This is a genomic window from Methanothrix thermoacetophila PT (genome assembly GCF_000014945.1).
In the GTDB taxonomy this organism is placed as follows: domain Archaea; phylum Halobacteriota; class Methanosarcinia; order Methanotrichales; family Methanotrichaceae; genus Methanothrix_B; species Methanothrix_B thermoacetophila.
In genome coordinates, this window is record NC_008553.1 from 745882 (window position 1) to 803345 (window position 57464).

Sequence of the window (57464 nt, forward strand, 5' to 3'; positions counted from 1 at the left end):
CTTCGCGGTCATGCATGTCGCCAGGACCGCTGTGTTCGATATAAACAGGGTGAGGGGCATGGAGTTCTAGAGCTTCAGCTCCTTGAGACGATCCCCATCGAATAGATCTCCGGTCGTGTAGAACCTCCCGTCCATTTCGAGAACAGGAGCTGACATCGTGAATACTCCATTGACCCTGAGCTCCGTGAGGGCCTCGGCCGTGGTCATATCGACCTCCTCAAAGCTCACACCCTTGCTCTCAAGAAACGCCTTCAGCTGCTCGCATCTAGGGCAATCAGGCGTTGTGTAGATCCTGCATGTCAAACACCTCACCTCAGAGACATGGGGTAATCCCTGTCCGCCCATACAGCATATCCCTGGCTCACAGCGCGCTCTGCGCACTCCCTGCAGCACGAGAAGTTCGCAAAGTACTCGACGCCGTTCATCTCGTATTCAAACACATTGTTGATGCTGAAACCGCATATCCTTCTGAAGTCCTCGCCCATGCAGAAGAAATCGTTCGCCACCTCAGGAGGGCACTCCTCCAGATACCAGTCCTTCGGCACAAGCACAGGCAGAATGGCCATGTCCATCCCGCAGCCACACGGGCCGTAGCAGTCCTCAGGCCCCAGGAAGACTATCGCCTTGTTGACAGGAGGCAACTGACTCACCTCTTATGATGAAATGAGCACCTTGAGCTCCACAGAATCTGTGTCAGGATCGCATTTTAAGTTGTTGGCGCACGGGACTCAAATGCAACCCATAGGAGATTTGGCATGCCACCAGCCGCTGTATTTCAAATGTGGTCTCCACATCTGTATCTGCATGCACTATACACCTCTGAAATGATCGCGTGGCTCAGCCTGTAGCATCCCCTGCTTCTTGGGATTTCCGGATAGCTCTCGAGCGTCTCGATGCTCAGGCATGATGCGCCTGAGTCGCGGATCTCCTTCAAGACCGACCATGGTATCAGACGAGCGCTTTTCGATCTGCCCCTTCCTCCCCGAAACTCAATCGCCAGCACCCCTGTGCGACCGGATAGCTCTATGAACCTGCTCTCTCTGTCGATCTGGTCTGGTGAGAAGTGCTGCTTGAAATAGAGGGGACCTTCCATGGAAAGGCTCTTGCACTCTATCGCGAGGTAATACTCCGGGTATCTTGAGTCAACGAGCACATCCATGTGCTGCGCTGAGAACCTGGCCTGCCTGAGCCTGTATGCGATCGCCTCGATCTTCTCCTCCTCAAAGAATGTGTTGAACGCCCTCACAATCGCCCATTCGAAATCCGCCAAGCAAAACCCCTCTGAGAGAGCAATCGATATGTTTATGATTCTTGTGATCTAAAAAAACAGAGGTGGTTTCCCTTGGACGCTGAGGAGATTGCAGCAAAATACACCATGAAGGATCTCAGGCCGATTGCCAAGAAGTACGGTATCCCGACCCGATGCGTTAAGAAGATAGATATCGTCAAGCAGCTTCCTCCTGAAGCGCTGGAGGAGCTGGAGAAGAAGAGCTGAGAACCCCGGGTGCTGGATCATAGATGGCACTGTTGGGTAATCATCTGGTGGAATCGCTGGAGCCACTCGGAGATGTGAGATTCCGTGTGATTCTTGCAAACACCGCGTGTTCAGGATTATCATGAACAATATCGGTCGACTTGTTCGTGCCAAAGCAGCAGATGAAGCATGGCGGCGTGGCCTGAACATCATATGGCGGCAGGGCGCCGAGATCGAGGACGAGAGGGGCTCCAGGACGAAGGAGCTGATGAACCTAATGGTGGTAATAGAGGACGCCAGCTCCTGCATCGCTCCACGCGAGTACTCATGGACAGAGGAGCGGCTGGATGAATATGCATCACAGCTGCTTTCACCTGAGAACCCGGGGTTCGAGTACACCTACGGAGAGCGCCTCAGGTCGTGGAACGGAGAAGTGGACCAGATCGCTGAGATCGTGAATCGCCTGAAGAGAAACCCCAGGACGAGAAGGGCGACCGCGGTGACCTGGATCCCTCAGGTAGACCACAAAAGGGAGGAGGTGCCGTGCATGGTCGTCTGCGATTTCAAAATAAGATCCAGCAGGCTAAACCTGACCGTGATGTTCAGGAGCCACGACTTCGCCGGAGCGTATCCAGCGAATGTGTACGCCCTATCAAAACTCCTCCATCATGTCTCAAGGGAGTCAGGAAGCGTACCAGGGAGCTTAACCACGCTCAGCGCATCCGCCCACATCTACGAGCACGACTGGGACTGGGTGGAGGGTCTGATCGTGGGAGTAGAAGAACGGTAGCAGGCAATCTAATTTGAGTTCGTGGATCGACCTGTCCCCACATGCGGTGTCCGAGAGTACGAAGACATTCATCCATCAGATCACACGGCCAGCTCAGTGCTCCGATAGCACATCATCGTGTATATTTCACTCTTGGGAGAGGAGAGGGCGCAGCGGGAAGTCCCCGGATGAGAGCGAAGCCCTACCCTTCAGGATAGGGTAGTTCACTTTTTTCGGCTCTCGATGCAATCTAATCCAGGTATTTCCTGACCCTGCTCATCAGAATCTGCTTCGGATACGCTCCCACGAGCCTGTCGACGAGCCTGCCGTTCCTGAAGACCAGGAGTGTCGGTATTGCAGTTATACCGTACTTTCTCGATGTGAGCGGATTCTGATCCACATTCAGCTTCCCGAATACCACGCGTCCCTTCAGCTCGCGTGCCATCTCGTCTATCACAGGCGCGATCGCCCTGCACGGCCCACACCACTCTGCCCAGCAATCAACCACGAATACGGGATACTGCCTTATTCCGGCATCGATGCTGCTGTCCGTCACCAGAACCGGCCTGTCTGGGTACTCTATGGTGGGCGTTCCCTGCGATCTCGCAGCCAGCTCGCGCTTCAGCTCCTCGAGCTTCTTTCTCCTTATCTCATCCAGCTCATCCATAGCGAACCTCCAGCCTCTTCGCTGCATCAGATATGAGCGATCTGAAGTGATCAAGCTTTCCAGGGATTATGCTATACTGGAGGAGCGTGAAGTCCATGAACTCCAGAAGATCATTCTCGTAATCCTCTGCATTTCCCAGCGTGTCTATGAATATCACGCCTTTGAAACATCCCATCTCGAGGCGGGCCTCCTCCATACCCCAGCCGAGACGTCGGAATATGTCGCGCCAGCACTCGATCCATCCTGGAGTGAGGTAAAAGTACAGCCCCTCGGATGCGATCCTCTCAACCTCACGCCTTGTTATGAGCGCGTCTATGCAGTTCTGGCAGTCTATCAGCTCAGCCCTGTATCCCTCGAGAAGATCGTTCATCTTCGGGTGGCAGGCGCCGTAGACCACGATGATCATGTTATCTTTACATGACTCCAGCGCCTCTCTCAGCTTGAGCGCCAGCTCATCGAAATCGACATGCAGACCTGGATCCAGATAAAGAGGATCGAAGGAGAAGTCCAGCTCACCGGCGATGCGCTCGATCTCCTTTTTGAAGACGCCGCATGCGACCATGGAGTAATCAGCGGTGCTCATAGAACCTCCTGTTGTGAATACCCCCTACTGGCTGACAGTCCCACAGCTCACATGTACTCCAGCACTGTGCCGATTCGGAGATCTTTTGCCTTTCTGTAAACCAGGCTTGCCACTGCGATGTCCTGGATGGCAAGGCCTGTGGAGTCGAAGATTGTTATCTCCCTCACGTCTTCCCTTCCTGGCATCTTTCCAGCGATGATCTCCCCGAGCTGGGCGTGTATCTCATCGCTCCTGTACTCTCCTCTGGATATCGGGACGTTCACCTCTCCGGAGTGGATTGCCTGGGAGAGATCGTCGACGACCACCTTCGCTCGTCTCAGGAGCCTCGGGTCGAGCTCCTGCTTTCCAGGAGCGTCGGCACCGATAGCGTTGATGTGCGTCCCCTCCATGACCCAATCAGATCGCACGACAGGCTCTCTTGATGGAGTGGCTGTGACGAGTATGTCGCAGTCGCACGCATCCCGCCCATCGCTCACAGGGACACAATCGCAATCCAGGAAAGACCTCGCATCGGAGACGAACGCCATCGCGCGCGCCTGGCTCTTATCAAGAACTCTTACAACATCAAGATCAAAGATCTTCGCGAGGGCCATGACCTGGGTCCTCGCCTGCGCTCCGGCGCCGATGATGCCAACAGCTTTCGAATTCCGCCGGGCCAGGTACTTCGCCGCGATCCCGCCCGCGGCACCTGTGCGCACCGCTGTGAGATACGTGCCGCCCATCAGGGCCAGCGGGGCGCCGGTCTCAAAGGAATTCAAAATGATCACGGCCATCACAGAGGGCAGCCCCTTTTCTGGATTCCCTGGATGAGAGTTGACGATCTTGACCCCAGTCGCTCCGAGCTTTTTGATGTATGCAGGCATCGTTCTGAGATCCCCATGCTCATAGTAGAGATACGACTTCGGCGGCATCTGTACATTCCCCAGTCCATGCTCTGCGAATGCAGATTCCACAGCGGGGATCGCATCCTCCATAGTGAGAATTGATTTAACGTCATCTTCTGAAAGCCAGAGTATCTCCAAGCTCAACACCGACACACAAAAAGATGTTATGTGAGATAATCTTAGCTGTGTTCGATGGATATTTACGATGTCGCTGTGATCGGCGCAGGTCCTGCAGGGCTCATGGCAGCGAAGCATGCTTCGATGTGCGGCGCCCGCACGATCGTTCTGGAGGAACACATGGCCATAGGATATCCTGTCCAGTGCGCAGGTCTCCTCGGGATCAGCGCGCTCGAGGCATCCGAAATTCAAACAGAGGGATTCCTTATAAATCCATTCAAGGGCGCGGTCTTCGTATCCCCGAACGGCTCCAGGCTTTCGTTCAAGTCTCCGAATGTCCGGGCATGGGCTGTAGACAGGAGACTCTTCGACAGGAGTATGGCATTGGCTGCTGTGCATCACGGGGTCGAGATCACGCTCAATGCGCATGTGAGGTCCCTGAGAAGATTAGGAGATCTCATGATTCTGCATCATGGCGATAAAGAGATAGCAGCGCGTGCCGTGATATCCGCTGAGGGCGTGAGGGCATCGATAGCGAGGCGCTCCGGCATCCCTCCTCCAAAACGCCTGCTATCTGGAGCCCAGGTTGAAGTTCCATTCGATGTAGATGACATCGAGTCGGTGGAGGTGCATCTAGGGAAAGACATCGCGCCAGGCCTCTTCGCATGGGTGATACCCATCTCCAGGAGCTCAGCGAGGATTGGGCTCTGCGCCACAGAAAGAGCGTGCCATTACCTCAAGAAGTTCCTCTCCTCAGACAGAATACGAAATAGGATCCTGGGTTCTCCAGTTGCACTTGTTGTTGGCGGTCTTCCACTCGGTCCTCCCGATAGAACAGTTGCAGATGGCCTGCTCGTCGTAGGGGATGCTGCAGCTCATGTGAAGCCCACATCCGGCGGCGGTGTGTACCCTGGGATCGTCTGCGGCCGCATCGCAGGAAGGATCGCAGCCGAGCATGTTTTAACTGGAGGGCAGCTTGAGAGATACGAGCGTGAATGGAGATCAGCTATCGGCAGAGAGATCTCTTTGGGAATGAGGGTCAACGATATCCTGAGACGCATGAGCGATAAGGAGATCGATATGGTGATAAGAACGATCGCATCCAGACCTGATGCCATACGCGCAATTGAGGAACATGGAGATATAGACAGGCCGAGCCGCGTGCTGCTCCGGGTTCTGCCGATGATCTCACGCGACCTATCTTTTGTCAGCACGATTCTGAGGGTTATGTTCTGAAAACATGTTCTGAGAATCAGTATGAGCACGCCTCAAAACATCCAGCAGACCCTGATAAAAAGCTCAGAACTTGAAGGCGCTACATGACCACATATCGCAATGAATTGCTGATGGAGCTTTGAGAGAGCTTGCGCGAACCCAGCCATCCGTGATATGAAGTGGCATCGCGCAAACTCCAATCTTAAGGGTTGCATCTCAGATCTCCAGCTGTTCCATCTCTCCCTCCAGCCTGTGCAGCTCCTTTGTGTCAAGAGAGAGAGGATCGATATGCACGAGCATCACAGCTCCTCTCAGCGAGACCTCATCCCTCTGCGACTGTATAAACCTCAGCACGGTCTCATAGTTGCTCTGCGTTATCAGGTATCCAATACCCTCCAGGAGTATCACAGGGTACTCGGTCCTCCTCAGAAAATCTGATATCATTGAGCTGAGCCTCGGGAAGTTCGTTGGATCCACGGATCTGAACTTCCCCTCCTCTGTCTTCTGTGTGAGCCATATGACTGTTTCAGGTGAGATCCCGTACTTCTCACGGAGGCTCTCAGGGTTGTACCTGGATATGCACAACCCCTCTAACCCAGCGTGTACCAGCTCGCTGAATATCTCGAAGCACCGGACCGGCTTGTCCTCCTCGATCGCATATGTCGTTCCTGGATTCAGTATCAGCTCATAGATGCTGAAGCCGTACTTTTCGATGAGCGGCCTCAATACTTTCACAGAATCGAAGTCGGGATCAACCCTGCTCACGGAGGTGCAGATGCGTCTTATTATCGTGAAGAAATGCCTTCTCGTGATCTTGCACCGCGTATCTATCTCGATCAATCCCCTGCCGCGCATGTCGGGATCGCATGATGCGCCCTCTGCGACCTCTGATTGTTCGCTGAGAACGGAATTTGCGATGTCCATTGCAGCCTCTGGAGATCTCGTCCCGCCGATTATGGCAAGTATAAAAACCCTGAGGAGATAAGACGGCAGAGGGCCTGCCGTGAATATCAGACCCCTTACTTCCACAGGCTCCGCCTCAGATACAGCACAGAACCCCATGAAATCAGACGAATCCGCCAGGATGAGTCTGGTGTTCGTTCTGTGGACTAGATTCTCCAGCTGGTTGACAAAATCCAGCAGATCCTCCGCAGGTATCACATTCTCATTGACAAGAACAAGATGCTCGAGATTGTCCAGAAGTATTATACCCTTCCTGCAGGTCTCGACGAATGTCTTTATCGTGAGGAAGAGCAGTGGAAGATTTGTGGGAGATATCTGCTTCTCACCACCCTCTCTCTTTTGGTTAAGCCATATGATCGGCGTCTTCCTGAGACTGTACCTGCTTCTCACATCCTCCGGCGGTCTGCGTGTGACACACAGCCCCTCAAATCCATGCGTTACCTGATCCGTGAACACCTCATAGGCATTCTGAGCTGAGAAGTAGATCTTTCCAGGCTCGAGACTGAATTTCTGCGGAGCTGCTTCCACCCTCTCAACAACTGGCCTGGGTGTGATATGCTCCTCAACTATTATCCTTGTTGTTGATGTGCCAAGCGAGCCTGTGAGAACCCTCTCCACATGATCCCAGAGGTCCAGGAGGTGCCTGGCATCGACTTTATCTCTTGAGACTCCAAGCCTCGCAAGATCCGCATCTATCAGCATCCTGGCCTTCTCCGCTCCTATATACCTGGCGAGCATCGACTCAACCTCGTCGACCGTACCCAGTCTTATGGCAGGTCTCTCGATCGGAACTGCTTCCCTTCTCTCGCTGAATATCTCAACGAACCCCTCTGCCTGGACCCTCTCCTCAGGCGTCGGGCTGCTCATCAGGGAGAATAGCACATACAGGCTCGCATTTGCGAAGATGCTCCAGAACACCGAGTTAGTCCAGGGATCCAGATCCACACCAAAGAGGTTAGTCGGAGTGAGCGCAGATATCCCGAAGGGTCCTGATTCGAGAATGGACTGCGGAAGCCAGCCGGCCTTGACAACTGTGGGGATGAGTGCAGTGTAGAGCCAGAGCACAAACCCTGCGCTCATGCCTGCGATCGCCCCCTCCCTGCTGCCCTTTCTCCAGTAAAGGCCCCCGATCACCGCTGGCCCCATCTGGCTTGCTGCCACGAATGATATCAAACCTATATCCACGAGGCTCTGGTACTCGACGACCCTGGAGTAAAGGTATCCGAGCATCACCACAAGAATGATGTTGATGCGCTTAGCGTTGAGCAGAAGCCCGGGGAGACCTCTTCCCCTCCCCAAGTACCTCATGAGGTACGGCAGCTCCAGCTCGTTCAGCATCATGTGGCCAACTGCAACACCGTCCACCAGCACCATCGCAGTGGCAGCAGACGCTCCTCCTATGAACACGAGCACTGCGAGAGGTATGTTGCCCGCGGAGTACGGGATCTCTATCACGAACATATCTTTCACGCCAGGAACTCCCAGAAGCAGGCCTGCTCCGGCTATCGCTGGAACGAAAAGATTAATCAGAAGGAGGTAAAGCGGGAAGAGCCACATCGCCTTTCGTATATGCGATTCATCAGCATTCTCAACAACCATGACGTGGAACTGTCTGGGGAGAAGAAACGCAGCGAAGAAGGATATCAGGGTGAGCGAGAACCAGGATGTGTAATCTATGTTTATGAGATGAGAGAAATTCTCTGTTGAGAGGACGCGGTCTATTATCTCAGAGTATCCGTTGAATATCCCCCATGTTATGTAAACACCTGCCACAACAAATGCGGCCAGCTTGACAATTGATTCAAACGCAACCGCTGCCACCAAACCCTCGTGCCGCTCCATCGGATCCAGGTGGCGCGCTCCGAATATTATGGCGAATACAGCGAGCAGGACCGCCACGGAGAGCTTTGTACCCCAGAATGTATCTCCTCCGCTTATTATCTGTATTGAGCTTGATATCGCGATCAACTGGAGTGCGACATACGGTATGACTACCATCATGCTCACAATGGTCACTATCGCGCCTATTGCATAGCTTCTGCCGTACCTGAAGCTTATGAAATCGCTGATAGACGTGAGTCGATACTCCTTTGATATGCGGACTATCTTGCGTATCATCACCCATCCGAGGAGCATTGCAAGTGTTGGTCCGATGTATATCGTGAGAAAACCGAGGCCGCTTGTTGCTGCCCTTCCAATACTTCCATAGAATGTCCATGCTGTACAGTATACTGCAAGGGATAAAGCATAGACATATGGATTAGAGACGATGCTCCTGCCCGCCTGCCTCTGCCTGTCGGCGTAATATGCTATGATGCTCAGGAGGAGGAGGTACGTAAGTATGATGGAGAACGCGAAGAGAGGTGCGCTCAACTGGACCCCCTCCTGTCGAATATGTATGCCCAGAGTATCACAAGCATCCATACCAACATAATGTAAACCAGACGCTCGGGGAATCCCAATATCCTCTCACTTGGGCTGGGTATCGAGAGGATCGGCCAGTTGAAGAGAGCCACAGCTAGTATAAAGGCCAGCACCCACAGTTCGATCTGCTCGAATAGTCCTTTCGTTGATATGGTCATGGCCTACAGTCCCGGGTAAACCGTGATGCCCTTCGAGGTTATATCGAGAGCATGCTTCCCAGCGCGGTGTGATGTGCCCATCATCTTGAGTATCTCCAGGGATCTCCTTCTGGTCCTGCCTATCTCCATGTTGTAGAGTATTATCACCCCATCTGTTATGCAGGCAATATCCTGAGGATATGGAGTGCTCGATCTGGACTCGGCTGTTATCAGAACGGCGCTGTCCCAGCTCTTCATAATGGCACCCAGTCTGAAGAGAAATCTGTTGTAGCCGTCCTTCAGCACCGTCCTGATGAACGGGAGGGAGTCTATGACTATTCTTCTTGGCATGAAGCTCCTGACCTCGCGATCCATCAGTTCCAGTATCTCATCCTCATCTCCCTTCTCGATCACCTCACCGAGATCGATGTATCTTATAAGAGTGCCGAAGTGCCTGTGATCCACGAACTCGTATGTGGAGATGAACCTGAGCATCAGCTCGGCAGGCTCGCTGAGGGCCATGAAGTATATCCCGCGCTCCCCAAGCTCCGCTCCCTTGAACAGGTACTGCATGCACAGGGTTGTCTTTCCACTTCCTGTCTCTCCAGAGATAAGAACGCTGGACGGCACCGGTATCCCGCCCTCCAGCATCTCATCCAGCCCTGGGATTCCCGTGGGTATCTTCTCTATATGTGCCGTCAGACCGCCTCCATTCTGTGGCGGAGCGTGAAAGCCTGAATCCTATATGGTCAATTACTATCTTTTGTTATTTCTCTTTTGTCTATGGAGAGAATCTGCAGAAGAGTCGGAACAGCAGTGAGGCGTCGTGTCATATCTCTCGCAAAAGAGCAGCCGTATTCCAGTGGGCTCGTCCCTCTGATTCAATGGATCTGCAATCTGCATGGGGGTAGAGATGATTGATGCTGTTATACAGAGCCTGCCACTTCGATGATTCTGCCTCATGAGCCATCCAGTGATTGATTGAGAGTAGCAGAGCGCAAACCCCGGTCATCAAGGCAGGAGAGGTGGTCACAAATCGATCCCTTCATGACTGGTGTGGATCTAAAAAAGCTCCTCGTCCTGCGTGTAGCTCTTTCCGAGCCTCAGCGCGATCTCGGCCTTCTCGAGCTCTCTCCCTAGGTATGCAGCGTGATCCAGTCTGCTCACCAAGTTGAGATCTATTGCTGTGTCCAGTATCTCCCTGGCCGTCCTGCCCTTTATCACCATACGATCATGCACAGCCACAATCTCATCTCCACAGAGACCTATCCGGAAGGATCCAGCAGGATCGAGAACGAACATCCTGCTGGACCTGGCCGACATCACATCCAGATGGTCTGGAGGCACAACCTCTGGCCGAGGCCGCTTCTCCTTCAGGATGAGAAGGTCTTCTCCCAGATCCTTCGGGGGGCTCCGTCTCTCGCGAGCAAGCGCCATCATCTCAGCTGCCCTCCGGAGCTCCTTGATGCTCCCTCTCGCCTTCGGGCTGTACTCAGGTGTGAAGAGAATGGAGGCACCGACCTCCGCTCCGATGGCGGCGAGTATCGCATTGACACCCTGACTGTCTGCATCGATGAGCTCTGTCACGTTCCCCACACCGAGGAAGAGGGGTGTATCTGGATGGGCCCGTCTGAAATCGATGTACCTCGCTATCGAATCCGCGAAGCCGTTGAGAGGAGGAGAGAGCACAGGATCCGCGATCACTGTGAGACCCAGCTCAAGCGCAGCAGTGACATTGCTCTCGAGATCCCCAGGGCCGGGTATCACGACAGCCGGCACATCTCTTTCCAGAAGGGCATCGGCCACTGCATGCATGTTGCTGCCATCGATGCTCAGAATCATATCTGCTCCGGACTCAACCCCTGCCAGTATCAGATCGGGACGGAGCGTGTCTATGCTCACAGGCAGCTCTGTGAAACGCCTCGCGATCCTCACAACCCTTCGTACATCATCGGTGGTGGCATCCAGAGGAAAGCCGAGATCGATCATGTCAGCGCCCTGCGACTCATAGTATCTGATCTTATCCTCAAGAGCTCCGTCTCCCACTCGGGGTGCATCCACGATCTCTGCAAGAACCTTCATCCTGCTGCCACCGCCTATCCCCACGCCGCGAACAACGACCGTTGGGCGCGCCCTCTGTTCGATTCTCCTGAGCGTCTCCTCCGCATTTCTGGCGAGACGCTCCGCTATGAGCGCGCATGCTGGCGTTCTGCTCGAGAGCTCGATCTCTTCAATATGGTCGAGAACATGGGTTATATCGGCAGCATTCTTCGGGCCGAGCCGGATCTTTGTGCCGAGTTCCCGCTCCACATCGCTGAAATCTGATGTAATGAGGCCTGGAAGCATGATGAGATCATAGCCATCGGGTGCTGCTCTTTTGACATGCTCCGGGGTTATAAACGCGGCTATGTCCAGATCTAAGACGAGGACATCCGCAGGCATCCTGGCAGAGTTGACAGCATTCCTGACATCATCCTCTGCCAGCCTGCCCGTCAGAAGCAGCACTTTCATAAGCGATCACCCTGGTGGAGTTCATGTAGGAGCGGCTTCACATGGCGGATCAGATCCTTCATATCCATGGAGGTGGAGTAAACACTCTTATCTCCATATAGGAGCGGCTGGAGGGCCAGATGACCTCTCAGATCAGAGCGGGCTGCTTTCAGCAGCGCCCCGATCCTTTCAATGTGATCAGATATCCTGGATGATGAGGCTGTGCATTCAAGACCCATATCACTGATGAGCCTCATCTCGCTATATATCTCGGCATCTCGTCAACCTCTATGACGAACGGCTCGTATGGCTCTATAGTGTTTATCCTCCTGACCCTTCCGATGCCGAGGAACTGGAGCTGGGCTCTCGCTGCCTGCGACTCGATCTCCTCGTAGAAGAAGTCATTCGACTGGATCATCCTGTGCGTCATTATCTGGATCTCGTTGACCCTTGCTATCACCCCGGGCGTGCCGTTTACGATATCCTTCAGACTGGCCTCTGTCACGAAGATCCTGTCTCCCGGGTTCACGCCTCTCAGTGAGAAGAAGTTCAGCGGCGATCTGATCTCTACCGTTCGGACGCGATTGTTAACCAGGTCCTTTATGACGTTCCTGGAGATTCCGGTTAGCGCTACACAGATCATCACCATCACCCATACATCGGGAACTCCTTTGCTGTGGCCTCTTCGGCACTGGTCTTAACCTGTGCTGCAAGCTGCTGCATCTGCATCTCAATCTCCGCAGCTCTTTCAAGAAGCTTTGCTGTGCTGACATTCAGCCCGTATATCCTGTTTAACGCATCTATGGTTGCCGCAGCAGACCTCGGGTCGGGTTCATCGCTCATCGTCTCTCCAAGCAAGCAAACCGCAGGTATTCCCTTCAGCCTGCACTCGTTCATTATTGATCCAGAGATACCTGCTATAGTCCCGAGCTCGAATATTTCCGTTACTCCCCTGAGCTTCTCGAGCAGCTCGGCATGTGAGACCGCACCGAAGACGCGCCTCTGATCCGTCATCAGCGTTATCCCAGCGAGACACACGATCTCTCTTGTCTTTATAGAGGCTGCCCATCTCACAATCTCCCTGCTCATATCATATGAGGCGAGGGGATGTATCGGTATGTCTGATGTGAGCAGTATCAGATCCAGATCATCCCGCTCATAAATCCGAACAGGCATGTTCACAACGCCTCCAAGCAGCACCGCGAGAGGTGGGAAGTATCTGGAGGTCATTGCTCCGAGATAGTTCATTTTTAGCTCATGGATTAGGTACTGGCTAGCTATGTTGCCAACCAGACCTATCCCCGGAAATCCCTCTACGAGAAGCGGGTTCCTGCAGCGCGGTTCCCTCTCCAAGATAACCTGCACAGGATCATGATACATGTACATATTTGTTGCTCTGATGTGAGATAAAATCTTCTGATCCCTGAATGGTTCGTAGCACCTGCAACCTCAACAATCCCTCTGATCTCCCTTGACGAGCAACCGGGCATCGCTATTATGCTTCTGAGGCTCGTCACTGTGATTGGCGGTAACGCTGCGGAAAGAGGCGAAGTCGATTGCTGCTGGTTAGGCTCACAAGACTTCGCCTCTCCTGCAATTAGACCACATCAGCCTCCATCTGATAATTTATGAGACACTGGTGCTGCTACACCCTCCTGCCTTATGAATGGCTGTTTCCAGCAAACAGATCGCGAGATTCTCAAGCTGCCGAATAAAGTGTGCAGGTATTTTCGCGATGAGATGCGGGCTGAGATAAAAGAAGATGGAGGGACAGCTTCAGCCCGCGGCTAGTAAGACCGGCCGCCCATAACAGGTCTTTAGTAATACTATTTAAGTTTTACGTAACAAAGCTGACGTCCTGTCAAATTTTATTCAAATAAATACGGGTGAGAAGTCCAGAGGATGCTCACACGTACATATCTCCGCGCTCTATCTCCCTGGATGCCTTCTTCCTCAGCGACTCTGCCAGTCGCACATAGTACTTCATGGTGTCCGGAGTAACAGATGGCCCTATCTCGCGAATTGCCGCAAGGAAGTGCCTCTCCCGGACATGCTCCGAGCTCATGCTCTCTCTGAGCGCCAAACGGCCTGCCTTCCTGCATATAGCTGCTATATCAGCTCCAGTGTAGTGCTCTGTCAGCTCAACAAGCGCATCTATATCAACATCCGGAGCCAAAGGCATATTCCTCGTGTGGACCTCGAATATCTTCTTTCTCGAGGGTTTGTCAGGCACTGGCACTAGTATCAGCTCGTCGAAGCGTCCGGGCCTCAGAAGCGCCGGATCCACGATATCCGGGCGGTTCGTTGCTCCTATTACCACAACACCATGGAGCTCCTCCAGGCCGTCCAGCTCTGATAAAAGCTGATTCACGATCCTCTCCGTGACATGAGGCTCGCCGACCGCACCGCCACGGACCGGAACGAGTGCATCGAGCTCGTCCAGGAATATCACAGCTGGAGCAACCTGTCTGGCCTTTCTGAATATCTCTGCGACCCGCTTCTCACTCTCTCCATACCATTTCGAGAGGAGCGCACTCCCCTTTGCTGTTATGAAATTGGCATCGCTCTCATTTGCCACCGCCTTCGCGAGCATCGTCTTCCCGGTGCCTGGAGGTCCGTAGAGAAGTATTCCCTTCGGCGCGTTGATGCCCAGTCTCTTGAAGTTGCTCGCGTAGCGGAGCGGCCACTCTACGGCCTCTATGAGGAGCTGCTTTACATCCTCAAGGCCACCTATGTCATCCCATGTGACCTTCGGGACCTCAACCATTATCTCCCTCAGCGCAGAGGGCTGTATCTCCCTGAGGGCAGCCTCAAAATCCACTCTCTGGACGACGAGCCTGTCGAGGATCTCCTTGGGTATTGTCGGCTCATCCAGATCTATCTCCGGCAGGATCCTGCGCAGAGCGTTCATGGCGGCCTCTCTACACACAGCTGCTATGTCAGCGCCCACGAATCCATAGGTGAGTTCTGCGAACTCCTCGATGTTGACATCTTCTGCGAGAGGCATTCCTCTTGTATGTATCTGAAAGATCTCCTTTCGCCCCTCAAAATCCGGCACTCCGAGCTCAATCTCCCTGTCAAACCTTCCGGGCCTCCTGAGGGCGATATCCAGGGCCTCAGGTCTGTTGGTGGAGCCGATGACGAGAACGTTCTTCCTCTCCTTCAAACCGTCCATCAGCGAGAGGAGTTGTGCCACCACACGCCTCTCCACCTCTCCTGTGACCTCCCCGCGCTTCGGAGCTATCGAATCCAGTTCGTCCAGGAATATTATCGCAGGAGCGTTCTTCTCAGCCTCCTCGAATATGTCCCTCAGCGCCTTCTCCGACTCGCCGTAGTACTTGGACATTATCTCAGGCCCGTTAACAGAGATGAAGTAGGCATCGCTCTCATTCGCCACAGCCTTCGCGAGCATCGTCTTCCCGGTGCCTGGAGGTCCATAGAGGAGGATACCCTTAGGAGGATCTATGCCCAGCCGATCGAAGAGCTCCGGGTGCTTCAGCGGGAGCTCAATCATCTCCCTGACCTTGGTTATGGCGTTCTTCAGCCCTCCAACATCCTCGTAGCAGACAGACGGCACCGGGCGCTCTGAGACCTCTACTGCCTGAGGAAGAAGCTCGATCTCAGTGGCATCGGTTATCTTGACGATCCCTGACGGATTTGTGGAGATAACTCTGAGCTTGATCTCTCCCAAACCGAACGCCTGCGCTCCGAGGAAACCCCGAAAGATCTCCTCGAACATCGTCTCTCTGCCAAATGTATCTGATGGTGGTCTTCGCACACTTGTGGTCGAGATTATATCACCCTTGCATACCGGTCTTCCCTGGAATACCTTTGTGAGCACCTCGCTCGGAGCGAAGATCTGCATACCTTTCGTCACAGGGGCAAGAGTCACATGCTTTGCCTCAGACCACTCCGCCTTCCTCACCTCCACGTACTGACCTATGCTCGATCCGGCGTTCGATCTGATCAGACCGTCCATGCGTATGATATCCAGCCCCTGGTCTGCGCTGTAAGCACTCACAACCAGAGCTGCTGTTCTCCTATCCCCTGTTATCTCGATAACATCGAGCGGGCGTACGCCCATCCTCTTCATGAAGTCGTCGCTGACTCTGGCTATGCCCTTTCCCACATCTCTTTGATCTGCCTCTGCAACCTTCAGCCGCACAGATTCGCTCATAATCCAAAACCATCCCCTGAATATGGCACGCTTTTTCCGATCTCTGAATTCGAGAGCTCCAATCCCCCATGGGAATATGGTGGATTGATTCTTAAAAGTTTGCCTGCCATGGCCAAAAAATACAGCCCCGGCCACGAGATCCATATCCATGCACAGGAGGTATTCTCTTTTCGATGAGATATCAGGTCGTGTGGGTGTATCACTGAAATCAGGAACATACAACCCCGTGGAGGTAATACAATATTATGCCAAAGCATGCTGGCCTCTGAGAGCCTGTTCAGCTATTGGGGTGCACGACCAGATATCCTGATTTGATATGCTCCCCATCTGCTGGAGGAAACCCATCTGATAACCTTGCATAAAAGGCAAAGTCGATTGCATCTGATAGCAAAACTCACTTCTCCAACAATTCAACCACATAAACCAATAGACGCTCATATTTGCGTGGCAACTTGTAGGGCATGCGATGTGGTTGGTGATAGCATTCATCCATTCGACATGAACGCATAGCATGACCACTGCTCATTGGGGCAAGTCATCAAATGGATAAGAGCGACCAATAGAAATAGCAGATGAGGAGATCCGGTCAAATCTCCCCCAAGATATGATCACTGACCGCTTGTTATGACCTTTATCCCGACAGGAGTCTTCGCTATGCTCCCCATCTTTGCCCCTATAAGATAGTCCAAGCCCTTTTCAGCCGCGATATCCAGAAGCCTCTGAGTTATCACTCCATCAAATATCACACCATGAACGCTGCCGTTTGACTCCTTCAGCTCTCTGGCAAGGTCCCTCACAGCCACGTCCCTTATCGGGTTGTTGTTCCTGTCAAAGAGTCTTGCAGTGAGCGTTCCGTCGAGCTCTTCGACATGATGCTTGAACCACTCCTCGGGCTCTTGACCCTCGATCTCCGGCTCCTCGTAATGCTCATGAACCTCTTTCTGATGCACCCTGGTTTGAATCTCATGTGGTGGTGCTATCTCAGCATGGTGTGCTATGGGAACCACCTGGGCGACGGTCCTGACAGAGACAGGCCTCTCTCTTATCAGGCTCTTGCGCTTTGTCACAATCTCCCGCTTCTTCCTCGTGAACGGCTTGATCTTGTACATATCCATGACCTGCTCGACAGGGATCTTCTGACGGAGTGCGCGTATGATCTCCTTCTGGGTCAGCTCCTCCACGCACTTGCCCTCAGGCGCACGTGCGACATAATCTATATCCGCGACCTGCAGGAGCTCCTTGACAATGAGCTCACCACCGCGATCGCCATCTGTAAATGCTGTGGCGATCTTCTTCGAGCAGAGCTCTGTGATTGTGGGAGGGATGTTCGTCCCCCCAACAGCAACAGCGTTCTTTATGCCATACTTCAGAAGGTTCAGGACATCAGCCCGGCCCTCCACAACAAGAATCGCATCCGAATCCAGAACGTTCGGGCCCGCCGGCAGGTTGTCCTTGCCTATGTAGGTGATTTCCTCCACCCGCACAGACTGCTTAATCTCCTCGGTGATCTGCTCCGTCTCCAGGAGGTTCTCATCGAACATCTCCACCAGTATTCTCTTCGCCCTGTCGATGATGTACTTCCTCTTCGCAGCTCTGACATCCTCTATCTTTGTAACATGTATCCTGGCCATGCAGGGCCCAACCCGGTCTATGGTCTCAAGCGCTGCAGCCAGGATCGCAGTTTCAACCTTATCGAAGCTTGATGGTATGGAGATTGTGCCCATCGACTTTCCGCCACTTGATGATATCTGGACGTCTATCCTGCCAAGCCTTCCCGTCTTCTGAAGATCCCTTAGATCGAGGTCGCTGCCCAGCAGCCCCTCCGTCTGGCCGAATATTGCTCCCACGACATCCGGCCGCTCAACTATGCCGTCTGCAGTGATATCAGCATAAATTATATATTTTGTTGTGTCAACACTCTGCATATAAGACACCCCAAATTTTAAAATAGTCAGATAAAAGCCACGCTGACCTCCATTGCTCGACAGGGAGACCTACCCACACTGTATCGGCGTCACCCAACTGCCCCACATTCACAGCCATTCAGCCAAAATACCCTTCAGGTGCCCTTCCTATCGAGCTGTAATGATCATGAACGTGCATTTATCCAACTATTCACATGCTTATTTATCAGCTTTATGGATCGTGTGATAACTGCCCACTGTGGTCCTACCGAGCTCTCATGCGAGATACAATGCTCTTACAATAGCTCCCACGCGAGCATCTATCGACATATAAGGGGGAAAACTAGTTTAATAACTTTTTGGTACTACCATCTCGACATATATTTTATAATATCAGTATAATAAAAACAAACCCCTATCTGTATGCAATACTTTCACCTCTGCTCCAGATTCTAGGTTCATCCCGGCCGGGCGAATCGCGAGCACAGTTCGGTAGCTCTCCGGATCCAGGACCTCAACCACACTCTCATCGACGGAGACCACCACGCTCTTCCTGGCCCTCGAGCTATCTCCTATGATCTCCGCAGCATCTGCCTCCTCTTCAGATATGAAGAAACGCTCTCCTTTGTCAAGAGAGATGACAGCAGTCCTCCTTCCCTCAAACCCCACAACCTCCATCACAGTGCCCTTCGAGTATATCACATCGCCCTTCCTGAGCCTGGGCAGGCGCACGAGCATGGTAGTTCTGAAGACGTCCTTCCCGTCCCTGCATCCCACGAGCTTCACGGATTCCTGGATCCTGCCACCGAACCTCTGTGCGATGGTTTTTGCGATATGTCTTCCAAGCTGCGTGGAGCCCACAATGATGTCAATACCGCCCCTGACATCCTTTATATCCTGGATGAATGCAAGCCGATCGCCCTTTTTGTATCCAGCTGCCGCGAGGCTCTGGGCGATCTCCCTGGCCTCTGAGAGATCGCTCTCATCGGGCGGCCTGTCCCTTCTCCTGACCTGAACTATGCCCTCGAAGTACCTGCCGGCGATCCTGCTGCATCTGTCGCATGTGCGCCTTGATACCCTGACCCTGACCTGACAGTCCGCATGCACTATGGTGCCCCTGAACATTCCGCTCAAACGGATATCTGCCACGAACCTCGTCGCTCCCCTCTGATGCAGGAGGATCTCCAGCTCCACATCCTCGAGCTCGCGGTGGACAGAGATCTCCTTGAAGAGAGCATTTCTTATTAGCTCATCCAGATCTGAATCTGACTGCCTCCACCGCCCCCTGTCCAGGATCGAACCGCAGACCGGGCATATGACGATCTCGATCTGATCCGGGCAGATCATGAACTCTGTAGTCTCCAGGATGCAGGAGAGGCAGAGCCCGTCGTCAGATGCCCCACCGCATCTGGGACATATGCTCCTCACATTCGCACCATCTGGGCACACGGTACCCCATCGATACGCAGAACGTTCTCGCGATCGACGTATTCGAATGCTATAGCCCATGCGACAGCTCTCTCGCCAACGAAGTTCGCTATGGTCGCCTCCTCGAGAGCCATCTCGAGCATCGCCGCCGATGCCAGTTCCTGGCCGAAAAAGCTCACGCTCACCTCGAGCTGGAGCTCTTTCTCCGTGAACCGCTGTCCGAGCAGCTCGCTATCGCACACTGCCACCAGGACCTCCCCGCCGATCGTGTACGTCCTGAGACACATCGACATCTCATTGTAATCGCCTGGTGCACCATCATCTCCCATCATGCTATCCTTTTATGTGTCATGCTGGTTTATATCTCCTCCTGACCGCCAGGCATCTCCAGGTGAACAAATCCATGGTTTGTGACAGTAGTATTCAGGACAATATCAAGCGAGCCGCCCGGGCTGGATGCATTTCTGGTGAAGCTCCTAGACTCACCTGGGCAGAGCCGAAACACCTCGCCCATGTGTGCCATATGCACACAGCCAGCCTCGATGCCCAGGATCCCAAACCGATCCGTCTCGTTCGTCTCCATTGCCGGCACCTCTGCGGTGTACGGCAGCCTCACCGCATTGAGCATGCTGCTCGCACCTCCGCCGAGATCTCCGGAGAGCGAGATGCCGGTTCCAAGTACAAGATCCGCATCCTCCACTCCATCAATGGGGACCATCGATCTCAGCATGCCATCATCCAGCGAGTACGTTGGAAAATCTATCATGATACGCGGACCTGGCCCTGTTCTGGCGATGCCGTGCTCAACCGTCCAGATCTCGAGAAAGATTTGCTCCCCAGATGTACCTCCTGTACCCTTTTCACCTCCATCGATCCTGAGCACCCCACCATCGACCGCGACAAAGATCCGATCCCCAAGAGCTGCTATCGATTCAGGATTGCTCAGACCTGTTGCTATATCACGGATGCTTCCGTTCCTGATTGATGTTACTCTGTCTGAGCGTGAGACCAGCAGTTCGCCGTTGCTGATTGCCATCCCTCTGACACGCCCATCGATCTCAAACCGATCCAGAACCGTCCCATCCGGTGACACCCTCAGGATCTCCGTTGTATCGCTGCCGGCCCTGTAGATCGCCGCGTAGAGATCATCGCCGGTGCTGATCAGCGCATCCGGCCTCTCCCCACTCCAGACCAGTGTGTCTGCTGCATGTGAGAGTGAGGTCACAAAAATGAGCAGCATGACCAGAGCCAGCACTCTCATAACACCACCTCAGTATGTCTGGAGCTCCCCGTGGAAGATCATCTGCTGCACCCTGGGAATGTCCTCGAGCCACCTGTCAGTTATCTCCCGCGCCCTGGCATGTGCCGAACTCAGCCTCACCCCCTCCTTCAGGACGAGCTGCACCGAGGCGATGTGCGGCTGGCTTATTGGCTTGCCGATCTGAGAGAGTATCTTCACATAAACCTCCTCCACACCATCCACCTCCTCAGCAATCTCCTTTGCTATGAGGTTCGAGAGGAGGTTGTAGATCTTGCCAACGTGGTTGATCGGGTTCTTTCCTGATGTCGCCTCTAGGCTCATCGGCCTGTTGGGTGTTATCAGACCGTTTGCACGGTTGCCCCTTCCCACAGCACCGTCATCCCCCATCTCCGCAGAGGTGCCCGTAACAGTGATGTACACGGATCCGGTGGCTATGTTATCGCCCACGTTCATCTGCACATCGACCCTGCGCCTTGTCATCGACTGCGCCTTGGCGGAGATCTCCTCCACGATCTCCTTCTTCGTCTCCACATAGTGATCCAGATCATCGATGTATCTGTCGACCATTGCGCATGCAATTGTAAGATAGATTGTATCGTCTTCCCTGAGACCCATGACCTTTATATCCTCTCCTATCGCTGGTATCCTGCTCCTGAGCGATAGAAGCTCCTGCTCCGTGCTGTACACGATCCTCTCAGTCTCGGATAAAGGAGCATATCCAACGCCGTATGATGTATCATTCGCGCTCGGCACAGTGGATGCATCTCTGTCGAATATGTCACATAGATCCGCAGAACCTGTGCCGATCTTGCAGTCGATGATGACATGTGTATCCAGATCGAGGTTTCTCAGAGCTCTCTTGAGGTGATTTCGTGCTGTTCTGAGCGCTATCGCATCCACAGGCACCTCAACATCTCCGCATACCCGTGTCGCCCTGCCTGTGAGCAGTATGTACTGGGGCTGGATGACCTCCCCACCGCCGAATGCTGGCCTGGAGCGCCCCGCGACTATCTGTATCTTGTCGGTGTTGTGGTGAAGCACCCTGCCGAACCTCTCGATATACTCTTTACAAAGCGCTCTGCTGATCTCCTCTGCGATGCCATCTGCAACGCTGTCCGGATGCCCCAGCCCCTTGCGCTCCACAACCTCTATCTTCTGCTTCTCAACAGGCCTCTGGGTAAGCTCCTCGACCCTGATATTTCTGGTCATGACCCCATCCTCAGTTCAGATCTTCGAGCTCAGATCCACCAGCTCCCTATTAATACTTTGGTCGGTGGAATCGGGCTGCCCGGATAAGGAGTAAGTATCCCTGCCATCCAAAAACAGCAAGCCACAGCTTTCTGAATTCAGCTCTTAATCGGACAGGTCCAGTGGAATGAAACTCTGGCTCGTTTGAGTGATACCGCAGGGCAGAAATTTATTGATGGTATGCCGACTGCTTTTAGTCCTGTCTTACGAGCAACTCGCCTGATCCAGATTGGTATATATAAGACATGCGCATATGCCGGTACGATGAGAGTTGCTCTTCTCCAGATCAATACAACCGTCGGAGACCTCGAGGGTAATGCATCTCTTATCAGAAAAGCGGTAGAGTCGCTTGATGCTGACCTGGCGGTAACCCCAGAGATGGCACTGGTGGGATACCCTCCGCGCGATCTTCTTCTGATGCCTGGATTCGTGAAAAACGCCTGGGATGTTCTCACGCGGCTGGCACTCGATCTCGAAGATTCACCACCTATGCTTGTCGGGATACCGGAGCCGAACAGATCCGAGACGGGAAGGCCGCTCTTCAACTCTGCAGCTCTTCTCGCAGATGGATCTGTGAAGCAGATCTTCCGCAAGACTCTGCTCCCCACATACGATGTCTTCGACGAGGACAGATACTTTGAGCCTGCATCAGGCCCGCAGATGCTGAACTTAAAGGGGAGGACATTCGGGATATCCATATGCGAAGACATCTGGAATGACAGAGACATCTTCAGGCGCAGACGGTACCACAGGGATCCACTGGAGGATCTCCGTGGCGCTGACTGCTTCATAAACATGTCAGCATCGCCATTCACGGCAGGAAAGCATCTCAAAAGAGAGATGATGCTCAGCAGCATCGCCCGCAAGTATGGTGTGCCGCTGATCTATGTGAACCAGGTCGGGGGCAATGACGACCTGGTCTTCGACGGCAGAAGCTGCGCCTTCTCTCCGTCAGGAGAGCTAATCGCAAGGGCAGCGGCGTTTGAGGAGGATGTGCTCATAGTGGACATCGATTCCTGCAGCGGATCTGTTTCCAGAGACGACTTCTCCCCGGAGTCAGAGATCTGGAGGGCGCTTGTGCTTGGCACCAGGGATTATGTTCGCAAGTGCGGGTTCAGGTCCGCTGTGATCGGGCTCTCCGGAGGAGTAGACTCATCTCTCACAGCTGCAATCGCTGCTGAGGCGCTTGGCCCTGAAAACGTGATCGGTGTTTTAATGCCCTCACCGTACACGAGCAGGGAGAGCATGGAGGATGCGCTGGAGCTTGCGAGGAATCTATCCATACAAACCATCACGATACCGATAAGCGAGATAATGGCAGCATATGAGCGCACGCTCGAGCCGATTTTCAGAGGCGTGGAGAAAGATGTGACCGAGGAGAACATACAGGCCAGGATAAGGGGCAACCTGCTCATGGCGCTCTCGAACAAGTTCGGGCATATCGTGCTCTCGACAGGGAACAAATCAGAGCTCGCAGTCGGATACTGCACGATCTACGGGGATATGTCAGGGGGTTTCGCCGTGCTCTCCGATGTCCCAAAGACCATGGTCTACAGGATGGCGAGATGGATCAACATGAGAGGACCTGTTATCCCGCAGAGTGTCCTCGAGAAGGCTCCATCTGCAGAGCTCAGGCCCGGCCAGCGGGATCAGGATACTCTCCCGCCATACGAGACCCTGGACGAGATCCTGCACAGGCACATAGAGCAGCGCCAGTCTGAGGAGGAGATCGTGAGCGCCGGTTTTGATCAAAAGATGGTGAGATACGTCCTGAAGATGGTCAAAACCGCGGAGTTCAAGCGGAAACAGGCGCCTCCAGGAATCAAGGTCACAGACCGTGCCTTCGGGAGCGGCTGGAGGATGCCGATAGCATACATGATGTAAATTCCGCCCTGTTCGTGAAGAGCATGTAAGTATCGTGGAAGCGGGCCATGGTAGGGGATAGCCGGGCGCAAACTCCAATCTTCAGGAGAGGAGGTCACAAAAAGCAGTATGCCCACTCTTCGGAGAGGAAGCCTCGGAGATCGACATCCTCCGATATCACTGGATCTGTCATAGCGCCTGTTTGCAGCCCTTGCGAAATGAGCACTTCGCACATCTCGCCCGATGGTTGTGATTCCTCTGAGCATGACCATTTCTCAGCGCGTGTCTCATCTCGTCGAGTGCGCTCAGCACCTCATCCCTGAGATCTCCATCTAGCTCTATCCTGTGGCGCCTGTTTCCGTAGACGATGTAGCCATATGGAACATCTGTTCTGTAGAGCTCCTCCATGATCAGGCCGTAGGCTGCGAGCTGAAGCTGATGACTCCTGTACGGCTTTTCTGTCAGGCTGCTCTTGACCTCGACGGGTATCAGATGTCTGCCCTCTTTGATTATGGAATCCGGTTTTCCTGAAAGGCCATAGCGCTCTGAGCGAAGAATCTTTCCGGAGCCGGAGAGATCCGAGTAGATTGCGTCCCCATCAGGCAGCCCATACCTCTGGCGCAATGATCTGGCAGCTGAGGAGATCTTCATGGAGAGCAACAAAGACACTGTGCCCAGAGCGAACAGAAACAGCGCAATCTCATTCATGAGCGAACCATCCAATAACTGATAAAAGCATCAGAAGCCCTCCTGCGACCCTCAGGATGCCTGAGATCTTTTCCAAGAAGCGAGATCTCGAGAGGGATGTGCCAGCCGCCCTGTGCATCTCCTTTCCCTCTCTGAGATCCCTGCGCATGTGCCCGGAAGGCCGCACTCCCATCCTGCCCTGGTACCAGGCCAGGGAACAGTACGCATACTCAGCGATCTCAGACGCCGATATCCATTCCTTATTCTGGCGGAACATCACACATGGAGGTGGATCCGATTATTTATAAAATTGGCGGCATAAGTAGCATGTGGCTTGATGCTCTGAGCTTCTCAGGATATAAGCATTGGAACTGCAGCATATCGGTTATATGGAGCAATGGGGCTGTCATCTACCAGGAAAACAACAGCATAAGCCCTATCGCTCTTATGTGTCTAGCAACTTGAAGGAGATACAAGCTGGTTGCTGAAATCACCCATTCGTTAGCCGGAATCGCATAGCAGGACCAGTGTCTCTTCTGGCAAGTCATCATATGGAGAAGAGCGAGACCTATTTGTCTCGAATTACTGAAAAATGCATGTATATAAATGAGATGCGCCCTTCATACCCTACCGCACAGCGCCCTTGACCTCGTCAACTATCTTCTCGAAAAAACCTGTTTTTCCCTGATGCCTCCTCGTCTCCGTCTCGCCGAACTCCCTGGCGAGCTCCTCGAGGAGCTGTCTCTGTCTTGGTGTCAGAGATGCGGGTATCCGCACATTTGTTCTCACCAGAAGATCTCCTGTGCCCGTTCCATGGAGCCTGGGCATGCCCTTACCTTTGATCCTGAAGAGGGATCCGCTCTGCGTTCCCGGAGGTATCTTCAGGCGCGCCCTCCCATCCAGCGTCGGGACATCGAGCTCCGTGCCGAGAGCAGCCTGGGTCATGCTGATGTTCATCTCATGAATAAGATTGTCACCATCCCTGGAGAAAAGAGGATGCGGCCTGATATTGATGAATATGTATAGATCCCCCGGCTCGGCCGGTGCCCCTGGAGAGAAAGGAGGAGCCTCGCCCTGGCCTCTCAGCTTGAGGTGGTGGCCTGTATCGACACCCGGCGGGATCCTGACGTTTATCTTCCTGTACCTCCTGACCCTGCCTGTGCCGTCGCAGTCGTCGCAGGGCGTCTGTATCACCTGCCCCCTTCCACCGCACTTTGAGCAAGTGGTCGATGTCACAATCTGACCGAACGGCGTCACCTGTGTCCTCGTTATCTGTCCGGTGCCGTGGCAGCTCTGGCACCTCACCGGCGACGTCCCGGGCTTTGCGCCTGTGCCGGAGCATGTCCTGCAGACCTCTGTCCTGGGCACCTCGATTGTGGTCTCCAGGCCTGAGGCCGCCTGCTCCAGTGTTATCTCCAGGTCGTATCTGAGATCCCTTCCCCTCACGGGCCCGTGGCGGCCCCTGCCGAAAAACATGTCGAAGATGCTATCGGTGCCGAACCCGAAGCCTCTGAGCAGATCCTCGAAGTCGACGGATCTGAAGAGATCCTCCTGGGAGTATTGGCCGATGCCTGCATGCCCGAACTGATCGTACTGCCTCCGCTTCTCAGGATCTGAGAGCACTGCGTACGCCTCTGAAATCTCCTTGAACCTCTCCTCTGCATCAGGTGCGTCGGAGCGATCGGGGTGGTACTTCATCGCCAGCTTACGGTAAGCGCTCTTGATCTCCTTCTCAGTGGCGTTCCTGTCGACGCCGAGGATCTCGTAGTAATCCCTCTTCTCCGCCACCCCGACCGCCTCACTCAGCGCTTATCGTCGTTCACGACCTCGTAGTCAGCTTCAACTGTCTTGCCGCCAGATGTGGAGCCTGAAGCCGAGCCGGTAGCAGATCCGCTCTGGCTCTGTGCAGCCCTCTGATACATCGCTGCAGAGAGCTCATACACCGCATTCTGGAGCTTCTCCATCTTGCTCTTGATCTCCTGGACGTCCTTCCCCGAGAGAGCATCTCTGAGCTCGGATATCGCCTTCTCGATCCTCTCCCGCTGCTCGGACGTGGCCACATCCCCAGCTTCCTTCAGCATCTTCTCAGTCGTGTATATTAGGTTGTCAGCCTGGTTCCTGGTCTCGATCTCCTCCCTGCGTCTAGCATCCTCCTGCGCGTACCTCTCCGCTTCCTTCACCTTCTGCTCGATCTCCTCCTTCGAGAGCCTGTGAGGCGCTGTGATGGTGATCCGCTGCTCCTTCTTCGTAGCAAGATCCTTCGCTGAGACGTGAAGTATGCCGTTCGCATCTATATCGAACGTGACCTCTATCTGCGGAATTCCGCGGGGCGCTGGGGGTATGCCCACGAGTGTGAACCTGCCAAGGGAGATGTTGTCCTTAGCAAGCGGCCTCTCGCCCTGGAGCACATGTATCTCGACGCTCGTCTGATTGTCCGCTGCGGTCGTGAAAATCTGGCTCTTCCTGGTTGGGATCGTTGTGTTCCTCTCTATCAGCCTTGTCATGATCCCGCCGAGGGTTTCAACGCCCAGTGAGAGCGGCGTGACATCCAGGAGCAGGATATCCTTGACCTCGCCCGCGAGCACTCCTGCCTGTATGGCCGCGCCCATTGCGACGCACTCCATCGGATCAACGCCGCGCTCGACATCCTTTCCCATGACGCGCTTAACGAACTCCTGTACCGCGGGCATTCTCGTCGGCCCACCAACCAGGATTATCTTATCGATATCGCTCTTGCTGAGCTTCGCATCGCTGAGCGCCTGCTCCATCGGACCGCGGCACCTCTCCAGCACATCCTGGATGAGTTCCTCCAGCTTCGCCCTCGTTATCGTCATGTTCAGATGCTTCGGACCACTGGCATCCGCTGTTATGTATGGGAGGTTTATCGTTGTCTGGAGCATGGATGAGAGCTCGATCTTTGCGACCTCCGCGGCCTCACGGAGACGCTGCATCGCCATCACGTCATTTCGCAGGTTGATTCCCGTCTCCTGGCGGAACTTCTCAACGATGTAGTCGAGGAGCCGCTCGTCCATGTCCCTGCCGCCGAGCTGTGTATCGCCACTTGTCGACTTGACCTCGAAAACTCCTTCACCCATCTCCATTATCGTGACATCAAGCGTCCCGCCGCCGAGGTCGAAGACCATGATCTTCTGCTCGCCCCCCTTGTCAAGACCATAGGCCAGCGCAGCAGCCGTCGGCTCGTTGATTATCCTCACAACATCAAGCCCTGCTATCGTGCCCGCATCCTTCGTCGCCTGCCGCTGGTTGTCGTTGAAGTACGCAGGCACCGTGATCACTGCTTTCTCAACCTTCTCCCCCAGGAAGGCCTCTGCATCCTGCTTTATCTTCCTCAGAATATGGGCGGAGATCTCCTCGGGAGTGTACTCCTTTCCGAAGACCTTTACCTTGTAGTCGGTTCCCATCTTTCTTTTAATACCAGTTATCGTGCCCTCAGGGTTTGTGATGGCCTGCCTCCTGGCCGGCTCCCCCACAAGGACCTGGCCATCCTTTGTGAATGCAACATATGATGGGAACGCCTTTCCGCCCAGGCTCGTGCCCTCAGCGCTCGGTATTATCGTCGGCCGTCCGCCGATAAGCACTGCAGCCGCAGAGTTGCTGGTCCCAAGATCTATGCCTATGATCTTCGACATGCTACCATCCCCTAAACATAATTATGCGATTAACATTTAACCTTATCCATGTTTTGCGACAGCTACCTTTGATGTTCTTATGACTCTTGAATGAAGTGTGTACCCCTTCTGGAACTCCTGGACCACGATCCCATCCTCAGCCTCCTGGGATTCGACCTGCATCATCGCCTCATGCACAAACGGATCGAATTTCTTCCCCACAGCATCTATCGGCTCCAGGCCCTCAGATCTCATTATATCCAGAAGCTGATCGTAAAGTGCCTTCGCGCCCTCGTCGTGCTTTGCTGCCTGCTCCAGGCTGTCCAGAAATACCAAGAGCTTTTTTATGATCGCCTCTGATGCGAACCTTGCGAGCTCCTCCCTCTCCCGGGAGTTTCTTTTTATGACGTTGTCCAGCTCTGCCCTGCATCTCAACAGCTGCTCGAGCCTCTCATCCGCAATCCTCTTAACATCTTCAAGCTCCTGCCGCAGTTTCGCTACTTCATCCACAGGAACGCCTTCAGTGGTGCCTTCGGCAGGAGCTGATTCCCCATCCTCTTCAGTGCCCTCAACGGACTTCTCTGAAAGTTCATCTGCCATGGCGCCCACCCTCAAAAGAGGATGTGAGTGCTTACATCCTCGTGTAGTCGTGTGGACTCTGGCCTGGCTTCGGCTTGAGCTCCTCTCTCTTAGCAGCTATCACATCATCCACCCTGAGGATCATTGTGGCGACTTCTGCTGCTGACTTCACCGCCTGCAGCTTGACCTTGAGCGGCTCCACAACACCGCCATCGAGCATATCCGCAGTACCTCCGTTAAGCACATTGACTCCATACGCTTTGTGACCCTCCCCATGCTTTGCTCTCAGAGCTACAATGGCGTCTATCGGATCAAGTCCTGCGTTCTCTGCAAGCGTCCTGGGTATTACCTCGACAGCATCTGCAAATGCCTTCACTGCCAGCTGCTCCCTGCCGCTGAGCGTCGCAGCGTACTCCCTCATCCTCTCAGCGACCTCGACCTCAGGAGCGCCGCCGCCCGGGACTATCTTTCTGTACGAGAGCACATCGCCAACGACCATCAGGGCATCGTTCAGGGCCCTCTCCATCTCGTCCAGGAAGACTTCGGATCCGCCGTGGACTACGATTGTCACTGCCTTCGGGTCCCTGCACCCCTCAATGAAGATCATGTGCTTGTCCTTCTTGATCTTCCTGTCCTCAACGACCCTGGCATGCCCAAGATCCTGCGACGATGCCTGCATCGGATCGCCTATGATCCTCGCGCCGGTTGCGAGGGCGAGCATCTTCATATCCTCGTCCTTGACTCTGCGTGCGGCGAGCATGTTGTGCTTTGCCAGGAAGTGCGATGCAGCAACGCCGATGCCCTTCTGGCACAGCACCACATTTGCTCCAGCCTTCGCGAGAGCCTCAACCTGTGCCTCCAGGACTTTCTTCTCACCCTCCTTGAAGTTCCTGAGACCCTCGACCTCTGAGATCGTTATCTTTGCGTCCGTTCCAAGCTTCTTCAACTCGAGCGTCGCATCCAGCAGGGCGATCCTCGCATTCTCGACCCTTCTGGGCATCTCAGGATTCAGGCGCTCTAGCTCGAGAACGATGCCGTGAACGAGCTCTGTGTCTGCGAGGCTCCCGCCGGTGATCTTAACTATCTTCACCCTGTTCTCAACATCCACCTTCCCGTTGTCCTCGATGGCGAGAGCTGCATCCACCACAATATCTGCAAGCTTCTCTTTCATCGCCTCGATGCCCTTGCCGGTCATTGCGGTCATTGCTATCTTTCTCAGCACCTCTCTGTTATCTCTTGTGACCTCGACCGACATGCTCTCGAGAATCTCGCTGGCCTTCGCCTCAGCAGTCTTGTAACCCTGAACGATTGTAGTGGGATGGACGCCTTTATCAAGCAGTTCCTCTGCCTTCTTAAGAAGCTCTCCCGCAAGGACGACAGCTGTCGTGGTTCCATCTCCCACCTCGTCATCCTGCGCCCTTGCAACCTCCACGATCATCTTGGCGACCGGATGCTCGATGTCCAGCTCCCAGAGTACCGTTGCGCCATCATTTGTTACCACCACGTCACCATTGCTGTCCACCAGCATCTTGTCCATGCCCCTCGGGCCAAGGGTTGTTCTCACAGCCTCTGCCACTGCCCTCGCCGCTGTTATGTTTTTATGCTGGGCCTCACGTCCCACATCACGCTTGGCACCTTCCTTTAAAATGATGATCGGATAGCCGCTCATTCCAGCCAAATCAACTCCTCCAAAGCCTGGCTGGGCTTAAAGCTGTTTGAGGTTCTATATAAAGATTCCGAAGTGGCGATGGAACGTGTCTGAATAAGGATTAGGTGTTTCTGACATGCAGAATGCGGCAAGGTCCAGATTTCTGGCCACAGCTCATATCCGGACAGGTCCTGGCGATGCCGATCTCAATCGTACCAGGATAAGACCCACAGTCAGATCCGATACAAAATCAAAAACAGCCAAACAAAAACAGATTTAGAAATGAGCCTCTGCGCCTCTCGGCGCATGGATCTCATCTCACCCTTGCGGGCCTGTGTTTCTGATAGCACTCCTTGCAGTATACGGGCCTGGACCCATCGGGCTTGAATGGAACCTGCGTCTGTTTACCGCAATCTGAGCATATCACATCATGCATCTCTCTTGGGCCGCGGTTGAAGCCACCCCTGTTACCAAATCTCATATATTTCACTTCTTATTCGGCTCGAGAAGAGCCGCTCTTGCCACAAACACATCTCAACAAAATCACTTGAATCGATGTAAGTGCAGCACTTCAACGAAGAACGACTCAGTATATATGGTTATCCCCTGAATTGGGCTGAACTGCCTCCCGGAGAGAAGGATCGTCACAGAAATGCAACGTCAATTGCTTATGCAGTGCCTCTAACCATAGCTCATACGAGCCTGTGGGATTGATCTGACATCATACCAGTGCATGCCGATTGCTGACAGTCTGTTAAACTATTCAATCACAGCTGATCAACTGATGGCACGCTGCATCTGCATCGCCATGCGCAGTCGGCGGATTTCCAAAAAATACTTATCATGGTCTGCGCAGGTACAGATACGATGGATGTCTCCTTCTCATCATGGAAGCTCGCAAACGAAGGCAAAAGCCCGCTTCCGCTCAGCGGAGAAAGCTTCGCATTCCTGTTTGACAGGAGGTACACGAACAGGCTAAACAGAATGAGTCGTGTCTTTTTCGAGGCCTATGCGAAGGCGACTGCCGAACTTGCCCTCTCAGAGGACAGATTCCCCAGCCTGAGCGAGGTCGAGGCGAAGATGGAGGGCGGGGCTGTCTATGCCTTCAAAGACAGACTCATGAAAAACACAGAGTTCTTTGATGAATTGAAGATCTCAGGAGTCTCATACCTCATTCCAAAAGCGTCTCATTTCGTGGACTCCGCTGGAGTATACACCGATCTGATCTTCGATTTTGGCAGGGGGACGGTCACACTGCCCAGCAGGAGAAAGGTCTCGCTGCTGAAGGAGAGGGCCGAGATCAGAGAGCCAGAGGCTGGGGTGACCGCTGAAGAGGAAAAACTGGCTACGGAGAAAGCTCCAGGAATCGAACCCGCAGGCGTGGAAGAGATGCCGAGGGGCGAGCCGAGTGGAGAGGCTGCTGCAGAGGCCCCAGCGCAGGAGACGTCTGCAGAGCCGATACCATCCCCCCCGAGGCATGATGTTGCCGAAGCCCTGTACACAGAAGAGGAGAAAGAAGATCGCGCCGGAGAGGTCCAACAACCGGAGCCCTCGGCTGCACCTGAGACTAGAGGAGGGGCTAAAGAGGAGATCGAGGCTGAGAGGAGAGGCTACACGCGAATTCAGATCGGCATCATCTTGGCAGCACTGCTCATCGTTGCCGGGATTGGCGCATTCTTCATGTACTTGCCTTCTCTCGCCCCTGCTCAGATAGACCACGTGCTGTATGGTGCGTACATCTCGAACAGCACAAATGAGAGCGTGCTCAACTTTGACATCAAGAACTCTGCCGGCATAGAGCATGAGGTGGAGCTCATCCTCCCCGAGAACATCGACAGATCTGTGATCGCCAGGGGTGGCACCGTGACTGTGTCCCACTACAAGGGTACAGTAGTCCGGATGGTCTCGTCCGGAGACTCGAGCATAAAGGTGTATCTCTCTGAGAAGAGAGATTCTGTTCCGGTCGTGCTGAGCGTATCGGTGCCGGAGGGCTACGACTCAGGAATAGTGGTCCATGGCAGGAGCTATGAGGTGACCAAGAAGGACCGCGAGCTCGAGCTCAGACTGAATGTCACATCCGAGAGGGTGGAGTTTGACCAGAGCTACATGCGAACGCGATAGACTTGCTGTGGTGGTAAGGAGATCTGAGGCAGCTAACGTCATCGGAATGCTTCTAGAGGGCGGGCTGCTCGATAAGCGCAGGAAGATCGTGCGGAGAGGGGGGATGGTTGAGATTCCTGTACTGAAAGAGAGAGCTGGGATTCAGATCATCGAGCAGCAATCTCCAGAGTACTATCTCAAAATGCCGGAGCTCTCAGATCTCCTAGACGGAGCGATTCCAGAGCGGCTCAGAGATCTCCTCCCGAGTGGCTGGTTCATACTGGGAGACACGATAATAGTCAGGATCCACCCTGCCCTCTCAGAGCACAAGCAGATTATAGGCAATGCTCTTCTCAGGCTCTATCCAAGATGCAGATGCGTTCTTGCAGATCATGGAGTCAGAGGCCAGTTCAGGGAGCCATGCAGGGAGGTGATCGCAGGGACACCTGGGGAGACGATCCACAGGGAGAACGGAGTTCTCTTCAAGCTGGATCCGATGAAGATAATGTTCTCCCAGGGCAACCTGAAGGAGAGGATGCGGATGGCATCTCTCGGTAAAGATGAGGTCGTCGTTGATATGTTCGCAGGGATCGGTTACTTCTCCCTGCCGATGGCCGTGCACTCAAGACCATATAGGATCACCGCGATCGAGATAAATCCAGTCGCTCACAGATACCTGGTGGAGAATATCCGGCTGAATCGCGTTGAAGAAATCGTCGAGCCGGTGCTTGGCGACTGTGCTCTTCTGACACCTGAAGGAGAGGCAGACAGGGTCATAATGGGCATGGTGGGGATAACCGACAGATACCTGAGAAAGGGGATAGAGGCACTGAGGCACGGAGGCATCCTGCATTACCACCAGAACGTGCCCGCATGGCAGTATCCCGACGCCCTGATGAGACCTCCTGTGCATGCTGCAGCACTTCTCGGGAGATCTGCGGAGCCCATCGGATGCCATAAAATCAAGAAGTATGCGCCAGGGATCATACACGGGGTCGCGGACATCAGGATATGCTGATCTGTGATGTGTGTTCTCACAGCGACCTGTTCGCATCCGACCTCAAGGAGCACACGAGGACGATGCGGATTTCAGGAATCAGAGCATCCTGGAGATCGTGCAGCTTTTGATCCCGCAAATCCCGGCCATCTCACACGAATCGCATCTCTCGCCCCTCACATCAGGCATCTCTCCATCGCGTATCTCACGCACGCGGTCCCTAACCCAGAGCGCCCTCGATCTGTCCAGGCTTCTGATGCGAATGCGTCTCATCTCCCCATCGCGCACATACTCCACCTGTCCCGTGGATACCTCCACGCCAAAGCGCTCCTCCAGGAGCATCGCGTATCCAGCGAGCTGTATCCTGTCCCGTCTCCACACACCCTCTCCTGGTGATCTGCCGGTGCGGACTATGGATGGAATCATCTTATCCTCTCCGCCCAGCAGCATTCCAAGCAGCCCTCGCCGCCGGGGCTCGGGCCTGACCAGCCTGTCCAGGATGCCGGAGAGCCCCAGGCGCTCTGAGCGCAGCTCCACCTCGATATCGCATGGCTTTATGAGATCCCTCGGAACAGACGCGATCCTGGAGATCGAGTCCCTCATACCATCGATGGATCTGACGACGTCTTCCTCAGGGATTCGGTGGACTGTCGCCAAGTCTCTAACAACCTTAGACATATCTCCGCGTAGGTCATCTGGTGCGGAGTAAAGCGCGAGGTGTCGGAGAATAGTGCGCTCGATGTCAGCTCTGAAGCATTCTCTGCCCATAAACTCCAGATAGACCAGCATCGGGCACCTCAGGTAGAGCCCTATGTCGTGAATCCTGACAAGCATGTGATCACAGCCTGAACATTGCCCTGAAGCTCTTGGATCCCATCTCGCTCTTTCTGCTGGACAGCATTCCATCGGGAGGAGATGCGTACGAGGCACTTACTGTGGCGTTTGGCGGCGATGGGATCGATGCCGCTGACGGGACGCCGGTCTCATTAATTTGTAACTCGTGCACCTCCACAGGCATGCCGCTCCAGAGTGGCAGTCTGAAGCTCGCTATAAAGAGATCCTCCTGTTCAATATCCCCTGAGGGCATCGTGCCGGCGACCACGCATTCATCTCCACCGTACGTAAGAGACGTTGCGATGCCCCTGCCCAACCTGTAAGACGCGAGAGGCACGCCGTTCGAATCCGTGACCACCAGAATCATGCTCCAGTCGTTGGCCAGTCCACTTCTTCCAGCCACAATGTAACCATCATCTGACTCCGCGACCGCCATGCCCACCTGGTCCCCCTCACCTCCAAAGCTCCTCCACCAGAGTAAATCACCCGCTTCGGAGATCCTGGCGAGCAGTATGTCCCTGTCCCCCCTATTAGTCTCGGTTCTTCCCACCAGAACAAAACCATCTCCAGATGGGATCATCGAGAGCGCCGCATCGCTTCCCGTGCCACCAAAAGATCTGTTCCAGATCTCCGACCCCAGATGGTCCGTCATGACAAGATACACATTCTCGTTACCCGATTCTGTGCAATATCCTGCGGCTATGTACCCGAAGGGAGTAGATGCCACCGAGAATCCGACATCATCCTGAGATAGGCCGAAGGCCTTCGACCATAAGACCTCGCCATCCCGATCCATCTTGATCATCCACAAATCCTTGCCACCTGCGCCGAAGGATCTCGTCGATCCGGCTATCACAAAACCATCGCCCGAGTCCCTGACAGACCATCCGGCCTCACCATCTGTGATGAGACCGCCCAGCACCTTGTCCCAGATGAGATCTCCACTCTCATCAAGACGCAGCACCCACAGCTTCTCGCCTCCGGGACCGAAGGAGTCAGTGGTGCCGACCGCGATGAAGCCCCCACCCTCCACCTCGTCTATCCCGTAGCCCATATCATCACCAGGGCCGCCGTAGGTCCTGGCCCATTCGATCTCCCCCCGGCTGTTGAGCTTCAGCACCCAAAGATCTGTATCGTTCCTCACGGTGTATCCGATAACCACGTATCCGCCGTCGCTCGTTTCACTCAGAGACCATGCGCCGTCTGCATATCGGCCCCCGTAAATATGCATCCACACGACCTCAGGTGGCAGGGTCTGTGGGACTATATCTCCATGCCCATCAATAATCAGAAAAACTATCAGAAGCAGTGATATAGATCTCATGCTGCCGGCTCGTGGAAGATCACAGACTTATCAACCTGGAAATCCCCGCTGAGGGTGATTCTGGACCATATCCCCTCTCTCCCAAATTTCTTCTTGCTGGCCTCCATGCTCCAGAAGCCCCTGATGTTCCCGTTCACAGAGGACGCAACATCACTTCCGCCACTCATTGTTGAAATCGTATCATTAGAGGAGATGCCAGGTGCTGTGGTCTGATTCATCGTGCTGTTTGAATCGAGATTTGATTTATTCAGACTGAGAGTGCTGTTATCCGCCGGCAGAGACTGGGTGCTTATCAGTATCGCCTCCAACGATGAAAGGAGACGCTTCTCCATCATCGAATGGGATTCCGAGGATATGCCAAAGTTGAGAGCTGAGGATAATCCGATCATCAGCACCATCACTGCCACAAATCCCTTCAACACACCACCCCCTTGTAGGGAGACACTCTAGTGATTTTAATCTTTCCATGCTGTGTTGGGACGTGTCCGGATAAAGAGGAAGTCTATTTGATGAGCATATCTTCAAGGCTCACGATTCAAACACACGGCCTTTATTAGGACAGGTCCCTCTGTTGAATAATGTTTGAAGATCCGATAGCAGAGTCTGACTTAATACAAATTATAATTCTGTTAAAAATCGATAGCATTTGGCATTAGAGCTTTTAATTATTCAACACAACATCTTTCCACAGTGCCTGTAACGCCCCAGAATCTCCCGCACACCCAATAAAGGATCAACGTATGAAAAGAGCACTTCGTATATGCGATTCAGCTCCCCCAAACCGTCACCTAAAGTGAGAGCTGCCTGTGATGAGAGATGGATTTTGGTCTCGCATCTCCAGTGGGGTGTCAGATCAGGCTTCTGAAGAGCACCGGCCTCCCTGAGACCTGGGAGATCATCCACGGATCGTTCACCATCTCCGGAGATGCAAAGTCTGGTGCGTTTTTTGCGCTCAGGCTCGCATTCTCGATTATTGGCGTGCTGTTTGTGGGAAATGCCGGATAGAACCACATGCCTGAGCCCATGTACTCGAGTCTGCCACCTACGAGCGTGTGCCACTTTGGAATCGATCCCCATGACCAGAGCCCATCCGTCGTTGCATTTGTTCGGTTCTTCTCAACCCCCTCCACCTGCTCCAGGCTCTGCAGCCAGGCTCTGCCAAAATCACCTCCAACCTGCTGTGCACCCCACCCAGGCACGGCGACTACATACAGGAGCGAAATGAGAAACAGAATGACAGTCAGCGCGATGATCCTCATACGCAACCTCCCTGCCACCAAACACATATGTGGGCTCTGTATACCTGCAGCATCTTAATGCTTTTGCTTTTTCGAGAGGTAGTCGTTGATGGCTGCATGCAGAGCATCTGCCGCGAGGTTGGAGCAGTGCATCTTCTGTGGAGGCAGGCCATCGAGAGCATCTGCCACGTCATTTCTTGTTATCCTCATCGCCTCCTCCAGGCTCTTTCCTCTAGCCATCTCCGTTATCATGCTGCTCGTGGCGATTGCGGCCCCGCAGCCGAACGTCCTGAACTTGATGTCCTCTATTTTCTCATCCCCCACCTTTATGAAGATCTCCATGAGGTCCCCACAAACAGGATTTCCGACTTTGCCGTATCCATCGGGATCATCTATGACTCCAACATTTCTGGGGTTCATGAAGTGCTCCATCACCTTTTTGCTGTAGCCGGTCTGCTGAATCATGTGTGGTTCTATGTAGACCGCAGGATATTATATTTTCGCTGACATTTATGCGACCGGTTTACTTCGTTTTATCTCCATGAGATGCTGTGCCGGTGGATGCCGATGCGAACACCAACTTTTGAAATACCATATAATTCGAGCCACATACAGATAATCGCAGTTCAGATCGGATAACCATGTCGAAAGGGCATGCGCAGAGATGTACTTTCACCAATTCCTGAGATGGAACAAAAAATTAATATAAGGGGATTTGATATATACATGCAGAAGTACTTAAGAGCCCATGGATATGGATAATTCGAGGTATAAAAAATGGCGGAAAAAAAGTCTGAGAAGAGGAACTTCGCATTGAGGGATGCCGAAGGAAACGAGATCGGTGTCTTCAGCGGGAAGCAGCCGAGACAGGCGGCGCTCAAGGCTGCAAACAGAGGGTTCACGGATATCAGGCTGAGAGAGAGGGGGACGAAGAAGGTCCACATCTTCAAGGGATGGAGGACTCAGGTGCCGAAGCCACCAAATGCGCCCGCATGGATGCCGGACATGATCTGGAAGCCGAACGTCAAGAAGATCGGAATAGAGAAGCTGGATAAGATTTAGGGAAAGACAGGGGGAAGCAGGGAGCCCGCCCTTCGAGGGCGCGGGAGCGGCTCATTTTTTACCACGCCCTATACTGCGGATCACTTCAGTCTATCCGCCTGAACGACGATCCCTTAGCTCCGCATATCGGGCATCTCTCTGGAGGCTCCCTTCCGACGGTCATCCCACATACCGGGCATACGAAGTAGGGATACTCCTCCTTTGACTCTTCCAGCTTTGCCAGTGCCTCCTTGTAGAGCTCTGCGTGGACCTTCTCCACCTCATTTGCATAGCGAAACGATATCTCAGCGGCCTTCTTTCCTTCATCCCTGGCGGTCTTCAGCATCTCGGGGTACATATCCTTGAACTCGTGCGTCTCTCCTGCCACCGCCTCCTCGAGGTTCTCCTTCGTCGAGCGTATGGCGTTAAGCGCTCTCAGATGGTTCATTGCATGGACTGTCTCAGCCTCAGCTGCTGCCCGGAAGAGCCTGGCGACCTGCGGATACCCGTCCTTCTCCGCCTTCTCAGCAAATGCCAGGTATCTCCTGTTCGCCTGCGACTCTCCGGCAAACGCCTCCTTCAGGTACTCCTCTGTCTTGGACATCATTCTCACCCAAAAAGCGACTCCATCTCGGAACTCCCGGATTTTATGATCCCAGCACCTCGGCCTTGAACTTCTCGAAGCCGATCTCCTCGATGAACTCCCCCAGACGCTGCTTCCTCGCATGCGCCTTGTAGTAGTTGATTATCCTGTCGACGAGATCGATCGCCTCCTCATCATTCAGGTTCTCAGCCAGAACCTGCGCGATCCGCGGCTTTGCGCCGGCGCACCCTCCAACGACGACACGCCAGCCCTTCGATGTGCCTATAAGCCCGACATCCTTGATCCATGGCTCGGCGCAGGAGTTCACACAGCCAGAAACACCCATCTTGAACTTCCAGGGGAGCTGGTAACCATGATACCTCTCGTCGAGCTTCAATCCGACTCCGACTGAGTCCTGCTGGCCTCTCTTGCAGAACGTTGTTCCCGGGCAAATCTTGACGCTTCGCACGCACATCCCTATCGCATGGCCCGGGCTCATGCCGAGATCCTTCCACGCGTTGTCTATATCCTCAGGCCTGATGCCTACTATTGCAATCCTCTGAGCGGATGTGAGCTTCAGCACCTTTGCGTTGTACTTCTCAGCAACATCTGCGATTCTTCTCAGCGTGGCCGGGTCGATTATACCTCCGGGTATGTGTGGAGCTATAGCGTATGTCTCCTTGTCGCGCTGCACAATTGCGCCCTTCTCCAATATGTCCTTGGACAATACAAAACCCCCATATGAGATCGATGTTTTTCTTATTTCAATTATACGATATGATGAGAGCTGTCGGAATGAAAATCAACTGAAGTACTCACCAAATACGTTATTCTTAAAAAAAAATGTTATATGCCGAGTAGCGTTTCCAGGCAGCGTGAGCAAGATGCTTATCTCGACCTTCTCGGCAGGTCCTCAGACCTCGCCCTCCTGGAGACCTCTGTGCCCCTCGATCTTCTCGCCACGTCAGATCGAGTCCGTCTTGCTATATCTGACATACGTATCGCTGCTCCTTACATTTTATAAGAATTTAAACCCTTCGGTCGGGATTGTTACTATTGATGTGTCTAATCATAGATAGACATACATAAAATAAGAAAAATATGCACTGACATGGCCATATCCCATGAAGATCGCAAGTGCTGCTTATCGCAGGAGACGCGCAATCCACTCGATACAGTCTCGAGAGCATGTGAGTGAGATATTCGCCATGCAATGGGGCTATCTACTCGCATCTGAGACCAACACTATGCGCCTCAAGAAATCAAGTGGATCCGCCAGAATGCCGATTCCCTGCATTCTGGCGGTTCGAGCCCGCCACCCGAACGAATCGATGTCTTCAGCTCCACTTCTCAGATACTCACATCAGCCTCGGTGGTATGATCTGGCATGCCAGAAGTGCGCTGATATCCTCCGCCTTTCTTATGAGCTCCACCTCTCCATCGCGAACCAGAACCTCCGCGGGCCTAGGCTGGCCGTTGTACTGAGATGACATCGAAAATCCATATGCTCCTGCATCGAGAAATGCTAGAATATCACCCTTCTTCACCACAGGAAGCGCCCTATTGCGCGCGAGGACATCTCCGCTCTCGCATATCGGCCCCACGACCGTGTATCTCTCAGAGATCTCAGCATCTGCCCTGTTCGCCACAACGATGTAATGGTAGGCATCGTAGAGCATCGGCCGTGCAAGCACATTGAATCCGGCATCAACACCCACAAACGTGACGTGGGCCCTTTTGACAACATTCACCCCTGTGAGCAAAATGGTGGTATCCGCGACGATGCTCCTTCCCGGCTCCAGAATCAGTTTCAGCCTGACGCCAAGCTCTTCAGATCTCCTCTCAATCACAGGCAGCACTGCATTCGCGAGATCCTCTGGAGACGGCGCTGGAGGCGCTGCAGGATCGTACTGTATCCCAAGGCCACCACCGAGATCCAGGAGTTCCATATCACCCCCGATATCGACTATCTCCCCTACCAGATCCATCATCCTGGCGGCGGCCTCTGAAAACGACGAGACATCGAGTATCTGGGATCCTATGTGGCAGTGGAGACCGATCGGTTTAATGCCATCCATATGCATCGCCTTTTCGCAGATGCTCCTCACAGACTGCGCGGGTATGCCGAACTTCGAGCTCTTCAGGCCAGTTGCTATCTTGGGATGTGTATTCACCGAGATGTCAGGGTTGACCCTGAAGAGGATCTCCACATTCTTACTCTCCTCGGATGCAATCCTGCTCAGGCTCTCCAGCTCTTCCTCAGAATCGATGGAGACCCGAACTCCTGAGGTCACAGCCATCCTCAGCTCCTCATCCCTCTTGGAGTTACCATTGAAGAGTATCCTCTCCCTGGGAACACCCGCAAGCCTGGCCAGGTAAAGCTCTCCCGCGGAGAAGACATCAGCCCCTGCACCCTCCTGCGCGAGAATTCTTATTATCGAGATGTTGCCATTCGCCTTCACGGCGAAGTACTTATCAGCATCTGGAAAAGCTCTGTGATACCTCCGAATGTTCTCCCTCAACCGATCCTCTGATGTGACGTAAACAGGGGTGCCAAACCGCCTCGCTATCTCGACTGTGTCGGCACCTGAAATGTGGAGGTGACCGTTGACGACCTGTATGTGATCCTTGCCACCGAACATGCTCCATGCATGTATCGAGGTGTAGGTAAACCTTATCATCAGATCATGCTCGATTGATTGTGTGATTGTGAGAGGTGTACACCAGCATGAATAGTGAAGATGCACTCATGATGCTCAGGAGCGAGAATTACTTCGAGAGTCAGAAGGCCGCATGGGAGCTTGTGGGTATGGGAGAGAGCGCAGTTCCCGGACTTATCAAAGCGCTGGATGATCCCACACCCCATGTCCGCTACAGAGCCGCATGGGCTCTCGGCAAGATTGGTGATACAAGGGCGGTTGGGGCTCTATCGAGATGTCTGCTCGGCGATGATGATCGAGCGGTGAGAGAGTGGTCTGCAGCCGCACTCGAGGCGATTGGGGATCCATCTGCTGTCCCTGCTCTCGTCCAGGCCATCAGATCTGACTCAGCGAAAGATGTTCGCCTCAGAGCTGCTGCCGCACTGCGAGGTATGCGTGCAGAGGCCGCGCTGATAGATCTGCTGAATGACACTGACCCCATGGTGAGGAGCATGGCGATCACTGCGCTCGCCAGGCTGAAATCCAGGGAGGCTCTCCCCGCAGCCACAGCTCTCCTGCGCGATGAGGACCCGGAGGTCAGACGGAGGACAGCTGGCTTCATGGGAGAGCTCGCGATAGATGACATAGCAGATCTCCTCGCCCCACTTCTCGGCGACGAGTATCTGGACGTGCGGGTTGAGGCTGTGAAGGCTCTCGGACGCATACGCACAGATCGTGCATGCGATCTTGTTGTGTCTGCCCTCGGTGACGAAAACCCCGAGATACGGCTCTGCGCCGTGACAACGCTGGGCGAGATGGCCAATCCGAAAGCTCTAACCCCGCTTATAGGTGTCATGCTCGGAGAAGATCTGGAGGAGATCAGAGCCTGGGCTGCCTGGTCTCTCGGAGAGATAAATGATCCGAGGGCCATAGAGCCGCTCAAGAGAGCATGCAGCTCAGACCAGTGCCCAGAGATCGTCAGGGAGAAGGCCAGAGCATCACTGAGAGAGGTCTATGGCCTGGATCTCTGATGATCGCATCCCACAGAGAGGTTGAGAGATCTCTCCGGAGCTTTTCGCATCACGCCTTGAGATCGGATGTGCAGTAGGGACATCTTACCGCAGCCAGAGGTATGCTCTCCCTGCAGTACGGGCATTCCTTCGTGTTCGGCTCAGGCGGTGCTGGTGCTTTCTTCATGGCATTGATGCGTCTTATGACGATGAATATGGCCAGCGCCACTATTATAAAGTTTATTATGGTGTTTATGAACAGTCCGTAGTTTATCGTCGGAGCCCCAGCCGCCTGGGCAGCCGCAAGCGACGGATATACCTTTCCGTCCAGTGCTATGAACAGATCCGTGAAGTTCACTCTTCCCAGGATGAGACCCAGCGGCGGCATTATTATGTCCCTGACAAGCGAGTTGACGATCGCCCCGAAGGCCACTCCGATTATTATGCCCACTGCCATGTCCACGGCGTTGCCCTTCACCGCGAACTCCTTGAACTCATCAATAAACCCCACAAAGATCACCATGATTCTTTGAGTCGGTAGTTTGATAAATAGCTTCCCAGTGGTTGGCCTGCCTCAGACGCGTAGATAAACGAAAAAGCAATAAATTCGGGCAGTTCCCAACCATAAAACAGGCTGTGGGGTTAGAGAGATGGCAGAACAGCTTTCCGGATATTGATGCTTATATAAAATATCGTCAGTATTGTGTGATCTTCGAGGGCGAACTTTATTGGCAGTGAAGACAATCTCAAACCAGAACATCATGAGAACTGTAAGCCAGATAGACATCGCGCCGAGCATAGCGAAGGTGCTTGGATTTCATCTCCCACATCCTGATGGCAGGCCGATAGAGGAGATAGGGCGGTGGAGATGTCAGAGGGCGATTCTGATAATAGTCGATAGTCTTGGGTATGAGCTTTACAGATCATTTCTGCCGCACCTGAGGCACATGAGGGAGATCGCTGCATCAGGATTCCTGTTCAGAGCTCTACATGTTGCAGATCACACATCTCCTGCCATAGCATCGATACTCAGCGGGCTCACACCAGAGCATCACGGCATATACGATACAGAGAGCGCCAAGAGATCGCCGATTCTGAGCATACCTGAGATGGCGAGCTCAGCCGGTCTCAGATCCGCGGTAATAATGGAGAAGGGTGGCGCAGAGGTCTACGACGGGTTGATAGAGTACATAGGCGCTGTCCCGAGAACACTCCCTCCAGATGAGTTCGATCACCACATCTGCAGGCTCACCCTCGAGGCGCTCTCCACAGACCCGAATCTTGTTGTGTCATACTTCATAGGTCTGGACAAGGCAGCGCACAACGGTCTGCATCTCGACGGATTCGTTCGAGCTGCCGTCTCCATAGATGCTCAAGTGGGGAAGATATTCAACAGAGCAGGCCCGGAGACGATGATGGTAATCGTCGGGGATCATCCCGTTCATGCAGGGCACATGAAGAATGATGACGACAAGAATGTGGCTCTGATAATCGGAAAGATCGCATGAAACGCCGGCGGGCCGGATTCGCAGCAGTGTTTGCGGCCGGCAGGATCTGCGCACTGATCGGTTTTGATTTTGCAGCAAATATGGCACACTGCCGGAGCAACTCATTACGGCGAGAGTCTCAGGAGGGCGTCGTCGAACCATCTCCTCGCCCTTCTCACAGCATCTGGATCATCTGTGCCCATGTAACCGCTTTCCTTCAACTCTATTAGTGCCTCAGTAAGAGTTTTCACAGCCTCGATCGAGCCAGGGCAGCTGGTGTGTACCTTCACAGCATCCTCAGATCCGTAAATCCCCAGGAACGGAAATATCCGGCACGACCATGGCCTGGCCTCGTAGATCCTGCAGCCTTTTGTAGATTGATCGTAGAACCTGCACGGCCTGGTGTGCTTCATCGCAAGAAAACTCTTCCCGGTTTCTGAGACCCTGCGGGCAGCATACCGCTTCATGGCCCTGCTTGGCGTTATCCTGAGATGCCTGGCGATCCTCCTGACGTCATCCTCCCTCAGCTTAATCGGATCTCCAGTTGTGCAGCAGGTGCCGCAGCGTTTGCAGACGAATAGCATGTGGCACGCGATCCGGTAGTAGTCTGCCTCAGACAGCGTTGGAACGAGAGGATCCTCTGCCCTCGGATCGCCAAGCATCGATGTCGCCTCCATCAGCTTTATTGCTATCTCCCTCGGAGTTGTCATCCGAACCTCACTGTCTTCATGTACCACACGCACACAACCTGATCACGATGTGGATTTGCATTCAGACCTGCCCTGCCCTCACGTACCCCTCACCGGTCATTTCAGCCTTCCCTGTGAGGATGGCGTCTTCCAGCACATCAGAGAGGTCGGGCTCGCTTATGTCTATTCCGTAAAATCTCTTAAGACGATTGCGTATCTCCTCCATTCCCAGAGGATTGTCGGAGAGAACACGCTCGACAAAGCCTAGCATCTCCTCATGGAAGGCCCATGGATAGACTATCCACCTCCATCTGTGAACGATCTCAGAGCAGTAATCGGGCTCCACCTTGCTGGAAACCTTGTGATGCAGCACGCCTGTTTTGACTTCAGCAGGCCCCAGGCTCCAGAGATAATCCAGCGCGGCGCTGAGCGTATCCCCTGTGTCGGTCACGTCATCCACGACAAGAACACTCATGTTTGAGATGCTCACAGATAGTGGAAAACGTATCGTGGCCCTCTCGAGCTTGTTAGCCGCAACCCCCCATCTCTCGATCCTTATGCTCGTGAGCTGCGTGTGCAGAAGGCGGTCGCAGACCACCCTCGCGGGAACAAACCCGCCCCGACCTATTGCGACCACAAGATCCGGACGGTATCCGGAGGATTTTATACGAGATGCAAGCTCCCGCTCCAGCCCGTAAGCCTCCTCCCATGATACAACCTGGCAATCAAACTGCTCTTCGATCATCAAAAGAACTGACACGCTAATGGATAAAATAGCTTGCAGAGGTGAGAATGGTATAAGTCCCACGATCAAAAGGATTGAAGACAAACGTCCTCCCCATATCATCTGCAATGCTCCTGCAATATGCACACGCATCGCCTGCATCCGGTGCATGCATTGGCTTAACGGTGCTTAACGGTATATCTCAGGAGTATCGATTCAATCACCAGCTTTCAGCCTGAGGCGGGACTGAAGCCGGATCGCGAATGTGCAGAGGCCTTTTCACTGCTCTGAGATCTCCGCCTCATCTCTCAGCCTCTCAATCAAACTTCTGATCATGCCTTTCGTCCTCTCCGCGCTCTCGCAGTGCGATGCTATCTTCGGGCTGCAGATGCTCAGTATATCCATCACCCTGTCTGCAAGCCTGTACCGGCCTGCATCCTCCAGCCTCTCTAGGAGCCTGGCGAGCATCGCGCCGAATCTCCTGCACTCCTCGATATCGCAGAGCGCAGCATCATGCCTCTCGTACAGATCCTCAAGCTCATTTATGAGATCCAAGAGGAACTCCCTTTCATCGGGATTTTGTGATGAGCCCGTCAAACCACCCGCCACAGCTGCTCATCTTCGAATTACCCCGTCCTTGTCAGCGTGAGGTCCCCGTGAGGGATGAGCACGGTCCTCGCATCCCTTCCGTGCGCGCTCCACGCGAGCTCAAGCGCCTCCTCTATGGTCCTCACCGGCGTGAAGAAGCACATCTCAGCCACGTCTCTGGGTATCGATGATACCAGAACAAGGTTGTTCCTGAGGGCCAGCTCTGCTATGTAAGCTGCCTTGTGCCCCCCAAACTCGTACTCTCTTGCGAAGCGCTCGACGCACTCCTCAGGCGTGGAGCATTCTCTCGCCCATCGCTCGAAGACCCTGTTGCCCAGCCCCTCAGCACACTCTGCCAGGAGTATTATGGTCCCGCCAGGAGCTGCGGCGCCCTTTGCATTCTCCAGCGCCTTCACCGCCTGATAGAGGTTGATATCCTTAGGCCTGCCTCCTGCGCATGTTATGACTATCTCCGCAGGCTTCACCTCACGCAGGTACATCCTGTCAACGACCGATGCACCAGCGCGATGCGCCTTTATGTAATCGCCAGCCACTGCCGAGACGATCTCCTTTCTGCTGTTCAGCACGACATTGAGTATGAGATCGAGTCCTGCTATGCCTGCTGCTTCCTCCATGTCCTGCCTCACAGGGCTGTCGAGAAATCCAGAGCGCGCCCTCGGCTCTCTCATCATCATGTGGTTGTGATGTATCGAGCGCTCCGATGACACCCCGGGAAGAAGAGCCTTTGCGCCGCCGCTGTATCCGGCGTAGTAGTGGTACTCTATGTTGCCTGTGCCTATTATCAGATCTGAAGACTCCACCAGATCGAAGATCTCGACCGGTGTGCCTTTGCTGGTTTCACCAAGATGCACGCATCTCGATGCATCATGCTGGAAATGCGGAAGTCTCACACATCCGCGCAGAAGATGCCTGACCTCATCCTCGGTCATGCGCCGATGTGTTCCAAGGGCAAAAACGACCCTCAGGTCCTTCACTCCTACACCCTTAAGCCTGCGCACGAGGGGCGGAAGTATCCTGTGGCTAGGAGATGGTCGGGTGATGTCGCTCACGATCACCGCTGCACTCCTGCCAGAGAGATCCTCCAGGCCGGCGCCAATGGGCGAGTCCAGAGCTCTCTCTATCTCGCCATCATGCGCTGGTGGCAGCTCGTTCGGCCTGAGAACCTCCCAGCCATCCTGCAGCTTGATCCGCACAGATGAATTTCCATAGCCGAGAAGCATGTTTATTAACACCATAAGATCTAATTAAAGTAAGGGTCTTCTTGTATCTCGCGCCTTATGAAGGTTTCAATCCGCATTTTTCCAGGAACTCAGGGAAACGATTTGATTTAGGGTGCCCCTATCGTCTGGTTTATCAGAGGTGAATACTTTTATGCGCATTGTGCCACTTCCAAGTGCTGTTGCAGGGGATTTCGATCTGCCATGGTAATTGGACGAACCCACAGCGTTCCCATGCCAACAACTACGTGTGCTGCTATGAGATGGTATTAGGAGAGGAGGCGCCTGCCCCAATGCAAGCGCCAGATGGCATCGCTCGAGCCTTTCTCAGCATATCGGGAAACCTGTGAGTCAGGTAAAGGAGGTCAAGCCGCGTGCCAATGCTACGTCATCTTACTAGGTAATAAAGATTTTGATTATAGTATTACAAAACCAGCCACCTGGTGGTATACTCATATCATTGAGGATCAGTGCAACCTCGAGGGTGATTTTGTACTCATGCCATTGAGATAAGCCACAATGCTCTCTCATCCGTTCCTCGGAGATTGTGCCACTACATGCTGATTGCTGAAGCCTGTTTGGTTATTCGATCCTGCGGCCCACATGAGCCATGCAGTTAGTAATGGATTTGGATGCATAACAGCCCATTCGGTGATACAAGCCACAATGTGATACCTGGAGGGATTCCTCCTCGAGACTCCCAACAGCCGCGAGGATCTGTCCGGATAAGAGATGAATTCAGAGATCTGTGGCTTACTCCTTGTGGATGGAGAAGATACTCGATCCTTATTCGGACACGTCCAGCCGAGATAACCTATAAGTAATATGCATGCTCTCAGAAACACATGCTTCCTCCTGTGCTCCTGGATATCGCGGCAGCTCTGATCGGAGCCGGCGTACTGATAAGCGTCATAAACAATCGGATTGGTTCTGTGAGCATAGGCCTGGGATCCGCGACCATGGGCGTTGTGCTCCTCTCGAACGTTCCCCAGGGATGGGAGATGGTTGCTCTGGGATTCTTTGGTATCGCTGTGCTCGCAGGGCTCTGGATGATATCAGTCGGCTTCAAGCAAGCTGGAGATAATTCCTGAAACCGTGTGGATCTTCTAAGATATCATGTGGGGTTCTGAGGATCTGTTCTTAGCTGTGAGGGTACGTCACTGGTTCTCAAATGGCCACTGGTAGCGCATGCACACCACGCCATTGCAACGGATCTTCTCGATTCTGACATATCGTGCCAGTCGATTGATAATAATCACATGAAGGTCGTGTGATGGGTTCACTGACTGGATTTTCCGAAATTCCGCAGCCCTGGCGTAAACAGATCGCAAATCCTGGGATGCCCCCTGCGGGCTGGGTTTAACGATATGAGGACACGATCCGCAGGAGAATGTTGCAAAAATGAAAGATATCAGGAGATGCTCTGAACATCTGGCCATCAAATGCTATGGCGGGAGCTCTCCGCTGTTCTGCATCCTCTTTATCTGATTTCTGACCGTAGTTTGCGAGTAATTCACCAAGCTCGCAATCTCCTGTACAGATGGTCTCGGATCAAGCGCCCATAGCTGCTTTATCTTCTCCAGAGCCTCTTTGTCCTCCGAAAGTCGCACTCTTCTCGAGATCTTGCCCTCGGATACGGGGTTGCCTGCCGAACCTGCATCATGGACAAACTCCAGTGCCTTCGGAGAGATGCCCTTGAGGATCAGCTCAGAGGCCAGCCTCTTAAGTGTTTTCCTTTGAAGTATGGCCTCCGCCTCCAGCCCCATATAAGCCTCAGGCGTTATCTCGATCCTGGTATATCGACCACTTGGCATCGAACCAGATCGCCTCTTGTAAACTGGAATATAACAGTGCAGAATACCAGTAGTAGAAAAGATAGATAAGATCTTTTTGGTGACGTCGGGATCCTGTCGCGACCCATGCCCTAGAGAACAACTCCGCATTGCCTCTCGTAATCGGGACCTGTCTGGATAAGAGCCAAAGCCAGAGATCTGGACGTACCGCTTCTGCAGGTCGGAAAAGCAACTGATCCTTATTTGGACATATCCCTTAATCATAATGCGCTCCTATGTGTTCACCAAGTTGGCTGGCATGCAAGACGGTCAATGTTCGCAATTCATTTGCGAGTCGCGCATCACATGGCCAATGTCTCCAGGCAAATTATCAGATGGCAAGAGTGTCACGTCTGCAAGAGGATATGATGACATCGATGCGGAACGCGCAGCGGGAAGATGTCTCCAGGCAAGTTATCAGATGGCAAGAGTGTCAGAATGGCGAAAGCATTCTATGACAAGCCGCTGGTAGACCCAAGCCAAAGAGATGCGATCCGCCCCTCCAAACACATGCCCGCCCGGTGCCCACAGCTTGAAGTACGATGCAGTATTAATTGATATCATGATCCTTGGCATATCAGGCAGCCCGCGCAACAGGGCCACGGAGCATGTCCTCTCCAGGGCGCTGGAGATGCTGAGAGAGAGTGGATTCGAGACTGAGCTATTCACAGTCAGAGGGAAAAACATAGGGTTTTGCAGGCACTGCGACTACTGCCTTAAAAACAAGACATGCGCGATAAAGGACGACATGTACGAGCTGTATCCTCTTCTTAAAAATGCAAGGGGGCTGATATTCGCAACCCCAGTTTATAACGGCGGTGTGAGCGCCCAGACCAAGGCGGTCATGGACAGATGCAGGGCGCTGGTTGCAGCGGACTTCGACTTCTTCCGGGGAAAGGTCGGCATGGCGATAGCAGTGGGTGGTGACAGGATAGGCGGCCAGGAGGCAGCGATATACCAGATCATCACATTCTACATCCTGAACGGGGTAATTCCAGTAGGTGGGGGATCATTCGGGGCGAACCTCGGCGCCACATTCTGGTCGAGGGACACTCTTGAGGATGTGCAGAAGGACGAGGAGGGGTTCAGGTCCCTCAGGAAGACCGTGCGCCGGTTTGCGTCTCTCCTGAGGGATTTCGAGGAATTACCGGCTAGACGAGCAGCACAGCGATGAGGCCCGTGAGAAAAACGCCATCGAATGTCCCGGCACCGCCAATGGAGACCACTGGAGCGCCGAGGCCCTGAATCCTGTTGAGGTTGAGGATATCGGCGCCGATGAGCGTTCCCAGCGTCCCACTGACGTATGCTACGACAAACTCAAGCTCTCTGGGTCCTCCAGCGATTATGATCACTGCCAGTGACGATAATGCTGCTATGAGTGGTGGAAGAAGAGCGGGCGTCACTATGCCCAGGCCCGGAACAGGCCTGGCGATTCTGTGCACAGCAATCGTCACAATAACAGTGGCCGCTACTGCATATGCCAGCGCGTGAGAGAACATCATAAGCAGATACGCAGATACAAGGATGGGGATCAGTGCGCCACCTACATTCAGAGCCACTGTGGTGCTGTTGTAAACGGTCTCATATATGGGAATCCTGTAGTTCACCCCGAAAACCCTGACGTAAGCTGTCCTAGTCAGGGGCATCTCCGACTTCATCTCCCTAAAAGGAATGTTGATGCTGCTTCCGACCAGGGAGGCGAGGAGGAGAAGAAGCGCATCATGCCACGCGAACCCCAGCCGGAGGAAGGCTGTTTGGAGCGCGCCGACGAACAGCACGGAGACGACTAGAAATGCAAGCAGTGCCAGAACTGCCATGAAGAGGACCGTTATCGGAACATAGAACAACCGGCCATTCATGCATCAGTCTCTGACATCTTTATATAACAACTTTTGCCTGTGCTTGATCGCATGTATAAGTTAGTCCTGCTCAGACACGGCCAGAGCAGCTACAATGCTGAGAGGCGGTTCACGGGATGGTCGGATCCCGATCTCACGGCGCAGGGCATGATAGAGGCGAGAGAAGCGGGCAGGATCCTGCGAAGAAGCGGGTACACGCTTGACATTGCCTTCGTCTCCATGCTCAGGCGCGCCATAAAGACCCTATGCGGAGTCCTAGATGAGATGGATCTGCTCTGGATACCCGTCAGGAAATCCTGGATGCTGAACGAGCGGCACTACGGAGAGCTGGAGGGACAGATCATAGACGATGTTCCTGACGAGCTGAAGATGTACAGGCACAGCTTTGATATCCGGCCACCAGCCCTGTCAGAGGACGATCCGAGGCATCCGCGGTTTGACAGAAGGTACAGTGATCTGGAAAGCCCCCCGGCAGGAGAATCAATAAGAGACGTCCAGGAGCGTCTTCTGATCCTCTGGACGTATGAGATTGCTCCTGAGATACTATCCGGGAGAGGGGTCATAGTGACAACACACGCGAACGTCATTCGCGCTTTCATGAACTATCTTGAGGGCGTTCCCACGGAGGGTCTGATGGTTCCCAGGGGAAGGCCAATAGTCTACGAGCTCGGAGAAGATCTCAAGCCCATCAGGAGGTACTGTCTGTGATGCGAGGTCCTTTGCTCCGGCTGAACTGCTGCCCTTAATCACGGAGCGACAGGTCCGGAAGCTGAAGGCCACGGTGCTGATCGGTAAGTTGCATGCGTTCGGTTTCGCCACTCGATGTGCTGTGTAGGCCTCATATTACCCTCGTATAAGAGGTACCTTTAAATTCAGCATCGTCCAAGGTCATGGTGATGAAGCGAGTAGGATTCGTGCTCCTGCTTCTGCTGGGAGTGGGTTTGTGCACAGGTTTCGCAGTAGCAGAGCTCACTGCGAGCCAGTGGCTGGATAAAGGAAGCATCCGTGTGGGTGATACAGCGATGGTCACGCTCAACCTGATCTATGTTGGGGATAACGCGACACAGGCAAGCGTGGTGCCCAGAGTTCCGTATGGATTAATGACCTCTGGCCCAGGTATGTACATGGTCACACTATATCCGGGCCATCCGGAGGCGGTCTCGTATCCAGTGATTGCAGAGCAGCCCGGATACTATGATGTGGTATCCTCCATATCGTACACAGAATACGGAGCCATGCGCGAGCTCCAGATGGTGTCGCCGCTGGTTGTCATCAACCAAATCCCGGAGTCTCCGCCGCCAGCTGCACCATCCAGTGAGCCAAGGGATAACAGCACTCCTACAGAGCCCAGAGATGACACCCCATCTGACTATCAACTTTAGATGCTGTGTTGAATAATGTTTGGAGATCCAATAGCAGAGAGCTAATTCATATAACATAAGACTTTAGTAAGAATCGATAGCTATTGGCCACAAGGCTTCGAATTATTCAACACAGCAACTTTAGACTCATGGGGCCAAATCGCCGGAGTGGTGTGCTCTGTACAACTGGCATCAATCACCCTTACACCATATGAAAGATTGCTGATTCGTCGAATCACAGGGATGAGCCTGACTATATATTGCGGATCCTGCTTCGTCACAGTCCTCTGGACCTGTTGACGATAAGGGATGGCACGTATTGAGGGAGAAGATGAAATGAGGATATGTATATCGGCAGGATCTCCATACCCAGAATTTCGATCCGGCACATCTCTGCCATGATCCTGAAAATTTCAGAGAGGATCTTCGACCTCGCCAACATGCACCGGTTTCCTGTACTTCGGAATCCAAACTAGATGGCAGCTTATGTTATACAAACTATATCTGGCAGATCAAATCTCCACGGTCTGCTGGATGATTGCTTGCCATATGCGTTGCGCGCGGACTTACTCCAATGATTGGAGTTTGCGGCCTGCCACACCCCATCACATTTGCTGTGGCTGCATGTAAGCCAGCCTGGCGGTCGAGCGTGCCTGTTGATATGCTCAGTGCGCTCCGAATCGACATTGAAGCCTCTCGACTGCGTCGATGGCTAACTGGAAGCCCACCCCCAAGAGCTCACTCCAGAAGCTCACTCCAGATACTGCGCCAGGAGGTTCTCATAGAGATTCCTCACGTTCTCCTCAGTCTTCGGCATATCTGGAAAACCACTGTACTCCATGGCCATCTCGACATCCCTCAAAAGATCGAGCCTATACTGGCTCCTGGACAGGAACCATCCCCTCTTTCTGTAGAACCTTGAAAGGTACTCCTGCTCGGTCTGTCCAGGTGTTGGAATAAACAGGCCGTGTTTCTTGCCGAGCTCCGCGATCTCCATCATCGTTGTGTATCCGGATCTGCTTATCACGAACCTCGCCCGGTTCATGAGCTCCACCTTCACATCGGTGGGGACATATGAGTAGACGCGCGTGCTCTCATCAAGCTGTATGAAGCTGTTTTTCCTCGGGCTTCCGAGGAGCACGACCTTCTCCCCCGGAAGCTCGGTTATGCAGGAGAGCATGATCTCCTCCAGCTTGGTCCTCTGCGGCTCTGGACCCGAAATTATAACAAGATAGTCCAGATCCTCTCGCACATCCATCTTTTTCGTGCTGCAGAGAATGCCTGAGTAGAATGCCCTGACGTTTGTTACCCTGAAGCTGGAGCGCGAGAGCTTTCCGCTGATGGCATTCGGCCCTGGCGGATTGTCCGGAACTATGACGCCTGTGAACTTCTTATGGAAATATCCGTTGACATAAAGCGTTGTTAGCTCCACAGGCCACATGAAGAATGGAACGCTGAATCGAAGCTGATGAGTTATGAAGAAAGAGGGTATATCTTTTGAGTAAACACCCATGCGGTTGTCACTTATTATCAGGTCGTATCTGTCTCTTGAAAGTATATGTGCCAGGTTTCTGCGCTCGTCTGCCAGAGCCTTCATCATTATGGGAAGGTAGGCGGTGAACTTGGGCAGGAAGAATCTTGTCGAGCTGTACGGCACGGGGTAGTCCTCGAATACTATAAACCTGCACTCAGGGAACTCCTTTCGCAAAAGTTCCAGCGCATTTCCGCTCGATGCCACAGTCACATCATGCCCACGCGCAAGGAGTTCTCTGATTATCGGAATGTCGCGAGATGCATGTCCAAGGCCCCAGTTCAGCGGGCTGAAGAGCACATGTCCCATGGGATGCACAGTCTTCCCGGAAGGTATTAAATAGCTTTTGAAAATGGCCTGCGCCAGCTGATAAGCCTGCATAACTAAGTCGCACACGCGCACCACTGAATATCTGCCATGTTCGAGAGCCATGGGCGAGAATTCCATGTATCTGATGAGGCTGAACGCTACAGTTTCAATGAATACACAACCTATTACTAAAATCCGCATTGCGCGACTCGCCCAGACTTGTTGGTTATCCAGTTTGTGGATGTAGATTCCAGCAGAATCGTTCAGTGACCGGAGCCCATTCGCCACAGGGAGAAAGAGAGACCTGTCCGAATAAGATTGGGTATCACCTCCATTTAAAAGCAGCAAACCACGGATTTCTGACGTCAACTATTATTCGGACCCTCCACGCGCATCGAAACGCTTATAAACAGCTTTGTCATATTACCGACGCGGGCCGATAGCTTAGTCAGGTAGAGCGAAAGGCTCTTAACCTTTAGGTCGGGGGTTCAAATCCCTCTCGGCCCGCTTAAGGGGCTGTGGCCTAGCCAGGTAGGGCGACGGGCTCCAGCGGTATGACTGGATGATGAGCAACGGGTCTGCTGAGCCATCCCGACGGGGATGGTGTTGATGATCCGTTGGAGCACTGAGATGATCATGTGTTCTCAGAATCGGAGAGACCCGTCGATCGTGCGTTCGAATCGCACCAGCCCCACCTTTCTGACGGCACTGTTAAATACAATACTCAACATCTCCCGAGTGGTGCTGAGATGTACTCAGATATACTCACGATATGCTGGTCAATAAAAGAGGTCAACAAAAACCTTTCAGACAGAGAGGCGCTGGTGGATTACAGCGTGCGATACCTGAAGAAGGCATGTTCCCGTCTCGGCGAGATGCTCGTTCAGATAGACTCGCAATCTCCAGGCGAAGAGATCGCAGTCAAAGACAGGGATGGGAGAGAGAGGCGGTTCTCGCTCAAGGAGATATCAAAGATGCTGCTTGACGCGAAGAAGGTCGTTGAGTTCAACCTCATCGATAACATCGAGTCCTGGGCAAGATCGAAGGCGTGATGTACGCCGGAATTATTATATGCTTTTGAGTTGAGTCACTGGATCCCCAGTCTGGCGTCCAGCGGCACAATATTTTATGAATCGAGTTCCCATGCTGTTGATATCCGCCATTCGATCTTCTTCCGCACAATCTCTAGAATGCGCACTTAGACCCGTGGACCTCAGGGCCGATTTCAGCGCCCGCATCTCATCGATACCAGGGCGCTTGCCAAGATCACCGGTCCTGTGAAATCGGATCTTGCCCTGGTCGAGTCGACGAAGACGATCTCATCTGTGAGCACAGGCGCGCCCATGGCAGTTGCGCCACATATCAGCAGCATCGTTCTGAAGAGCAGGTTTCCAGATATGCCATCAGGCGCAAGCACGAGATCATCTCCGCATGCTGACTCTATCAGTATGCCCCTGTGGCTCGCATCGAACCCGTCCTCCCTCAGCCGCGCAGCCACGAACTCGCCATGCGCCAGGCTTGTGTCCACTCTGTTGCTCCTGCCGACGTCCTCCAGCCTGCCGCCTGAGAGAACCGATACCCTCGGCTCTATGCCAATCATTTTAAGAAAAGATGCCCCGCGCCTGGCAAGCTCCAGCTTCCCCCGCAGGGTATCACCCTCATCGATGCCGACCGGAGCCAGGAAGAACGCCCACCCACCGAGCTCCAGCAGAGCCATCCTCATGACATCGATCCCGGCCCCCGATAGTGCTCTCATGGTCTTTGTAGCGGATATGTTGCCTCTCACAGCCCCGTCGATCTCTGAGCTCATCAGAAGTCGGATCAGCTCCTCCTCGGGTGTGTCTGAGCGGATCAGCTCGATTCCCTCAGGAGCTGTATCGCCCACAGCGACGATCTCAGCATATTCCTTCGCAGAGGCCAAGCTCTCGAGAACATCGCCACTGGGATTGACCAGCCCTATTCCTATCCTTGCCCTGCAGCTGCGCGCTTTTTCCCTCAGCAGATCGATGAATCCGCGATCCATGGTTATCCCTCAGTTTATGCCTGTCACTCGATCCCGTTCGAAGTCAAAGAGAACTGCTCTTTCTTCGCCCTTAACAACCTCAAGCCTTCTCTCTTCAATCACCCTCCCAATCCTCGCAGCACTCAGCCCGTGTTTACCGAATACATCCACGACCTCAGACGGATCTCTGGTTGTGACGACAAAACCCATACCAGGATACATCTTCATCCAGTCTACGAGGTTCAGCGACTCAGGCACCGGTATAGCGTCGAGGTCGACCACCGCGCCGACCCCGCTGGTCTCGAGCAGCATTCCGAGAGTTCCTAGCATCCCCGGATTGCTGATGTCCTTGCCAGCTGTGACGAGTTTTCTTTCCCCGAGCGCACGCATCGAGGAGATCTGGCGCGCCAGAGTCTCCCTGTCTTTGTGGCTTGTGGAGTCGAAGTTTATCCTGAAGCTCGGGTGAACGGTTCCGTCGAGATCGACCGCGACCACCACAGAATCCCCAGGCTCCGCTGTGCTGCTCAGTATCACCCCGTCCTTCCTGGCCTTGCCCAGAATTGCCACATCCAGCGCACTGTAGGGCGTGTCCGGATGCAGATGGCCGCCCACTATCGGAACTCCAAACTTCTCGATTCCCCTCTTGACCCCCCGCAGGACAGCATCCGTTACCTCTGGGGAGTTCACAGAGAGCACATCCACCATGGCGATCGGGGTACCCCCCATGGCCGCTATATCATGAACGTTCACAAGAACAGCGCAGTATCCGGCCCATTCAGGATCGGCATCCATCAGCACCGACCATATTCCATCCGCGGCGAGGAGCAGAACCTCATCGCCATTGTCTATGACAGCAGCATCCTCGCCGAAGTCCGCTATCACCTTATCTGAAATGTCAGGAAAATACCCGAGCATATCGCCAATGCTGCGCTTCCTGGTTATCCCCACGAAGCTCCTGAGCTCAGATACCAGAGACTCTATTGTCATTGTTACCACAGAGTCCCTTCTATCAAAAATAGATGGTGGTCACCCTGGAAGCACATGTTCCATGATCCCGGCATCCTGCTGAGATGTGAGGCTCCACTGGAAAAGATGGTGTGTGAAAGATGTATGATGTCCACCGATATTGAAAGCTAGGAACTCTATAAATATAAGTATATTATCTAATTTTGTTTTTTGCAATTAACAAGATGAAGCAAGTGTAACGTCACACTAGAAGCAAAGGGGTAAGTGTATCAAAATATGGCTAAAAGCTGAGACGAATGTGGAAAACACATGTGAGACAATCAGCATGTAGGGGTTGTATGACTCTCTGACCCCGCCAAAAGGTGATCCCAAAATAGCTGCAGAGGGCTGGAACCGTGGAACAGCCTTTCAGCAGCATGCGACCACGCGGGCTCATCCATGTGATTCGGCGAATCTGTAAACTTGCAGAAAGAACAGAAGTCGACTGCTTATTGCTGGGGCTAGCAGAACCCGCGTCTCCGAGAATTCTAGCACATGAGCCTGCATGTCTCTCAGGATGCGGTGGGTATATCTTGTATGATAACAGAAGATCGACCATGATAACACTGAAAATAGACAAGAATGATCTGAGGGACGCGAAAACCGAGGTCTCCAACCTTGCGGGTGCGTTCTTTGCAGGCACAAGCCCTCTGATACGTCCTTTCATGGACATGCTTGAATCGATAGTTCCGGCAGACCAGCAGGGAAGGGGGACTAGTTATCTTATCAGCGCCCTCAGGTACCACATAAGATCGATCCGGGCAGATGAGAGCGGGATAAGGGTAGAGAGCGAGATCGGTGCTGTGGATATACCGCGTGCGATGCTCGAGGAGAGAATTGAGGAGAGATACCCGTCTTTCGGTCACGAATCCCTGAACCTACCAGGTCTGCTTTTCCTGCAGAGCGGTCCAGCGGTTCATGCTGCG

The 57464-nt window shown here is 53.6% G+C and carries 60 protein-coding genes and 2 tRNA genes (2 of these 62 only partly in view); 18 read left to right on the forward strand and 44 right to left on the reverse strand.

Annotation, left to right across the window (positions count from 1 at the left end; genetic code table 11):
• On the forward strand, positions 1-70 hold the end of the coding sequence (locus tag MTHE_RS03625; RefSeq protein WP_011695892.1) for a DUF5612 domain-containing protein. It extends 599 nt beyond the left edge of the window; only the last 70 of its 669 coding nucleotides appear in the window; the start codon falls outside the window, past its left edge; it ends in the stop codon at positions 68-70.
• On the opposite strand, the gene MTHE_RS03630 is transcribed toward MTHE_RS03625, so the two are convergent.
• From MTHE_RS03630 to MTHE_RS03640, 3 genes are all read right to left on the reverse strand, one after another.
• A complete protein-coding gene (locus tag MTHE_RS03630; RefSeq protein WP_011695893.1) occupies positions 67-312 on the reverse strand; it encodes a glutaredoxin family protein in 246 nt (81 codons plus the stop codon). The two genes, MTHE_RS03625 and MTHE_RS03630, sit on opposite strands and share 4 nt — an antisense overlap.
• Positions 309-641: a hypothetical protein gene (locus MTHE_RS03635; protein WP_011695894.1), complete on the reverse strand. Its 333-nt coding sequence runs from the start codon at positions 639-641 to the stop codon at positions 309-311. The genes MTHE_RS03630 and MTHE_RS03635 overlap by 4 nt, the downstream gene beginning before the upstream one ends.
• A gap of 134 nt (positions 642-775) precedes the next feature.
• A complete protein-coding gene (locus MTHE_RS03640) occupies positions 776-1270 on the reverse strand; it encodes a hypothetical protein (protein ID WP_011695895.1) in 495 nt (164 codons plus the stop codon).
• A gap of 72 nt (positions 1271-1342) precedes the next feature.
• Between MTHE_RS03640 and MTHE_RS03645 the strand changes: the two genes are divergently transcribed.
• Together MTHE_RS03645 and MTHE_RS03650 are read left to right on the forward strand one after the other, a co-directional pair.
• Positions 1343-1495 carry a hypothetical protein gene (locus MTHE_RS03645; RefSeq protein ID WP_175265752.1) on the forward strand — a complete coding sequence of 51 codons (153 nt, stop codon included), beginning with the start codon at positions 1343-1345 and terminating at the stop codon, positions 1493-1495.
• A gap of 121 nt (positions 1496-1616) precedes the next feature.
• Positions 1617-2264 (forward strand): thymidylate synthase, encoded by a 648-nt coding sequence (locus tag MTHE_RS03650; RefSeq protein ID WP_011695896.1) that lies wholly within the window; start codon positions 1617-1619, stop codon positions 2262-2264.
• Between the two features lie 229 nt (positions 2265-2493).
• Here the strand turns inward: MTHE_RS03650 and trxA are convergent, their stop codons facing one another.
• The 3 genes from trxA to ala are packed head-to-tail and all read right to left on the reverse strand — an operon-like array spanning position 2494 to position 4515.
• A complete protein-coding gene (gene trxA / locus MTHE_RS03655; protein ID WP_011695897.1) occupies positions 2494-2910 on the reverse strand; it encodes a thioredoxin in 417 nt (138 codons plus the stop codon).
• Entirely contained in the window at positions 2903-3493 is a 591-nt protein-coding gene (locus MTHE_RS03660) for a DUF1638 domain-containing protein (RefSeq protein WP_011695898.1), read from the reverse strand. Before MTHE_RS03660 ends, trxA begins: the two co-directional genes overlap by 8 nt.
• A gap of 47 nt (positions 3494-3540) precedes the next feature.
• Positions 3541-4515 (reverse strand): alanine dehydrogenase, encoded by a 975-nt coding sequence (gene ala, locus MTHE_RS03665; protein ID WP_011695899.1) that lies wholly within the window; start codon positions 4513-4515, stop codon positions 3541-3543.
• Positions 4516-4569: 54 nt separating this feature from the next.
• Here ala and MTHE_RS03670 point away from each other — a divergent pair, with 54 nt between their 5' ends.
• Positions 4570-5730, forward strand: coding sequence for a geranylgeranyl reductase family protein (locus tag MTHE_RS03670; protein ID WP_011695900.1), 1161 nt, complete (start codon positions 4570-4572; stop codon positions 5728-5730).
• 195 nt (positions 5731-5925) lie between these two features.
• On the opposite strand, the gene MTHE_RS03675 is transcribed toward MTHE_RS03670, so the two are convergent.
• The 13 genes from MTHE_RS03675 to MTHE_RS03735 form a co-directional block, all read right to left on the reverse strand.
• Positions 5926-9045 carry a DUF835 domain-containing protein gene (locus MTHE_RS03675; RefSeq protein WP_011695901.1) on the reverse strand — a complete coding sequence of 1040 codons (3120 nt, stop codon included), beginning with the start codon at positions 9043-9045 and terminating at the stop codon, positions 5926-5928.
• Positions 9042-9254: a hypothetical protein gene (locus tag MTHE_RS03680; RefSeq protein ID WP_175265753.1), complete on the reverse strand. Its 213-nt coding sequence runs from the start codon at positions 9252-9254 to the stop codon at positions 9042-9044. The genes MTHE_RS03675 and MTHE_RS03680 overlap by 4 nt, the downstream gene beginning before the upstream one ends.
• Positions 9255-9257: 3 nt before the next feature.
• Positions 9258-9935, reverse strand: a complete 678-nt coding sequence (locus tag MTHE_RS03685; RefSeq protein WP_327036617.1) for an RAD55 family ATPase — start codon at positions 9933-9935, stop codon at positions 9258-9260.
• A gap of 360 nt (positions 9936-10295) precedes the next feature.
• A complete protein-coding gene (locus MTHE_RS03690) occupies positions 10296-11744 on the reverse strand; it encodes a dihydropteroate synthase-like protein (protein ID WP_011695903.1) in 1449 nt (482 codons plus the stop codon).
• Complete coding sequence (locus MTHE_RS03695; protein WP_011695904.1) at positions 11741-11980, reverse strand: hypothetical protein; 240 nt, start codon at positions 11978-11980, stop codon at positions 11741-11743. Before MTHE_RS03695 ends, MTHE_RS03690 begins: the two co-directional genes overlap by 4 nt.
• Complete coding sequence (locus MTHE_RS03700) at positions 11977-12366, reverse strand: DUF473 domain-containing protein (protein WP_011695905.1); 390 nt, start codon at positions 12364-12366, stop codon at positions 11977-11979. The genes MTHE_RS03695 and MTHE_RS03700 overlap by 4 nt, the downstream gene beginning before the upstream one ends.
• 5 nt (positions 12367-12371) lie before the next feature.
• Positions 12372-13103 carry a proteasome assembly chaperone family protein gene (locus tag MTHE_RS03705; protein WP_175265755.1) on the reverse strand — a complete coding sequence of 244 codons (732 nt, stop codon included), beginning with the start codon at positions 13101-13103 and terminating at the stop codon, positions 12372-12374.
• Positions 13104-13629: 526 nt separating this feature from the next.
• Positions 13630-15900: a CDC48 family AAA ATPase gene (locus tag MTHE_RS03710; RefSeq protein ID WP_011695907.1), complete on the reverse strand. Its 2271-nt coding sequence runs from the start codon at positions 15898-15900 to the stop codon at positions 13630-13632.
• Between the two features lie 608 nt (positions 15901-16508).
• Positions 16509-17825 carry a DNA primase DnaG gene (gene dnaG, locus MTHE_RS03715; protein ID WP_011695908.1) on the reverse strand — a complete coding sequence of 439 codons (1317 nt, stop codon included), beginning with the start codon at positions 17823-17825 and terminating at the stop codon, positions 16509-16511.
• Positions 17826-18197: 372 nt separating this feature from the next.
• A complete protein-coding gene (locus tag MTHE_RS03720) occupies positions 18198-19232 on the reverse strand; it encodes a 60S ribosomal export protein NMD3 (protein ID WP_175265756.1) in 1035 nt (344 codons plus the stop codon).
• On the reverse strand, positions 19229-19564 hold the full coding sequence (locus tag MTHE_RS03725; RefSeq protein ID WP_011695910.1) for a DUF424 domain-containing protein: 336 nt from the start codon (positions 19562-19564) through the stop codon (positions 19229-19231). The genes MTHE_RS03720 and MTHE_RS03725 overlap by 4 nt, the downstream gene beginning before the upstream one ends.
• 26 nt (positions 19565-19590) lie before the next feature.
• On the reverse strand, positions 19591-20493 hold the full coding sequence (locus tag MTHE_RS03730; RefSeq protein WP_011695911.1) for a hypothetical protein: 903 nt from the start codon (positions 20491-20493) through the stop codon (positions 19591-19593).
• A 9-nt stretch (positions 20494-20502) separates the two neighbouring features.
• Positions 20503-21702, reverse strand: a complete 1200-nt coding sequence (locus MTHE_RS03735; RefSeq protein WP_011695912.1) for a methionine adenosyltransferase — start codon at positions 21700-21702, stop codon at positions 20503-20505.
• Positions 21703-22005: 303 nt separating this feature from the next.
• On the opposite strand from MTHE_RS03735, the gene MTHE_RS03740 reads away from it, so the two are divergent.
• Positions 22006-23625, forward strand: a complete 1620-nt coding sequence (locus tag MTHE_RS03740) for an NAD+ synthase (RefSeq protein ID WP_175265757.1) — start codon at positions 22006-22008, stop codon at positions 23623-23625.
• Between the two features lie 168 nt (positions 23626-23793).
• Here the strand turns inward: MTHE_RS03740 and cas4 are convergent, their stop codons facing one another.
• The 7 genes from cas4 to MTHE_RS03775 form a co-directional block, all read right to left on the reverse strand.
• Entirely contained in the window at positions 23794-24312 is a 519-nt protein-coding gene (gene cas4 / locus MTHE_RS03745; RefSeq protein WP_011695914.1) for a CRISPR-associated protein Cas4, read from the reverse strand.
• Positions 24305-24568, reverse strand: coding sequence for a PD-(D/E)XK nuclease family protein (locus MTHE_RS03750; RefSeq protein WP_175265758.1), 264 nt, complete (start codon positions 24566-24568; stop codon positions 24305-24307). The genes cas4 and MTHE_RS03750 overlap by 8 nt, the downstream gene beginning before the upstream one ends.
• A 350-nt stretch (positions 24569-24918) precedes the next feature.
• Entirely contained in the window at positions 24919-26079 is a 1161-nt protein-coding gene (gene dnaJ / locus MTHE_RS03755; protein ID WP_011695916.1) for a molecular chaperone DnaJ, read from the reverse strand.
• A 14-nt stretch (positions 26080-26093) separates the two neighbouring features.
• Positions 26094-27941, reverse strand: a complete 1848-nt coding sequence (gene dnaK / locus MTHE_RS03760; RefSeq protein ID WP_011695917.1) for a molecular chaperone DnaK — start codon at positions 27939-27941, stop codon at positions 26094-26096.
• Between the two features lie 42 nt (positions 27942-27983).
• The gene (locus tag MTHE_RS03765; protein ID WP_011695918.1) at positions 27984-28520 is read right to left on the reverse strand and encodes a nucleotide exchange factor GrpE; all 537 of its coding nucleotides are present in this window, start codon (positions 28518-28520) and stop codon (positions 27984-27986) included.
• 31 nt (positions 28521-28551) lie between these two features.
• Positions 28552-30177, reverse strand: a complete 1626-nt coding sequence (gene thsA / locus MTHE_RS03770; RefSeq protein WP_011695919.1) for a thermosome subunit alpha — start codon at positions 30175-30177, stop codon at positions 28552-28554.
• A 283-nt stretch (positions 30178-30460) separates the two neighbouring features.
• Entirely contained in the window at positions 30461-30628 is a 168-nt protein-coding gene (locus MTHE_RS03775; protein WP_011695920.1) for a CxxC-x17-CxxC domain-containing protein, read from the reverse strand.
• Positions 30629-30990: 362 nt separating this feature from the next.
• Here MTHE_RS03775 and MTHE_RS03780 point away from each other — a divergent pair, with 362 nt between their 5' ends.
• Positions 30991-32268 (forward strand): hypothetical protein, encoded by a 1278-nt coding sequence (locus MTHE_RS03780; protein WP_175265759.1) that lies wholly within the window; start codon positions 30991-30993, stop codon positions 32266-32268.
• Positions 32240-33265: a class I SAM-dependent methyltransferase gene (locus MTHE_RS03785; RefSeq protein ID WP_011695922.1), complete on the forward strand. Its 1026-nt coding sequence runs from the start codon at positions 32240-32242 to the stop codon at positions 33263-33265. The genes MTHE_RS03780 and MTHE_RS03785 overlap by 29 nt, the downstream gene beginning before the upstream one ends.
• Positions 33266-33343: 78 nt before the next feature.
• Here MTHE_RS03785 and MTHE_RS03790 read toward each other — a convergent pair whose 3' ends face one another.
• The 5 genes from MTHE_RS03790 to nifU all read right to left on the reverse strand — a co-directional run bounded on the left by MTHE_RS03790 (position 33344) and on the right by nifU (position 37105).
• A complete protein-coding gene (locus MTHE_RS03790; protein ID WP_011695923.1) occupies positions 33344-34078 on the reverse strand; it encodes a CRISPR-associated protein Cas4 in 735 nt (244 codons plus the stop codon).
• Between the two features lie 4 nt (positions 34079-34082).
• A complete protein-coding gene (locus MTHE_RS03795; protein ID WP_175265761.1) occupies positions 34083-35402 on the reverse strand; it encodes a hypothetical protein in 1320 nt (439 codons plus the stop codon).
• Positions 35399-35821, reverse strand: a complete 423-nt coding sequence (locus MTHE_RS03800; protein WP_175265762.1) for a hypothetical protein — start codon at positions 35819-35821, stop codon at positions 35399-35401. Before MTHE_RS03800 ends, MTHE_RS03795 begins: the two co-directional genes overlap by 4 nt.
• Before the next feature lie 429 nt (positions 35822-36250).
• Positions 36251-36661, reverse strand: a complete 411-nt coding sequence (locus tag MTHE_RS03805; protein WP_011695926.1) for a hypothetical protein — start codon at positions 36659-36661, stop codon at positions 36251-36253.
• 54 nt (positions 36662-36715) lie between these two features.
• Positions 36716-37105, reverse strand: a complete 390-nt coding sequence (nifU, locus tag MTHE_RS03810) for a Fe-S cluster assembly scaffold protein NifU (protein WP_011695927.1) — start codon at positions 37103-37105, stop codon at positions 36716-36718.
• A gap of 312 nt (positions 37106-37417) precedes the next feature.
• Here nifU and MTHE_RS03815 point away from each other — a divergent pair, with 312 nt between their 5' ends.
• Positions 37418-37702, forward strand: coding sequence for a non-histone chromosomal MC1 family protein (locus MTHE_RS03815; protein ID WP_011695928.1), 285 nt, complete (start codon positions 37418-37420; stop codon positions 37700-37702).
• Between the two features lie 85 nt (positions 37703-37787).
• On the opposite strand, the gene MTHE_RS03820 is transcribed toward MTHE_RS03815, so the two are convergent.
• The 3 genes from MTHE_RS03820 to lysA all read right to left on the reverse strand — a co-directional run bounded on the left by MTHE_RS03820 (position 37788) and on the right by lysA (position 40906).
• The gene (locus MTHE_RS03820) at positions 37788-38285 is read right to left on the reverse strand and encodes a rubrerythrin family protein (RefSeq protein ID WP_011695929.1); all 498 of its coding nucleotides are present in this window, start codon (positions 38283-38285) and stop codon (positions 37788-37790) included.
• Positions 38286-38328: 43 nt separating this feature from the next.
• Complete coding sequence (locus MTHE_RS03825; RefSeq protein ID WP_011695930.1) at positions 38329-38991, reverse strand: nitrite/sulfite reductase domain-containing protein; 663 nt, start codon at positions 38989-38991, stop codon at positions 38329-38331.
• A gap of 631 nt (positions 38992-39622) precedes the next feature.
• On the reverse strand, positions 39623-40906 hold the full coding sequence (gene lysA, locus MTHE_RS03830; protein WP_175265763.1) for a diaminopimelate decarboxylase: 1284 nt from the start codon (positions 40904-40906) through the stop codon (positions 39623-39625).
• Positions 40907-41013: 107 nt separating this feature from the next.
• On the opposite strand from lysA, the gene MTHE_RS03835 reads away from it, so the two are divergent.
• A complete protein-coding gene (locus MTHE_RS03835) occupies positions 41014-41934 on the forward strand; it encodes a HEAT repeat domain-containing protein (RefSeq protein ID WP_175265764.1) in 921 nt (306 codons plus the stop codon).
• Between the two features lie 49 nt (positions 41935-41983).
• On the opposite strand, the gene mscL is transcribed toward MTHE_RS03835, so the two are convergent.
• Positions 41984-42424, reverse strand: coding sequence for a large-conductance mechanosensitive channel protein MscL (gene mscL, locus MTHE_RS03840; RefSeq protein ID WP_011695933.1), 441 nt, complete (start codon positions 42422-42424; stop codon positions 41984-41986).
• 223 nt (positions 42425-42647) lie between these two features.
• Here mscL and MTHE_RS03845 point away from each other — a divergent pair, with 223 nt between their 5' ends.
• Positions 42648-43421 carry an alkaline phosphatase family protein gene (locus MTHE_RS03845; RefSeq protein WP_232840917.1) on the forward strand — a complete coding sequence of 258 codons (774 nt, stop codon included), beginning with the start codon at positions 42648-42650 and terminating at the stop codon, positions 43419-43421.
• A 104-nt stretch (positions 43422-43525) separates the two neighbouring features.
• Here MTHE_RS03845 and MTHE_RS03850 read toward each other — a convergent pair whose 3' ends face one another.
• The 4 genes from MTHE_RS03850 to larA all read right to left on the reverse strand — a co-directional run bounded on the left by MTHE_RS03850 (position 43526) and on the right by larA (position 46642).
• The gene (locus tag MTHE_RS03850; protein WP_011695935.1) at positions 43526-44110 is read right to left on the reverse strand and encodes a YkgJ family cysteine cluster protein; all 585 of its coding nucleotides are present in this window, start codon (positions 44108-44110) and stop codon (positions 43526-43528) included.
• A 61-nt stretch (positions 44111-44171) separates the two neighbouring features.
• Complete coding sequence (locus MTHE_RS03855) at positions 44172-44834, reverse strand: phosphoribosyltransferase (RefSeq protein ID WP_011695936.1); 663 nt, start codon at positions 44832-44834, stop codon at positions 44172-44174.
• A gap of 258 nt (positions 44835-45092) precedes the next feature.
• On the reverse strand, positions 45093-45422 hold the full coding sequence (locus tag MTHE_RS03860) for a hypothetical protein (RefSeq protein WP_175265765.1): 330 nt from the start codon (positions 45420-45422) through the stop codon (positions 45093-45095).
• A 17-nt stretch (positions 45423-45439) separates the two neighbouring features.
• The gene (larA, locus tag MTHE_RS03865) at positions 45440-46642 is read right to left on the reverse strand and encodes a nickel-dependent lactate racemase (protein ID WP_011695938.1); all 1203 of its coding nucleotides are present in this window, start codon (positions 46640-46642) and stop codon (positions 45440-45442) included.
• An 842-nt stretch (positions 46643-47484) separates the two neighbouring features.
• Between larA and MTHE_RS03870 the strand changes: the two genes are divergently transcribed.
• Entirely contained in the window at positions 47485-47730 is a 246-nt protein-coding gene (locus MTHE_RS03870) for a hypothetical protein (RefSeq protein WP_011695939.1), read from the forward strand.
• Positions 47731-48084: 354 nt separating this feature from the next.
• Here MTHE_RS03870 and MTHE_RS03875 read toward each other — a convergent pair whose 3' ends face one another.
• Positions 48085-48696, reverse strand: coding sequence for an AsnC family protein (locus MTHE_RS03875; protein WP_011695940.1), 612 nt, complete (start codon positions 48694-48696; stop codon positions 48085-48087).
• Between the two features lie 337 nt (positions 48697-49033).
• Between MTHE_RS03875 and MTHE_RS03880 the strand changes: the two genes are divergently transcribed.
• On the forward strand, positions 49034-49645 hold the full coding sequence (locus MTHE_RS03880; protein WP_175265766.1) for a flavodoxin family protein: 612 nt from the start codon (positions 49034-49036) through the stop codon (positions 49643-49645).
• Here the strand turns inward: MTHE_RS03880 and MTHE_RS03885 are convergent.
• The gene (locus MTHE_RS03885) at positions 49623-50330 is read right to left on the reverse strand and encodes a DUF1614 domain-containing protein (protein ID WP_011695942.1); all 708 of its coding nucleotides are present in this window, start codon (positions 50328-50330) and stop codon (positions 49623-49625) included. The genes MTHE_RS03880 and MTHE_RS03885 overlap by 23 nt on opposite strands.
• 51 nt (positions 50331-50381) lie before the next feature.
• Between MTHE_RS03885 and MTHE_RS03890 the strand changes: the two genes are divergently transcribed.
• Together MTHE_RS03890 and MTHE_RS03895 are read left to right on the forward strand one after the other, a co-directional pair.
• Complete coding sequence (locus tag MTHE_RS03890) at positions 50382-51038, forward strand: 2,3-bisphosphoglycerate-dependent phosphoglycerate mutase (RefSeq protein WP_011695943.1); 657 nt, start codon at positions 50382-50384, stop codon at positions 51036-51038.
• 188 nt (positions 51039-51226) lie between these two features.
• Positions 51227-51712 (forward strand): hypothetical protein, encoded by a 486-nt coding sequence (locus MTHE_RS03895; RefSeq protein ID WP_011695944.1) that lies wholly within the window; start codon positions 51227-51229, stop codon positions 51710-51712.
• Positions 51713-52442: 730 nt separating this feature from the next.
• On the opposite strand, the gene MTHE_RS03900 is transcribed toward MTHE_RS03895, so the two are convergent.
• Positions 52443-53531 carry a glycosyltransferase gene (locus MTHE_RS03900; protein ID WP_175265767.1) on the reverse strand — a complete coding sequence of 363 codons (1089 nt, stop codon included), beginning with the start codon at positions 53529-53531 and terminating at the stop codon, positions 52443-52445.
• A gap of 433 nt (positions 53532-53964) precedes the next feature.
• On the opposite strand from MTHE_RS03900, the gene MTHE_RS03905 reads away from it, so the two are divergent.
• The 3 genes from MTHE_RS03905 to MTHE_RS03915 all read left to right on the forward strand — a co-directional run bounded on the left by MTHE_RS03905 (position 53965) and on the right by MTHE_RS03915 (position 54583).
• Positions 53965-54038 (forward strand) — tRNA-Lys (locus MTHE_RS03905).
• A 5-nt stretch (positions 54039-54043) separates the two neighbouring features.
• Positions 54044-54225 (forward strand) — tRNA-Trp (locus MTHE_RS03910).
• Between the two features lie 55 nt (positions 54226-54280).
• Complete coding sequence (locus tag MTHE_RS03915; RefSeq protein ID WP_011695946.1) at positions 54281-54583, forward strand: hypothetical protein; 303 nt, start codon at positions 54281-54283, stop codon at positions 54581-54583.
• Between the two features lie 173 nt (positions 54584-54756).
• On the opposite strand, the gene mtxX is transcribed toward MTHE_RS03915, so the two are convergent.
• The gene (gene mtxX, locus MTHE_RS03920) at positions 54757-55554 is read right to left on the reverse strand and encodes a methanogenesis marker protein Mmp4/MtxX (RefSeq protein ID WP_011695947.1); all 798 of its coding nucleotides are present in this window, start codon (positions 55552-55554) and stop codon (positions 54757-54759) included.
• A gap of 9 nt (positions 55555-55563) precedes the next feature.
• A complete protein-coding gene (locus MTHE_RS03925; protein ID WP_175265768.1) occupies positions 55564-56520 on the reverse strand; it encodes a methanogenesis marker 2 protein in 957 nt (318 codons plus the stop codon).
• A 575-nt stretch (positions 56521-57095) separates the two neighbouring features.
• Here MTHE_RS03925 and MTHE_RS03930 point away from each other — a divergent pair.
• Positions 57096-57464, forward strand: partial view of a hypothetical protein gene (locus tag MTHE_RS03930; RefSeq protein WP_175265769.1) — the 5' portion only. It continues 180 nt past the right edge of the window; the window shows 369 of its 549 coding nt (coding positions 1-369); it begins with the start codon at positions 57096-57098; its stop codon lies off the right edge, out of view.

Coding starts and splice junctions, on each gene's coding strand:
- MTHE_RS03875 (WP_011695940.1), bottom strand. CDS start 48,696: ATGATTAAGGGATATGTCCAAATAAGGATCAGTTGCTTTTCCGACCTG.
- MTHE_RS03730 (WP_011695911.1), bottom strand. CDS start 20,493: ATGAGAGTGCTGGCTCTGGTCATGCTGCTCATTTTTGTGACCTCACTC.
- MTHE_RS03775 (WP_011695920.1), bottom strand. CDS start 30,628: ATGAGATTTGGTAACAGGGGTGGCTTCAACCGCGGCCCAAGAGAGATG.
- MTHE_RS03850 (WP_011695935.1), bottom strand. CDS start 44,110: ATGACAACTCCGAGGGAGATAGCAATAAAGCTGATGGAGGCGACATCG.
- MTHE_RS03890 (WP_011695943.1), top strand. CDS start 50,382: ATGTATAAGTTAGTCCTGCTCAGACACGGCCAGAGCAGCTACAATGCT.
- MTHE_RS03835 (WP_175265764.1), top strand. CDS start 41,014: ATGATGCTCAGGAGCGAGAATTACTTCGAGAGTCAGAAGGCCGCATGG.
- MTHE_RS03790 (WP_011695923.1), bottom strand. CDS start 34,078: ATGCTTGTCAGGATTCACGACATAGGGCTCTACCTGAGGTGCCCGATG.
- MTHE_RS03750 (WP_175265758.1), bottom strand. CDS start 24,568: ATGTTCCGCCAGAATAAGGAATGGATATCGGCGTCTGAGATCGCTGAG.
- MTHE_RS03660 (WP_011695898.1), bottom strand. CDS start 3,493: ATGAGCACCGCTGATTACTCCATGGTCGCATGCGGCGTCTTCAAAAAG.
- MTHE_RS03870 (WP_011695939.1), top strand. CDS start 47,485: ATGCTTCCTCCTGTGCTCCTGGATATCGCGGCAGCTCTGATCGGAGCC.
- MTHE_RS03740 (WP_175265757.1), top strand. CDS start 22,006: ATGAGAGTTGCTCTTCTCCAGATCAATACAACCGTCGGAGACCTCGAG.
- MTHE_RS03700 (WP_011695905.1), bottom strand. CDS start 12,366: ATGATCTGTGTAGCGCTAACCGGAATCTCCAGGAACGTCATAAAGGAC.
- MTHE_RS03650 (WP_011695896.1), top strand. CDS start 1,617: ATGAACAATATCGGTCGACTTGTTCGTGCCAAAGCAGCAGATGAAGCA.
- MTHE_RS03815 (WP_011695928.1), top strand. CDS start 37,418: ATGGCGGAAAAAAAGTCTGAGAAGAGGAACTTCGCATTGAGGGATGCC.
- MTHE_RS03765 (WP_011695918.1), bottom strand. CDS start 28,520: ATGGCAGATGAACTTTCAGAGAAGTCCGTTGAGGGCACTGAAGAGGAT.
- nifU (WP_011695927.1), bottom strand. CDS start 37,105: ATGATTCAGCAGACCGGCTACAGCAAAAAGGTGATGGAGCACTTCATG.
- MTHE_RS03925 (WP_175265768.1), bottom strand. CDS start 56,520: ATGACAATAGAGTCTCTGGTATCTGAGCTCAGGAGCTTCGTGGGGATA.
- MTHE_RS03855 (WP_011695936.1), bottom strand. CDS start 44,834: ATGATCGAAGAGCAGTTTGATTGCCAGGTTGTATCATGGGAGGAGGCT.
- MTHE_RS03795 (WP_175265761.1), bottom strand. CDS start 35,402: ATGAGATCTATATCACTGCTTCTGATAGTTTTTCTGATTATTGATGGG.
- MTHE_RS03725 (WP_011695910.1), bottom strand. CDS start 19,564: ATGATGGGAGATGATGGTGCACCAGGCGATTACAATGAGATGTCGATG.
- mtxX (WP_011695947.1), bottom strand. CDS start 55,554: ATGGATCGCGGATTCATCGATCTGCTGAGGGAAAAAGCGCGCAGCTGC.
- MTHE_RS03735 (WP_011695912.1), bottom strand. CDS start 21,702: ATGACCAGAAATATCAGGGTCGAGGAGCTTACCCAGAGGCCTGTTGAG.
- MTHE_RS03705 (WP_175265755.1), bottom strand. CDS start 13,103: ATGTATCATGATCCTGTGCAGGTTATCTTGGAGAGGGAACCGCGCTGC.
- MTHE_RS03670 (WP_011695900.1), top strand. CDS start 4,570: ATGGATATTTACGATGTCGCTGTGATCGGCGCAGGTCCTGCAGGGCTC.
- MTHE_RS03900 (WP_175265767.1), bottom strand. CDS start 53,531: ATGGGACATGTGCTCTTCAGCCCGCTGAACTGGGGCCTTGGACATGCA.
- MTHE_RS03710 (WP_011695907.1), bottom strand. CDS start 15,900: ATGAGCGAATCTGTGCGGCTGAAGGTTGCAGAGGCAGATCAAAGAGAT.
- MTHE_RS03680 (WP_175265753.1), bottom strand. CDS start 9,254: ATGACCATATCAACGAAAGGACTATTCGAGCAGATCGAACTGTGGGTG.
- MTHE_RS03695 (WP_011695904.1), bottom strand. CDS start 11,980: ATGAGGCTCATCAGTGATATGGGTCTTGAATGCACAGCCTCATCATCC.
- MTHE_RS03885 (WP_011695942.1), bottom strand. CDS start 50,330: ATGAATGGCCGGTTGTTCTATGTTCCGATAACGGTCCTCTTCATGGCA.
- dnaK (WP_011695917.1), bottom strand. CDS start 27,941: ATGTCGAAGATCATAGGCATAGATCTTGGGACCAGCAACTCTGCGGCT.
- MTHE_RS03895 (WP_011695944.1), top strand. CDS start 51,227: ATGAAGCGAGTAGGATTCGTGCTCCTGCTTCTGCTGGGAGTGGGTTTG.
- MTHE_RS03820 (WP_011695929.1), bottom strand. CDS start 38,285: ATGTCCAAGACAGAGGAGTACCTGAAGGAGGCGTTTGCCGGAGAGTCG.
- MTHE_RS03805 (WP_011695926.1), bottom strand. CDS start 36,661: ATGAGGATCATCGCGCTGACTGTCATTCTGTTTCTCATTTCGCTCCTG.
- MTHE_RS03880 (WP_175265766.1), top strand. CDS start 49,034: ATGATCCTTGGCATATCAGGCAGCCCGCGCAACAGGGCCACGGAGCAT.
- dnaG (WP_011695908.1), bottom strand. CDS start 17,825: ATGCAGAGTGTTGACACAACAAAATATATAATTTATGCTGATATCACT.
- trxA (WP_011695897.1), bottom strand. CDS start 2,910: ATGGATGAGCTGGATGAGATAAGGAGAAAGAAGCTCGAGGAGCTGAAG.
- larA (WP_011695938.1), bottom strand. CDS start 46,642: ATGCTTCTCGGCTATGGAAATTCATCTGTGCGGATCAAGCTGCAGGAT.
- MTHE_RS03690 (WP_011695903.1), bottom strand. CDS start 11,744: ATGAAAGTGCTGCTTCTGACGGGCAGGCTGGCAGAGGATGATGTCAGG.
- lysA (WP_175265763.1), bottom strand. CDS start 40,906: ATGTTCGGTGGCAAGGATCACATACAGGTCGTCAACGGTCACCTCCAC.
- cas4 (WP_011695914.1), bottom strand. CDS start 24,312: ATGAATGAGATTGCGCTGTTTCTGTTCGCTCTGGGCACAGTGTCTTTG.
- MTHE_RS03915 (WP_011695946.1), top strand. CDS start 54,281: ATGTACTCAGATATACTCACGATATGCTGGTCAATAAAAGAGGTCAAC.
- MTHE_RS03780 (WP_175265759.1), top strand. CDS start 30,991: ATGGTCTGCGCAGGTACAGATACGATGGATGTCTCCTTCTCATCATGG.